At 70.2% G+C, this 54285-nt stretch carries 55 protein-coding genes and 3 tRNA genes (1 of these 58 only partly in view); 31 read left to right on the forward strand and 27 right to left on the reverse strand.

The window, feature by feature from the left end; translation table 11 throughout:
* Positions 1-525: 525 nt before the first annotated feature.
* The 4 genes from ACIPYT_RS00005 to galU all read right to left on the reverse strand — a co-directional run bounded on the left by ACIPYT_RS00005 (position 526) and on the right by galU (position 3125).
* Positions 526-598 (reverse strand) — tRNA-Ala (locus tag ACIPYT_RS00005).
* Between the two features lie 49 nt (positions 599-647).
* Positions 648-1511: a hypothetical protein gene (locus ACIPYT_RS00010; protein WP_401069088.1), complete on the reverse strand. Its 864-nt coding sequence runs from the start codon at positions 1509-1511 to the stop codon at positions 648-650.
* A 69-nt stretch (positions 1512-1580) separates the two neighbouring features.
* Positions 1581-2192 carry a GNAT family N-acetyltransferase gene (locus tag ACIPYT_RS00015; protein WP_401074697.1) on the reverse strand — a complete coding sequence of 204 codons (612 nt, stop codon included), beginning with the start codon at positions 2190-2192 and terminating at the stop codon, positions 1581-1583.
* 45 nt (positions 2193-2237) lie between these two features.
* Positions 2238-3125 (reverse strand): UTP--glucose-1-phosphate uridylyltransferase GalU, encoded by an 888-nt coding sequence (gene galU, locus ACIPYT_RS00020; RefSeq protein ID WP_401069091.1) that lies wholly within the window; start codon positions 3123-3125, stop codon positions 2238-2240.
* Positions 3126-3165: 40 nt separating this feature from the next.
* Between galU and ACIPYT_RS00025 the strand changes: the two genes are divergently transcribed.
* Genes ACIPYT_RS00025 through mscL form a run of 3 tightly spaced genes read left to right on the forward strand, consistent with a single transcriptional unit; the run spans position 3166 to position 4534 of the window.
* Positions 3166-3762 (forward strand): 5-formyltetrahydrofolate cyclo-ligase, encoded by a 597-nt coding sequence (locus tag ACIPYT_RS00025; RefSeq protein ID WP_401069093.1) that lies wholly within the window; start codon positions 3166-3168, stop codon positions 3760-3762.
* Between the two features lie 18 nt (positions 3763-3780).
* A complete protein-coding gene (locus ACIPYT_RS00030; RefSeq protein WP_401069096.1) occupies positions 3781-4065 on the forward strand; it encodes an FmdB family zinc ribbon protein in 285 nt (94 codons plus the stop codon).
* 43 nt (positions 4066-4108) lie between these two features.
* The gene (gene mscL / locus ACIPYT_RS00035) at positions 4109-4534 is read left to right on the forward strand and encodes a large conductance mechanosensitive channel protein MscL (protein ID WP_401069098.1); all 426 of its coding nucleotides are present in this window, start codon (positions 4109-4111) and stop codon (positions 4532-4534) included.
* Between the two features lie 235 nt (positions 4535-4769).
* On the opposite strand, the gene ACIPYT_RS00040 is transcribed toward mscL, so the two are convergent.
* Positions 4770-8438 (reverse strand): AAA family ATPase, encoded by a 3669-nt coding sequence (locus tag ACIPYT_RS00040; protein ID WP_401069101.1) that lies wholly within the window; start codon positions 8436-8438, stop codon positions 4770-4772.
* A 250-nt stretch (positions 8439-8688) separates the two neighbouring features.
* Between ACIPYT_RS00040 and ACIPYT_RS00045 the strand changes: the two genes are divergently transcribed.
* Complete coding sequence (locus tag ACIPYT_RS00045; RefSeq protein WP_401069104.1) at positions 8689-9204, forward strand: methylated-DNA--[protein]-cysteine S-methyltransferase; 516 nt, start codon at positions 8689-8691, stop codon at positions 9202-9204.
* 135 nt (positions 9205-9339) lie between these two features.
* Here ACIPYT_RS00045 and ACIPYT_RS00050 read toward each other — a convergent pair whose 3' ends face one another.
* Both ACIPYT_RS00050 and ACIPYT_RS00055 read right to left on the reverse strand, forming a co-directional pair.
* The gene (locus tag ACIPYT_RS00050; RefSeq protein ID WP_401069107.1) at positions 9340-10947 is read right to left on the reverse strand and encodes a cation acetate symporter; all 1608 of its coding nucleotides are present in this window, start codon (positions 10945-10947) and stop codon (positions 9340-9342) included.
* Positions 10944-11291, reverse strand: coding sequence for a DUF485 domain-containing protein (locus ACIPYT_RS00055; RefSeq protein ID WP_401069110.1), 348 nt, complete (start codon positions 11289-11291; stop codon positions 10944-10946). Before ACIPYT_RS00055 ends, ACIPYT_RS00050 begins: the two co-directional genes overlap by 4 nt.
* A 108-nt stretch (positions 11292-11399) precedes the next feature.
* Here ACIPYT_RS00055 and ACIPYT_RS00060 point away from each other — a divergent pair, with 108 nt between their 5' ends.
* Both ACIPYT_RS00060 and ACIPYT_RS00065 read left to right on the forward strand, forming a co-directional pair.
* Complete coding sequence (locus tag ACIPYT_RS00060; protein WP_401069112.1) at positions 11400-12254, forward strand: LuxR C-terminal-related transcriptional regulator; 855 nt, start codon at positions 11400-11402, stop codon at positions 12252-12254.
* Positions 12255-12360: 106 nt separating this feature from the next.
* The gene (locus ACIPYT_RS00065) at positions 12361-12714 is read left to right on the forward strand and encodes an Lsr2 family protein (RefSeq protein WP_401069115.1); all 354 of its coding nucleotides are present in this window, start codon (positions 12361-12363) and stop codon (positions 12712-12714) included.
* Between the two features lie 16 nt (positions 12715-12730).
* Here the strand turns inward: ACIPYT_RS00065 and ACIPYT_RS00070 are convergent, their stop codons facing one another.
* Positions 12731-13375: a MarR family winged helix-turn-helix transcriptional regulator gene (locus ACIPYT_RS00070; RefSeq protein WP_401069118.1), complete on the reverse strand. Its 645-nt coding sequence runs from the start codon at positions 13373-13375 to the stop codon at positions 12731-12733.
* 97 nt (positions 13376-13472) lie between these two features.
* On the opposite strand from ACIPYT_RS00070, the gene idi reads away from it, so the two are divergent.
* Genes idi through ACIPYT_RS00110 form a run of 8 tightly spaced genes read left to right on the forward strand, consistent with a single transcriptional unit; the run spans position 13473 to position 21351 of the window.
* Positions 13473-13994: an isopentenyl-diphosphate Delta-isomerase gene (gene idi, locus ACIPYT_RS00075; RefSeq protein WP_401069121.1), complete on the forward strand. Its 522-nt coding sequence runs from the start codon at positions 13473-13475 to the stop codon at positions 13992-13994.
* A gap of 29 nt (positions 13995-14023) precedes the next feature.
* Positions 14024-15076 carry a polyprenyl synthetase family protein gene (locus ACIPYT_RS00080; protein WP_401069124.1) on the forward strand — a complete coding sequence of 351 codons (1053 nt, stop codon included), beginning with the start codon at positions 14024-14026 and terminating at the stop codon, positions 15074-15076.
* Positions 15073-15978, forward strand: a complete 906-nt coding sequence (locus ACIPYT_RS00085) for a phytoene/squalene synthase family protein (protein WP_401069127.1) — start codon at positions 15073-15075, stop codon at positions 15976-15978. The genes ACIPYT_RS00080 and ACIPYT_RS00085 overlap by 4 nt, the downstream gene beginning before the upstream one ends.
* Entirely contained in the window at positions 15975-17570 is a 1596-nt protein-coding gene (gene crtI, locus ACIPYT_RS00090; RefSeq protein WP_401069130.1) for a phytoene desaturase family protein, read from the forward strand. The genes ACIPYT_RS00085 and crtI overlap by 4 nt, the downstream gene beginning before the upstream one ends.
* A complete protein-coding gene (locus ACIPYT_RS00095) occupies positions 17567-17914 on the forward strand; it encodes a lycopene cyclase domain-containing protein (RefSeq protein WP_401069133.1) in 348 nt (115 codons plus the stop codon). The genes crtI and ACIPYT_RS00095 overlap by 4 nt, the downstream gene beginning before the upstream one ends.
* The gene (locus tag ACIPYT_RS00100) at positions 17911-18252 is read left to right on the forward strand and encodes a lycopene cyclase domain-containing protein (RefSeq protein ID WP_401069135.1); all 342 of its coding nucleotides are present in this window, start codon (positions 17911-17913) and stop codon (positions 18250-18252) included. Before ACIPYT_RS00095 ends, ACIPYT_RS00100 begins: the two co-directional genes overlap by 4 nt.
* Entirely contained in the window at positions 18249-19124 is an 876-nt protein-coding gene (locus ACIPYT_RS00105; RefSeq protein WP_401069138.1) for a prenyltransferase, read from the forward strand. Before ACIPYT_RS00100 ends, ACIPYT_RS00105 begins: the two co-directional genes overlap by 4 nt.
* A 40-nt stretch (positions 19125-19164) precedes the next feature.
* The gene (locus ACIPYT_RS00110; protein ID WP_401069140.1) at positions 19165-21351 is read left to right on the forward strand and encodes an MMPL family transporter; all 2187 of its coding nucleotides are present in this window, start codon (positions 19165-19167) and stop codon (positions 21349-21351) included.
* Positions 21352-21371: 20 nt separating this feature from the next.
* On the opposite strand, the gene ACIPYT_RS00115 is transcribed toward ACIPYT_RS00110, so the two are convergent.
* From ACIPYT_RS00115 to ACIPYT_RS00130, 4 genes are all read right to left on the reverse strand, one after another.
* Positions 21372-21445, reverse strand: a tRNA-Arg gene (locus ACIPYT_RS00115).
* Positions 21446-21481: 36 nt separating this feature from the next.
* Positions 21482-21979, reverse strand: coding sequence for an HNH endonuclease (locus tag ACIPYT_RS00120; RefSeq protein WP_401069142.1), 498 nt, complete (start codon positions 21977-21979; stop codon positions 21482-21484).
* Between the two features lie 321 nt (positions 21980-22300).
* Positions 22301-23020: a M23 family metallopeptidase gene (locus tag ACIPYT_RS00125; RefSeq protein WP_401069145.1), complete on the reverse strand. Its 720-nt coding sequence runs from the start codon at positions 23018-23020 to the stop codon at positions 22301-22303.
* Between the two features lie 336 nt (positions 23021-23356).
* Positions 23357-24058 (reverse strand): metal-dependent transcriptional regulator, encoded by a 702-nt coding sequence (locus ACIPYT_RS00130; protein ID WP_401069148.1) that lies wholly within the window; start codon positions 24056-24058, stop codon positions 23357-23359.
* Between the two features lie 98 nt (positions 24059-24156).
* Here ACIPYT_RS00130 and serC point away from each other — a divergent pair, with 98 nt between their 5' ends.
* On the forward strand, positions 24157-25269 hold the full coding sequence (serC, locus tag ACIPYT_RS00135) for a phosphoserine transaminase (protein WP_401069150.1): 1113 nt from the start codon (positions 24157-24159) through the stop codon (positions 25267-25269).
* Between the two features lie 64 nt (positions 25270-25333).
* On the opposite strand, the gene ACIPYT_RS00140 is transcribed toward serC, so the two are convergent.
* Together ACIPYT_RS00140 and ACIPYT_RS00145 are read right to left on the reverse strand one after the other, a co-directional pair.
* Positions 25334-25978, reverse strand: a complete 645-nt coding sequence (locus ACIPYT_RS00140; RefSeq protein ID WP_401069153.1) for a DUF3027 domain-containing protein — start codon at positions 25976-25978, stop codon at positions 25334-25336.
* A complete protein-coding gene (locus ACIPYT_RS00145; protein ID WP_050722660.1) occupies positions 25962-26342 on the reverse strand; it encodes a cold-shock protein in 381 nt (126 codons plus the stop codon). The genes ACIPYT_RS00140 and ACIPYT_RS00145 overlap by 17 nt, the downstream gene beginning before the upstream one ends.
* A gap of 109 nt (positions 26343-26451) precedes the next feature.
* On the opposite strand from ACIPYT_RS00145, the gene ACIPYT_RS00150 reads away from it, so the two are divergent.
* The 6 genes from ACIPYT_RS00150 to ACIPYT_RS00175 all read left to right on the forward strand — a co-directional run bounded on the left by ACIPYT_RS00150 (position 26452) and on the right by ACIPYT_RS00175 (position 33041).
* On the forward strand, positions 26452-26724 hold the full coding sequence (locus ACIPYT_RS00150) for a multidrug ABC transporter ATPase (RefSeq protein ID WP_401069156.1): 273 nt from the start codon (positions 26452-26454) through the stop codon (positions 26722-26724).
* 11 nt (positions 26725-26735) lie between these two features.
* The gene (locus tag ACIPYT_RS00155; RefSeq protein WP_401069158.1) at positions 26736-28442 is read left to right on the forward strand and encodes a helicase-associated domain-containing protein; all 1707 of its coding nucleotides are present in this window, start codon (positions 26736-26738) and stop codon (positions 28440-28442) included.
* 50 nt (positions 28443-28492) lie between these two features.
* Positions 28493-30133, forward strand: coding sequence for a DNA repair helicase XPB (locus tag ACIPYT_RS00160; protein ID WP_401069160.1), 1641 nt, complete (start codon positions 28493-28495; stop codon positions 30131-30133).
* A gap of 56 nt (positions 30134-30189) precedes the next feature.
* Entirely contained in the window at positions 30190-30876 is a 687-nt protein-coding gene (locus ACIPYT_RS00165; protein ID WP_096714949.1) for a response regulator transcription factor, read from the forward strand.
* 63 nt (positions 30877-30939) lie between these two features.
* Positions 30940-32631: a sensor histidine kinase gene (locus tag ACIPYT_RS00170; RefSeq protein WP_401069165.1), complete on the forward strand. Its 1692-nt coding sequence runs from the start codon at positions 30940-30942 to the stop codon at positions 32629-32631.
* Positions 32632-32753: 122 nt separating this feature from the next.
* Positions 32754-33041 carry a WXG100 family type VII secretion target gene (locus ACIPYT_RS00175; protein WP_401069168.1) on the forward strand — a complete coding sequence of 96 codons (288 nt, stop codon included), beginning with the start codon at positions 32754-32756 and terminating at the stop codon, positions 33039-33041.
* Between the two features lie 109 nt (positions 33042-33150).
* On the opposite strand, the gene groL is transcribed toward ACIPYT_RS00175, so the two are convergent.
* The 4 genes from groL to ACIPYT_RS00195 form a co-directional block, all read right to left on the reverse strand.
* Positions 33151-34770: a chaperonin GroEL gene (gene groL / locus ACIPYT_RS00180; RefSeq protein WP_401069171.1), complete on the reverse strand. Its 1620-nt coding sequence runs from the start codon at positions 34768-34770 to the stop codon at positions 33151-33153.
* A gap of 120 nt (positions 34771-34890) precedes the next feature.
* On the reverse strand, positions 34891-35469 hold the full coding sequence (locus ACIPYT_RS00185) for a LytR C-terminal domain-containing protein (protein WP_401069173.1): 579 nt from the start codon (positions 35467-35469) through the stop codon (positions 34891-34893).
* 69 nt (positions 35470-35538) lie between these two features.
* Complete coding sequence (locus tag ACIPYT_RS00190; protein WP_401069175.1) at positions 35539-35796, reverse strand: DUF3263 domain-containing protein; 258 nt, start codon at positions 35794-35796, stop codon at positions 35539-35541.
* 9 nt (positions 35797-35805) lie between these two features.
* Positions 35806-36798: a DUF2332 family protein gene (locus ACIPYT_RS00195; protein ID WP_401069178.1), complete on the reverse strand. Its 993-nt coding sequence runs from the start codon at positions 36796-36798 to the stop codon at positions 35806-35808.
* Between the two features lie 68 nt (positions 36799-36866).
* Here ACIPYT_RS00195 and msrB point away from each other — a divergent pair, with 68 nt between their 5' ends.
* Both msrB and ACIPYT_RS00205 read left to right on the forward strand, forming a co-directional pair.
* Positions 36867-37271, forward strand: coding sequence for a peptide-methionine (R)-S-oxide reductase MsrB (gene msrB, locus ACIPYT_RS00200; protein ID WP_401069181.1), 405 nt, complete (start codon positions 36867-36869; stop codon positions 37269-37271).
* Positions 37268-37891, forward strand: coding sequence for a nitroreductase family protein (locus ACIPYT_RS00205; protein WP_401069184.1), 624 nt, complete (start codon positions 37268-37270; stop codon positions 37889-37891). The genes msrB and ACIPYT_RS00205 overlap by 4 nt, the downstream gene beginning before the upstream one ends.
* Here ACIPYT_RS00205 and ACIPYT_RS00210 read toward each other — a convergent pair whose 3' ends face one another.
* Positions 37892-38800 (reverse strand): DMT family transporter, encoded by a 909-nt coding sequence (locus tag ACIPYT_RS00210; protein ID WP_401074700.1) that lies wholly within the window; start codon positions 38798-38800, stop codon positions 37892-37894.
* A gap of 112 nt (positions 38801-38912) precedes the next feature.
* Between ACIPYT_RS00210 and ACIPYT_RS00215 the strand changes: the two genes are divergently transcribed.
* From ACIPYT_RS00215 to ACIPYT_RS00235, 5 genes are all read left to right on the forward strand, one after another.
* Positions 38913-39539: an SOS response-associated peptidase family protein gene (locus ACIPYT_RS00215; RefSeq protein ID WP_401069187.1), complete on the forward strand. Its 627-nt coding sequence runs from the start codon at positions 38913-38915 to the stop codon at positions 39537-39539.
* Between the two features lie 103 nt (positions 39540-39642).
* Positions 39643-40554, forward strand: a complete 912-nt coding sequence (locus ACIPYT_RS00220) for an ABC transporter ATP-binding protein (protein WP_401069190.1) — start codon at positions 39643-39645, stop codon at positions 40552-40554.
* Positions 40551-41363 (forward strand): ABC transporter permease, encoded by an 813-nt coding sequence (locus tag ACIPYT_RS00225; RefSeq protein WP_401069193.1) that lies wholly within the window; start codon positions 40551-40553, stop codon positions 41361-41363. Before ACIPYT_RS00220 ends, ACIPYT_RS00225 begins: the two co-directional genes overlap by 4 nt.
* Positions 41364-41401: 38 nt before the next feature.
* Positions 41402-42679, forward strand: a complete 1278-nt coding sequence (locus ACIPYT_RS00230; RefSeq protein WP_401069196.1) for a sensor histidine kinase — start codon at positions 41402-41404, stop codon at positions 42677-42679.
* Complete coding sequence (locus ACIPYT_RS00235; RefSeq protein ID WP_401069199.1) at positions 42676-43374, forward strand: response regulator; 699 nt, start codon at positions 42676-42678, stop codon at positions 43372-43374. The genes ACIPYT_RS00230 and ACIPYT_RS00235 overlap by 4 nt, the downstream gene beginning before the upstream one ends.
* A 15-nt stretch (positions 43375-43389) precedes the next feature.
* Here the strand turns inward: ACIPYT_RS00235 and ACIPYT_RS00240 are convergent, their stop codons facing one another.
* From ACIPYT_RS00240 to ACIPYT_RS00250, 3 genes are all read right to left on the reverse strand, one after another.
* Complete coding sequence (locus ACIPYT_RS00240) at positions 43390-44343, reverse strand: aldo/keto reductase (protein WP_401069202.1); 954 nt, start codon at positions 44341-44343, stop codon at positions 43390-43392.
* A gap of 70 nt (positions 44344-44413) precedes the next feature.
* Positions 44414-45991 (reverse strand): alpha/beta hydrolase, encoded by a 1578-nt coding sequence (locus ACIPYT_RS00245; protein ID WP_401069205.1) that lies wholly within the window; start codon positions 45989-45991, stop codon positions 44414-44416.
* Between the two features lie 30 nt (positions 45992-46021).
* Positions 46022-46720, reverse strand: a complete 699-nt coding sequence (locus tag ACIPYT_RS00250) for a MerR family transcriptional regulator (protein ID WP_401069208.1) — start codon at positions 46718-46720, stop codon at positions 46022-46024.
* Positions 46721-46778: 58 nt separating this feature from the next.
* Here ACIPYT_RS00250 and ACIPYT_RS00255 point away from each other — a divergent pair, with 58 nt between their 5' ends.
* A complete protein-coding gene (locus tag ACIPYT_RS00255) occupies positions 46779-47762 on the forward strand; it encodes a zinc-binding dehydrogenase (protein WP_401069211.1) in 984 nt (327 codons plus the stop codon).
* Positions 47763-47792: 30 nt separating this feature from the next.
* Here the strand turns inward: ACIPYT_RS00255 and ACIPYT_RS00260 are convergent.
* Positions 47793-47865 (reverse strand) — tRNA-Thr (locus tag ACIPYT_RS00260).
* Positions 47866-47907: 42 nt separating this feature from the next.
* Complete coding sequence (locus tag ACIPYT_RS00265) at positions 47908-48861, reverse strand: DsbA family protein (RefSeq protein WP_401069214.1); 954 nt, start codon at positions 48859-48861, stop codon at positions 47908-47910.
* Positions 48862-49091: 230 nt separating this feature from the next.
* Between ACIPYT_RS00265 and ACIPYT_RS00270 the strand changes: the two genes are divergently transcribed.
* Positions 49092-50195: an ABC transporter ATP-binding protein gene (locus ACIPYT_RS00270; RefSeq protein WP_401069218.1), complete on the forward strand. Its 1104-nt coding sequence runs from the start codon at positions 49092-49094 to the stop codon at positions 50193-50195.
* A gap of 79 nt (positions 50196-50274) precedes the next feature.
* Positions 50275-51582, forward strand: a complete 1308-nt coding sequence (locus ACIPYT_RS00275) for a DUF4032 domain-containing protein (RefSeq protein WP_401069221.1) — start codon at positions 50275-50277, stop codon at positions 51580-51582.
* A gap of 22 nt (positions 51583-51604) precedes the next feature.
* On the opposite strand, the gene ACIPYT_RS00280 is transcribed toward ACIPYT_RS00275, so the two are convergent.
* The 3 genes in view from ACIPYT_RS00280 to cysS are tightly spaced (at most 13 nt apart) and all read right to left on the reverse strand, a layout consistent with a single transcriptional unit that may run on beyond the window.
* The gene (locus ACIPYT_RS00280; RefSeq protein WP_401069224.1) at positions 51605-52246 is read right to left on the reverse strand and encodes an NAD(P)-dependent oxidoreductase; all 642 of its coding nucleotides are present in this window, start codon (positions 52244-52246) and stop codon (positions 51605-51607) included.
* A 13-nt stretch (positions 52247-52259) separates the two neighbouring features.
* On the reverse strand, positions 52260-53261 hold the full coding sequence (rlmB, locus tag ACIPYT_RS00285) for a 23S rRNA (guanosine(2251)-2'-O)-methyltransferase RlmB (RefSeq protein WP_401069227.1): 1002 nt from the start codon (positions 53259-53261) through the stop codon (positions 52260-52262).
* Positions 53254-54285, reverse strand: the 3' portion of a protein-coding gene (gene cysS, locus ACIPYT_RS00290) for a cysteine--tRNA ligase (protein WP_401069230.1). It continues 447 nt past the right edge of the window; only the last 1032 of its 1479 coding nucleotides appear in the window; the start codon falls outside the window, past its right edge — the gene reads right to left on this strand; the stop codon is at positions 53254-53256. The genes rlmB and cysS overlap by 8 nt, the downstream gene beginning before the upstream one ends.

Here is a 54285-nt window from a genome sequence, read left to right on the forward strand (position 1 = left end):
TCCAAAGGAATCTCACCCTGCCGAAGCAGAGACGAGGTTATTTGGCATTTGACAAGTGCACGCTGTTGAGTTCTCAAGGATCGGACGCTCCCCCGGCCCAACCATCACAGTCAGGCCCGAAGGGCAACTTCTCAATCTTATCCGCGCCGTTCCGGCTGTCAAATCGACACGCCGTGAGGCTCAGACCCAGATCCGCCACCCGGCGCTGATCGCGCCGAGGCAACTTCACTAGCTTATCCGTTCCGTTCCGGCTGTCAAATCGACCGCCATCCCGTTCGGGAAGCTCCCATGTCGGACAGAAGTATGTCCGCGATCGACTCCGAGGAGCTGATCTTCAAGGGGTGGTTCTCCGCTTGAGGGGGGTAAGGCTCTCGGCCTCTCCGCTTCCCTGTGGGGCGAACAGGTAATAACTTACGTGGATCCCGGGGCCGCGGCAAATCGCGGGCGTCCGCCGGGCGTGTCGCCCGACATCGCCCCGGATACGACGAAACCCCCGGGGCTGACCCCGGGGGTTCTCTTCGTCTGTGGACCTAAGGGGATTCGAACCCCTGACCTCCTCGATGCGAACGAGGCGCGCTACCAACTGCGCCATAGGCCCTGACGTCATCCACGCTATCACGTCGAGAGAGCTGCCCGTGCCGCCCGTCTCAGCCGGCGGCGCGTCGTGCGAGGAGATCGCGCACGTGGGCCTCGATCTCGGCGTCATCCACGAAGCCCATCCGTGCATAGGGCGACGGCGCCGTCTCCGCGGCGACCGGCGCCGGGATGCGCGCCGGCGCAGCAGGAGCCATCCGCTCCGCCCGCTCCCTGAGCTCCGCAAGGCGCGCGGCCTTGCGGACCGCTTCCTGCGCATCGATCTCGGCACGCGCCACCTGCGCGCGAGAGCCGGCGACCGACACGAGGGGTTCGGGCAGCGCGCGCGGAGTCCACGTGGCCGGGCCCTGATCGTGCAGCGGGGGCGACACGCGCTCGCGTGCGGGCTGCGCGCTCTCGACCGTGCGCCGCACGGAACGACCGGCGACCGATGCCATGCGCTGCAGCAGTAGAGCAGCCGTGACGACGACCGCCCCACCGACCCAGAGGAGGATCTGCGCCTGGGATGCGACGAGTTGCCACACCCCGACGCCAGTCACGGCAAGACCGGACACGAGCAGCGACGTCGCGAACACCCGCACACGACGGCGCGCACGCGCCTGCCGCAGCACCGGGTCGGCCTTCGCGGCGGCGAGCTGCTCCCGGAGGGCGACGAGTTCGGCCGCCTCCTTCTCGGACTGCAGGCGCTTCGCCAGCTTCTGCTGCGCCAGCGCCGTCCGCGCGTTGAGCTCGAGCCGCACCTCGTCGGGAGTCTCACTCGTCTCGGCGAGGACGCGCAGCGCCTGGTTCAGACGCACGGCGTTGCGTTCGGCCGCGTCGTACTGGAAGCGTCCGCGCCAGGAGGGCAGCAGGTAGAGCAGCCACAGGAGCACGGCGACGAGGACGATCACTCCCCCGCTCAATACCGGCCCGCCCATGTCGACAACGGTACGGGAACAGCGTTCGTCAGACCGTGCAGTCGGGGCGCGTGTCGCGGCCGACCGGGATCAGATCGTCAGTCGATCCGCGGGCGGCACATCCGCGGCGTGCACCGGGACCTGCCCGTTCAGCCACCGGGCGAGGACGCCCTGCGGAACGTCCTCCCGCGTCAGGGCGAACGCGTAGTGGTCGCGCCAGTCGCCGTCGATGTGGATGTACCGCCGGCGCAGCCCCTCGTACCGGAAGCCGAGCTTCTGCACCACGCGCAGGCTCGCGGCGTTCTCCGGACGGATGCAGATCTCCATGCGGTGCAGCCCGTACTCGGTGAAGCAGGCGTCGGTCGCGAGCGCCACCGCGGTCGGCGTGATGCCGCGCCCCGCGAACCGTTCGCTCACCCAGTAGCCGATCGTCGCGGAGCACAGCGATCCGCGAGCGACGCCCCAGACGTTCAACTGCCCGGCGATCTCGCCGTCGTGCTCCATGACGAAGGGGTACCCCGCGCCGTCGCGGTACTGCTGGAGCAGACGACGGATGCTGAGACGCATGTCGAACGACACGGAGCCGTAGGGCACCGTCGCCTCCCACGGCTGCAGCCATGCCCGGTTGGACAGCAGCTCGTTCTGCAGCGGACGCGCATCGCGCGACCGCACCATACGCAGCTCGACCGCGCCGTGCCGCATCCCCGTGGCCTGTTCCATTCCCGCGCCCCCGACGCCGCGTACCGCCTACAGGCGTTCCGCGAACTCCTTGAGCCACGGACGCAGCTCGGGGCCGAGGTCTTCGCGGTCGGACGCGAGCTGCACGATCGCCTTGATGTAGTCGACGCGGTCGCCGGTGTCGTAACGACGCCCGCGGAAGATCACGCCGACCACGCCGGGACCCTCGGGATCGGTCGCGAGCACCTGCAGCGCGTCGGTGAGCTGGATCTCCCCGCCCTTTCCGGGTTCCGTCCGCTCGAGCACGTCGAACACGGATGCCGGCAGCACGTACCGTCCGATGATCGCGAGGTTCGACGGAGCGTCCTCCTGCGCCGGCTTCTCGACCAGACCGGTGACGCGCACGGCATCCGACCCATCGATCTGCTCGACCGCGGCCGCGCCGTACATGTGGATGCTCGCGGGGTCGACCTCCATGAGCGCGATGACGGCGGCGCCGGTGCGCTCGTGCTCGGCGATCATCTCGGTGAGCAGCGGGTCGCGCTCGTCCATGAGGTCGTCGCCCAGGAGCACCGCGAACGAGCTGTCGCCGACGTGCGTGCGCGCCCGCAGCACGGCGTGACCGAGCCCCTTCGGCTCACCCTGCCTGACGAAGTGGATGTCGGCGAGGTCGCTCGACTTCACGACGCGCTCGAGGCGACCGGTGTCGCCCTTCTCCATGAGCTTGACCTCGAGCTCGGGCACCGAGTCGAAGTGGTTCGAGATCGCGTTCTTGTTGCGGCCGATGATCACGAGGATGTCCTCGATGCCGGCGCTCGCGGCCTCCTCGACGACGTACTGGATCGCCGGCTTGTCGACGACGGGCAGCATCTCCTTCGGCATCGCCTTCGTCGCAGGCAGGAATCGCGTGCCCAGTCCAGCGGCGGGGATGACGGCTTTGATCTTCTGATGGCCCATCCTCACAGCCTAGCGGGGGCGCCGCCGTAGACTCTCAGGCATGTCGAACGACGTCGAGCACGAGAAGCGCGCATTGCGCGCGGAGCTCCGAGAGCGGCGTCAGCTGCTGAGCGATGCCCAGCGGGAGAACGCCGCGGCCGCGATCACCGAGCGCCTGGACGCGTTGGTCGCCGACCTCGGCGCGGAGTCGGTCTCGTGCTTCCTGTCGACGACGACCGAACCGGGCACCCGCGAGTTCGTCCGTGCGGCGGTGCGCCGCGGCATCCGCGTGCTGCTGCCCGTCACGCGGGCCGACGGCCTGCTCGACTGGGCCGTCGCGAGCGAGGACGACGAGATCGCCGAGGGACTGTACGGCCTGCCGGAGCCGACCGGTGAGGTGCTCGGACCGATCGCGGTCAACGACGTCGACCTCATGATCATCCCCGCCGCCGCGGTGGACCGCACCGGGATGCGCATGGGCTGGGGCCGCGGCTACTTCGACAAGACCATCGGATCCATGGAGAAGTGCCCGCCCGTCTACGCGGTCATCTATGATTCCGAGGTGCTCGACTCCCTGCCGAGAGAGGTGCACGACCAGCCCGTCACGGGCGTCGTGACCCCCACCCGCACGCTTCTCCTGTCGCCCGAGCGGCGCTGACCCCCGAACGAGGACCCGATGCCCACCTACGCCTACGCCTGCCGCTCCTGCGGCCACGCCTTCGACGCCGTGCAGAGCTTCTCCGACGACGCCCTCACCGTGTGCCCCGAATGCGGCGGCGAACTTCGCAAGCAGTACGGGTCGATCGGCGTCACCTTCAACGGATCCGGTTTCTACCGCACCGACTCGCGCAGTGGCACGGGTGCGAAGAAGGAGTCGACGGGCACGTCCTCGTCGTCGGGCAGCTCGTCGAGCACGACCCCGGCTCCCGCTCCCGCCTCGTCGTCGTCCGCATCGTCCTGACCACCCCGATCACATCGATCACACCGACCGAACGGAGAATCACATGCTCAAGGGCTTCAAGGACTTCCTGCTCCGCGGGAACGTCATCGACCTGGCCGTCGCCGTCGTCATCGGCTCAGCGTTCACGGCCATCGTCACTGCCGTGGTCAACAGCATCATCAACCCGCTGGTCGCGTTGTTCTTCCAGGCGGATGCCGCCGGAGGATTCGGCCCGCAGGTGACCAACATCTACGGCGACAAGGTCACCTTCCCGCTCGGCGACCTGATCTCGGCGATCATCAGCTTCCTCGCCGTCGCCGCTGTCGTGTACTTCGTGTTCGTCCTGCCGATGAACACGTTCAAGAAGCACGTCGAGGCGCGCAAGGGCACCCCGGCCGAGGAGCCGCAGGAGGAGCCGGCCGCCGCGACCGAGGCCGAGCTGCTCATCGAGATCCGCGACCTGCTCGCGCGGAACGCGGCGCGCGACTGAGGCGACGACGGAGCATCCGCTCCGTCAATAGTGCGGCGGGACGTCTCCGAGCATCCGATCGTCGTTGGGCCCCTTCGGGCCCTTCGGACCGGATGCCGGGGAGTCCCGCCGTTCTGCTGTCTCGGGGGTGGCGTCCGTCCCCTCCACGGGGGTGAGTCGCGCCCGCCGTGAGCCGCGCACGCGCTCGACGCGCTGACGAGGCGCAGGCGTCCGCGGCACAGGAGTCTGCGAGTCGTCAGTCATGACGGGGATCGACGATGTCGATCGGCTGCGTGTCGTCCTCCGCGCGGGCAGCCGACGGCGAGATGCCCAGCACGCCCGCGATGCGGGTCGCGGCGGTCGCCGGGTCGCTGTACAGGTCGAAGGCGTGCACACGCACGTAATGCCAGCCGAGCCGGCGCAGCACGTGCGGACGCAGACGCAGGGTCTCGCGCAGCGACTCGCCACGCGTCTCGGGATCGGACTCGATCACGACCGCCTTGCCGTCATGCTGGGCGACGAGCGGGAGCAGCCCGCGGTAGTCGACGTCGACCGCGGCGCCCAGTCGACGCAGTTCGCGGGCGAGCGCGAGCGTGAGCGGGTCGGCGAGGTCCTCGAGTCGGGCATCCCGCGCGCGAGCCGCGAGACCGCCGAGGATCGACATGAGCGTGGCCGCGCCGAACTCGAGGCGGCCGTCGTCGAACGCCGAAGGACGGATGGACGACACGATCACCATCGAGCGACGCGCACGGGTCATGCCGACCGTGAGCAGCCGCTCGCCGTCGGGTGTCGACAGGTCGCCGAAGTCGCTGAGCACGCGACCGTGCTTCGTGAGGCCGAATCCGAGCGACAGGATGACACGGTCGCGGCTCTCGGCGACGGACTCCTCGAGCGTCAGCACCGCGAAGGGCTCGGCCGTGTCGCGGCCCACGAAGTCGGCGACGTCGGAACGCCCCGCGAACGCGGTGGTGACGGCGGCGCGCACGCGCTCGGCATGCCGGCGGCTCGCGGTCACGACCATGAGCGACTCGTCGGGGCGGTGCACGGCATGCTCGACGACCAGGGTCACCACGCGGGCGACCTCCGCGTCAGGACTCTCGACCGCGCCGGAGATCGGATCGGGCGCACCCGTACCGCCCTCGACGTAGTCGACCGTGAGGCTGCCACGACCGAGGTACGACCCGGCCCACGGGAGCGACACGATCTCGCCGCCGTAGAACGCGTCGTTGATGAGCTCGGCGAGGTCCTCCCCGCCGGCGCGGTAGCTGCGCGTGAGCGTCATGACGGGCAGCAGCTCGGAGAGCCGCTCGAACACCGAGGCGTCATCGAACGCGACCTCGGGCTCCCAGTCAGCACCGGGGTCGACCGCGACGTGGAAGGGCGTCGGCCGCTGCGTGACGGGATCGCCGAACGCGACGATCTGACGCGCACGGCGGATCGCGGGCGCAGCCTCGGCGAGGTTGATCGCGGCGGCGTCGACGAGGAGCACGGCGTCGAACTCGACGGAGTCGGGGATCTCGGGCACGAGGTAGGGCGAGGAGATCCACACGGGGGCGAGCACGTCGACCAGCGTCGGCGCGGCGCTCACGATCTCGGCCGTGGTCGTCGTCTGCTGCTTCAGCGCGCGGCGCAGATGCTGCGACTCCTGCGGTTCGTCGACGATCGCGATCTTCCACTGGTTCGCCAGCTGCCATGCGAGCAGCGGACCGGCCATCGCCGCGTGTGCCTCGTCCACGAGGCGGAAGTCGCGCTCGAGCCGATCGACCACGGCGGTGTTGGCCCCCAGCAGCGCGCGGTCGTCCTGCAGCGCGCGCTCGAGCAGCGACTGCCACCACGCGAACTCCAGCTCATCGCCCACGCGCTCCTCCGAGACGTGCCGCACCGAGAGCTCGGTCAGCAGCGGCTCGAGGCCGAGGTCGGCGAGACGGTCGCGCAGCTGCGCACGCTCGACGAGGTTGTCGAAGACGTCGGACTTCGCGGCGAGGCCAGCGAGGGTGCGCACGAGGCGCGCGACCGGGAGGGTCGAGAGCGGCTCCCGTCGGCCGAGCGCGACATCGAGCTCGGCGAGCTCGGCCGCGACCCGCTGCCAGGCGACGTACACGTCGGCGAGTCCGAGCGGGATCTCGGGAGCGACCCCCGCCTCGACGCAGCGCTGCCAGTGGGTGCGCTGGGTCTGGATGCGCAGGAGCGCCTCGTGCATCTCGGTCACATGGACGCCGGGGCGCACGTACTCCTTCGCGAGACGCTTGAGGCGTCGACGCGTGGCGCTCGACATCCCCGGAGCATCGCGCCGCGATCCGTGCGCCTGGATCAGTTCGCCGAGCGGCCGCTCGAACACGGTCGGGCTGAAGCGGTCGAGCGAGTCCCGGATGCCCTGCAGCAGGCGGAGGTACTCCCCCAGCTCGTCGATCGTCGCGAACGGACGCATGTGGGTCTGCGCGATCAGTGCGTAACCCCGCTCGAGCAGGGCGGGCACGCTGTCGGCGTGCAGGCGTCCGGCCAGCTGGTGCGCCGCGCGCGCGGCCTCGGTGCTCGTGAACGTGACGCCGTACCAGGGCGAGTCGTCGGGTCCGAAGCGGAACTCCCCGAGACGCGCGGCCTGCGCGAGAGCCGCGGCGGCCGAGGCCCGATCGTCGGCGAGCCGGCGCAGCGTCTCGGCGCTGAGACGCGCGGTCGTGGACGGCGGGTGCGGCAACGAGGCCAATCCGGTCAGGTGACGGGTCGCGTCGAGAACGGTCGCCTGGGTCCCCGCCACCGGGGTCGTCAGCGAGCGTCGGTAGTCGCGCAGGACTGTGCGCAGTCGAACGAGCGCGTCGTCGACGTCGGAGACCTTGGGCGCCGCGGCCTTCTCGTTGCGGCCGATCGCCCGCACCAGGTCGCGTCGCACGCTCGCCGGGGAGATCGCGAGGCTGTCGAGCCCGATGCCGGCCAGCCGATGACGCACGCCGTCGAGCGTCGAGCGTCGAGCCGACACGACGAGCACGCGCTTGCCGCCGCGCACCAGCTCGCCCAGCGCGTTGATCACGGTCTGCGTGCCGCCGGTACCCGGCAGAGTCGCGACGGTCAGCGAGTGACCGGCGGCGATCCGCGCCAGCACGGCCTCCTGCTCGGCATCCGCGTCCAGAAGGAGGTTGTCGGATGCCGGAGCACGGTCATCCGGCCCGGTGTGATGCGGCGCCGGTCGCCGCGTCGCCACCTGTTCGCGGTCGCCGACGTGGCCGGCGAGGGCGTTGAGCACGAGGTGGTCGAGGTTCGACCCGTCACGCGCCATCGCCCCGCCGACGTCGGCGAACGTCGAGACGACGAGTCTCGGGAGCACGGTGAAGGTGTCGATCGACCGGGTCGTGACGCGCAGGCTGTCGATCACCGGCTGCGGCTTGAAGATCCCGCCGTCGTAGGCGAGCGCGGCGAGCGCCGCCGCGTCGATCGTGATGCCGAAATGCTCGCGCGCGATGCGCACGAGCTCGGGATTGACCTCGAACGATCCGTGCAGCTTGAGCTCGAAGTCCGAGTGGTGGCGGCGGATCGCGAGCGGTCGCAGGAGCACGGGCGCCGCGAAGTCCGACCCTCCGATGCGCCACCCCGCGACGCCCACCGCGAGATGCACGGCCTCGATGCCTCGGACGGTGCGGAGTTCGGTGTTCTTGGCGGTGATGCGCTCGGCCGCGAGACGCGCGGTGCGCAGCCCCACCTCGTCGCGGAAGAGATTCGAGAGCAGGGTCGACTTGCCGGTGATGAACTGCGGCAGGCTGCCGGGGTGCGCCTTGGAGATGTCGATGCCGGATTCGACCGTGTCGCGGAAGGTCACGAGCGGCGAGGCGCCGCCGAGGTCGGCTGCCTCCGCACGCAGGCGGGTGCGTTCGGCCTCCGCCGCGTGAGCGACCTCGACACCGGAAGCCGAGTCCTGCAGGGCACCCAGGGTCACCGAGGCGTCGGTCGCTGCGTCATCCGCAGATCTGCCTTCACGTCGCCACACAACTCACACACTAGGCGCGACCCGCCGCGACGGCGGTATCCCGGGCGGGTTTCACCGTAATCCCGCCGATGTCGGCGCTCGGACGGCAGCCGCGGACTCCTCCTCCACGGGTCCGGTCGCCCCGCACGTTCTCCCCCGCATCCGGACGCGATCGGCTCCTGCGCTCTCCACCGTCGGCGCCGAGCGCCAGGATGGACCCATGACCTTCCGCTACGACTTCGCCCCGACGCCCTTCGGCGACGCTCTCGCGGTGTTCTCCGACCAGGGCATCGTGCGCTTCGACCTCTCCGAGGCCGACGACCCGTCCGTGCCCTGGCTGCTCGAGGGCATCACGCAGCGGCTGCGGTCGGTGCCCGAACCCGACCCCGGCGCCGCCGACGAGCTGACCGCGCTGCTCGACGACTACTTCGACGGCTCCGACGTGCCGTTCGCCGAGCGCCTCGAGTTCGACTGGCGTCTGACCGACGGGTTCACGAAGCGCGCGCTCGAGGTGATCACCACGATCCCGTGGGGTCAGACCATGAGCTACGGGGAGGTCGCCGCGCAGGCGGGGCACCCCGGCGCAGCACGTGCGGTGGGGACCGCGTGCCGCAACACGCCCTTCTCGATCATCGTCCCGGTGCACCGCGTCGTGCGCTCCGACGGGTCGCCGGGTCAGTACGGCGCACACCCCGATCGCAAGCGCTACCTTCTCGACCTGGAGTCACGCGGCTGACCTCGGGTCGCGACGCCGACCTCGGATCGCGACGCCGACCTCGGATCGCGACGCCGACCTCGAAGACGACGAGGACCCCGACGTGTAGGCCGTCGGGGTCCTCGTGCTGTGCCACTCGCGGTCGACGCGTCGACGTCAGTGGTCGACGGCCTTCTCCGCGCCGAAGCCGGTCAGCGACCGCACCTCCATCTCCGCTGCGAGAGTGGGCGACTCCTTCGTGCGGCTCGTGACGGTACCGAGCCATCCGAGGAAGAACCCGAGCGGGATCGAGACGATGCCCGGGTTGTTCATCGGCCACAGCACGATGTCGATTCCCGGGATCATCGAGGTCGGCGACCCGGAGAACACCGGCGACAGCACGATGAGGATGATCGCGGCACCGAGGCCGCCGTACATGCTCCACACCGCCCCGCGCGTGGTGAACTTCCGCCAGAAGAGCGAGTACAGGATCGTGGGCAGGTTGGCCGAGGCGGCGACCGCGAAGGCCAGAGCCACGAGGAACGCGATGTTCTGCCCCTGTGCGCCGATCCCGCCGACGATCGCGAGGATGCCGATCACGATCACGGTGCGACGCGCGACGCGCACCTCGGCATTCGGGTCGGCCTGCACGGGCTCGCCCGCGGCATCCTTCTTGCCCTTCTGGATGACGTTCGCGTAGATGTCGTGCGCGAACGACGCCGCGGCCGTGATGGTGAGCCCGGCCACGACCGCGAGGATCGTCGCGAAGGCCACCGCGGAGATGAAGCCGAGGAGGAGCGGTCCCCCGAGATACAGCGCCAGCAACGGCGCGGCCGAGTTCGGGCCACCGGGGGCAGCCGCGATCACATCCGCCCCGACCAGCGCACCGGCGCCGTAGCCGAGCACGAGCGTGAGCAGGTAGAAGCCGCCGATCAGCCAGATCGCCCAGACGACCGAGCGACGCGCCTCCTTCGCGGTCGGCACCGTGTAGAAGCGCATCAGCACGTGCGGGAGGCCCGCGGTGCCGAGCACGAGAGCCATGCCCAGCGACAGGAAGTCCCAGGGGTTCGCGCCGTACTGCAGGCCCGGCCCGAGGATGGCCTCGCCCTTGTCGGAGTTCGCGACAGCGGCCTCGAGCAGGGTGTTGAGGTTGAAGCCGTTGATCGCGAGGACCCAGATCGTCATCGCCAGAGCGCCGCCGATCAGCAGGAACGCCTTGACGATCTGCACCCAGGTCGTGCCCTTCATTCCGCCGATCAGCACATACAGGATCATCAGCAGACCCACGACGGCGATCACGATCGACTGGCCGACCCGACCGTCGATGCCGAGCAGCAGGGACACCAGACCACCGGCGCCGGCCATCTGCGCGAGCAGGTAGAAGAAGCACACCGCGAGTGTGGTGATCGCGGCCGCCATGCGCACGGGGCGCTGCTTGAGGCGGAAGGACAGCACATCGGCCATCGTGAACTTGCCGGTGTTGCGCATGAGCTCGGCGACGAGGAGCAGAGCGACGAGCCACGCCACGAGGAACCCGATCGAGTACAGGAATCCGTCGTACCCGTTGATCGCAATCGCGCCGCAGATGCCGAGGAAAGACGCCGCCGACAGGTAGTCGCCGGCGATCGCGAATCCGTTCTGCGGACCCGTGAACGAACGTCCCGCCGCGTAATAGTCGGCGGCCGTCTTGTTGTTCCGGCTGGCCCGGATCACGATGAACAGCGTCACCGCCACGAACGCCAGGAAGATCGAGATGTTGAGAATGGGATTGCTCTCGGCGTTCATGCGTCCCCCTGCGCCTTCTCGAGGTCTTCACGGATCTCGCTGGCGATCGGATCGAGCTTGCGGTTCGCGAATGCCACGTACCCCATCGTGATGGCGAATGTCGTGACGAATTGTCCGAGACCGAAGAGCAGTCCCACTGTGATGTCGCCCCATACCCGTTGCGACATGAACTCGGTCGCGAAAGCCGCGAGCAGCACATACACGAAATACCAGACGAGGAAGAACGCGGCGAGAGGGAAGATGAACGATCTCTGCGTTCGCTTGAGAGTGCGGAATCGTGGTGACTCCTCGACGGCGATGTAGTCGATCGCACCTGTCGAATCGCCCGTTGTGTGGTCGGTCATGGGGCCTCCTTGCCTCATGGTCGTCGGGCCCGCCGGTCGTGCCGGCGGGTGATAGGGTCGACGCTACGAAACGGGGAACGACGTCGTCACCCCCGAAAGTAGGTACTCGTGAGCACTGTGGCCGGGATCGAATCCGAGACGGAGCTCGTCGCCAGAGCGGTGCGCGAGCTGGCTCAGCGCACCCGGTTCCCCGTCGCTTTCGGGGGCCTGATCGATGAGGGCGTCGTGAGCGTCACGAGCATCGTCGGCAATCGCACCCACAGTCTCGACGGCCTGCGAGTGCGGCCCGAACGGGGGCTGGGCGGTCGAGCGATGATCGAGCTGCGACCGCGGATGACGAACGACTACGGCTCGTCGCAGCAGATCACCCACGACTACGACGTGTTCGTGCTCGGCGAAGGTCTGCGCACCCTGCTCGCTCTGCCGATCGTCGTCGCCGGACGCCCGCGAGGCGTGCTGTACGCCGGCGCGTGGGATCGCACACCCGAGGGCGGCGTGACCACCGCGCCCGCCATGAGCGTGGCGCAGTCGGTGGCGGAGGAGCTCCGCATCCGAGACGAGGTCGCCCGGCGCCTGCGCGAGGTCGCACCCGCGGACGGGGTGCCCGCTCGGCAGCGGGAGGAGTTGCGCGAGAGCTTCGCCGAGCTGCGGAGCATCGCCGCCGCGGTCGACGATCACGCGCTGCGCGCCCGGATCGCCCAGGTCGAGAGCCGGCTCGTGACGATGGCCGGCGACACCGCCGCCGTGGCGACCGGCCCGGTGCCGACCGTTCACCTGTCGCGACGCGAGACCGACGTGCTCGCGTGTGCGGCGCTCGGAGCCACGAACGCCGAGATCGCCGTGCAATTGGGCCTTCGTGAGGGCACCGTCAAGGCGTACCTGGGAACCGCGATGTCGAAACTCGACGCGTCGACCAGGCATGCGGCCGTCGCCAGGGCGCGTCGCGCCGGACTCCTGCCCTGAATATCCCGACGAATTCATTCATCTCTTGATTCGCACCGGCAGAGATCTGCCGTGAATATGCGTGTGAGGTTGGTCACCATTCGATGCCACCGCTATGGTCGTGCGTATGGCGAAGAGAATTGTGCACCAGCTGGTCGATGACATCGACGGCACCGTCCTGGAAGTCGGCGAAGGCGAGACCGTGCATTTCTCGCTCAACGGCACCTCCTACGAGATCGACCTGAACGCAGCGCACGTGGAGGAATTGCGTGCCGCATTCGCACCGTACATCTCCGCCGGTCGTCGCGCCGGCTCTGCCGCGGCACCGCGGTCGTCCTCGCGATCGTCGTCGCGCAAGCGCCCCGCGCGCAATCCCGAGGTCGCGGCCATCCGCGCCTGGGCGAACGACAACGGGTACGCGCTGTCCGAGCGCGGGCGCATCCCCGCCCCGGTCGTCGAGGCCTACAACGCCGCGCACTGAGCGTCGGCACTGAGATTCACTCGGAGGTCGCGCCTCCGGCTTGGGCCCACGGCTCATCCCGGAGCGCGATCTCCTGTGCCATGTCGGTCAGGAACCGGATGACGACATCGCGCTCCTCGGTCGTGAGGCGAGCCGCCGAGTAGAACCTCTTCGCCTGCTGCGCCCCGACCGTCTCCATCGCGGCGCGGCGGGTCTCCGGCGTGATCGTGATCGCGAGTGCCCGCCGGTCCGTCGGATGCGGCGACCGCTGGATGTGGCCGCCCTTCTCGAGCCGGTCGAGCAGCTTCGTCGTCGAGGCCGTGGAGATCGCCAGATGCGTCGCGATACCTCCGGGAGTGGCCACGGCTCCGCGATTCGCGCACACGATCAGATAGTGCAGCGCTCGCATGTCGGTGTCGTTGAGGCGCATGTAGCGCCGCGACGCGAGGGACAGCTTCTGCTCCGCATCGCGGAGCTCGCCGAGCGCGCCCATGAGCGCGGCGATCTGACGGAGGTCCTCCGGGGAGACCCCGGCGCGATCGATCAACGTGCTGCGCGGATCGCTCGCCTCCACGTCGTAGATCGCCGCGTGCGCCAGGCCGTCCGGCGACACGACGCCGCGCGCCGCGGGCGCGCGCGTGCCCACCCCGGGCAGGGGGCTGGCGCCGACTCCGTCGTTCATGCCATCATGCTACACACCATTGGTTTCATGTTATGTTGATAATTAGCCAAGCTAGCGAAATCAACGCGACGCCGGATCGACCGAGGAGAATCACCGCATGGACGAGGTCACCCTCCTCTCCCCGGAGGGAATCGCGGTCGGCACGATGTCGAAGGACGACGTGCACACGACCGACACACCCCTGCATCTCGCCTTCTCGTGCTACGTCCTCGACGACGACGGCCGGCTGCTCCTGACACGTCGAGCGCTCGGGAAGCGCACGTGGCCCGGCGTCTGGACCAACAGCTTCTGCGGCCACCCGCGTCCGACCGAGGACATGTCGGATGCCGTCGCCCGCCGTGCCGGAGAAGAACTCGGCCTCGAGCTCGTCGACCTCGTGATGGTGCTTCCCGACTATCGCTACCGCGCGGTGGACGCGAGCGGCATCGTCGAGAACGAGATCTGTCCCGTGCACATCGCGCACGCCGGCGGTCCGCTGGATCCGGATCCGTCGGAGGTCGCCGAGTGGACCTGGGCCGACCCCGCCGATGTCGCCGCCGCCGCGACCTCCGCTCCGTTCGCGTTCAGCCCCTGGCTCGTCGAACAGCTGCCGTTGCTGCGCTCCCGCGGGGCGGTCTGACGATGGCGCCCACGGCGATCCACGAAGACATGGGCACGCGGATCGAGGAGGCGCTGCGTCTGCGGTTCACCCATCACGGCGACACCGCCGAACGGTACGGCTCCGAGTTCGCGGCACTGTGGCGCGCCGCCGCCGACCACTCGCTCGGCGGCAAGCTGGTGCGTCCTCGTCTGCTCCTCGACATCCATCGCGCGCTGTCGGACCACGACGTGAGCGAACCGCCGCTCACCGCGATCGACGTCGCCGCGCACATCGAACTGCTGCACTACGCCTTCCTGCTGCACGACGATGTGATCGACGGCGACCTCACCCGTCGCCGTCGCCCGAATCTGATCGGCTCGCTCGCGGCGAGCGCGCCCGGATCGACCGAGGAGGGCGCCCTGCACTGGGCGCGTTCGAGCGCGATCCTCATGGGCGACCTGCTGCTCACCGCGGCCGTGATGGGCTTCGCTCGCGCGGACGTCCCCGACGCGACGCGCCTCGGCCTCCTCGATCTCATGGAGCAGACCATCCTCGAGACGGTCGCCGGTGAGCACACCGACGTCGCGCTGAGCCATGGCATCGTCGCCCCCGACCTCGACACCGTGCTGAACATGAGCGTCTACAAGACGGCGACGTACTCCTTCTCCCTGCCGCTGCGCGCGGCGGCGCTTCTCGCGGGCGCCTCCGCGAACGCCGAGCGCACCCTCACCACCGTGGGGCGCCGCATCGGACTCGCCTACCAGCTGCAGGACGATCTGCTCAGCGTGTTCGGCGATCACCGCTCCCACGGCAAGGACCCGTTCTCGGACCTCCGCGAGGGCAAGGAGACGGCCATGATCGCCTACGCACGCTCGACGCCCGCGTGGCCGCGGATCGAGAGGCGGTTCGGGGCGCCCGATCTCACGGTGCCGGACGCCGTCGAGATCCGCGACCTGCTGCGCGACTGCGGCGCCGAGGCCTTCGCGACCGACCTGATCGGCGACCAGCTCGACGAGGTGCACACGCTGCTCGCCGATGCCGAGCTCGCCGGCGACATCGGCCCCGACGCCGCCGGCACGATCCTTCGCACCGTGACCCGGCTGGAAGGCCGTCAGGCATGAGCGGCGCGACGACGGGACCGTCGGATGAGAGCCTCGGCCGGTTCAGCCGCGCCGCCGACACGGCGTCCACCGACGTCATCCGGACGTACTCGACCTCGTTCGGACTCGCGACCCGCCTCCTCGGCGAACGTCACCGACAGCATGTCCGCAACATCTACGCGATGGTGCGGATCGCCGATGAGATCGTCGACGGGGTCGCGGCGCAGGCCGGGCTGGATGCCTCGGCGCAGAGCGAGGCCCTCGCGTCGTACGTCGCGGCGACGCATCGATCCATGCGCGACGGCTACAGCACCGACCTCGTGCTGCACGCGTTCGCCCGGACGGCGCGCGAGTGCGGCATCGGCGAGGATCTGACGCAGCCGTTCTTCGACTCCATGGCGTCCGACATCGCGACCCCCTCGGACTTCACGTCGTTCGACGCGGCGGCGCACGAGCGCTACGTCTACGGATCCGCTGAGGTCGTGGGGCTCATGTGCCTGCGCGTCTTCGTGCACCGCGAGAACCGCACCGCCCAGGAGATCGAGGCTCTCGAGCACGGCGCGCGGCAGTTGGGCGCGGCCTTCCAGAACGTGAACTTCCTGCGCGACCTCGCCGACGACACCGACCGCCTCCAGCGCGGATACCTCGGCGACTCCGGACGGCTGACCGATGCGGATCGTGACGAATGGGTGCGGACGATCCGCGCCCAGCTCGCCGACGCCCGCCGCTCGATCCCCCTCCTGCCGAAGGACGCCAGAGCCGCGGTGCGCAGCGCGCATGCGCTCTTCGAGGTGCTCATGCGGCGGGTGGCGAAGACGCCGGCGACGGAGCTCTATCAGCGGAGGGTCCGCGTGCCCGATCCCGTCAAGGCTCTGCTCGCCGCGCGCGCGGTGCTCGTGACGGCCGTGGAGCGCGGACGATGAGCCGCGTCGTGGTGATCGGCGCCGGTGTCGCCGGTCTCGCCGCGGCCGGCCTGCTCGCGCGAGACGGTCACGACGTCACCGTCCTCGAGAAGAACGACCGGGTCGGCGGGCGCGCGGGCACGGTCGAGCGCGACGGGTTCCGTTTCGATTCCGGCCCCTCGTGGTACCTGATGCCCGAGGTCTTCGACCACTACTTCGAGATGATGGGCACGTCGACGGCGGAGCAGCTCGACCTGACCCTGCTCGATCCCGGGTATCGCGTGTTTCGCGCGCCCCGACCCGACGGCGTGACAGCGGATGCGATCACCGTGCCCGCCGGCCGCGACGAGGTCGCCGCCCTGTTCGAGTCGCGGGAGCCGGGGGCGGCCGTGCAGCTCGCGGAGTACCTCGACTCGGCGCACCATGCGCGCACGATGGCGGAGCGCTATTTCCTCTACAACCCCTTCACGCGACTGCGCACGCTCGCATCGCGCGAGGTGCTCGGCGCGCTGCCCCGTCTCGCGACGCTGCTGGGCACGCGCCTGCAGTCGTTCGCCGCCCGGCGCTTCAGCGATCCGGTGCTGCGTCAGCTCCTCGGGTACCCGGCGGTGTTCCTGGGCACGGATCCCCGCACCGCCCCCGCGATGTACCACCTGATGAGCGCACTCGATCTCGACGAAGGCGTGAGCTATCCGCAGGGCGGGTTCTGGCACGTCGTCGAGCGCATCGCGCAGACCGCGAGGGATGCCGGGGCGACGATCGTGACGGATGCCGCGGTCACGGCGATCCGCACCACGACGCGCGATCGCGGCGCCGCCGTCTCGGGCGTCGAGTGGCGCGACGCCGCGGGCACGGCCCAGTCGACGGCTGCCGACATCGTCGTGTCGGCGGCCGACCTCCATCACACCGAGACGGCCCTCCTCCCCGCCCACCTGCGCACCTACCCCGGCTCCTGGTGGCAGCGCCGGACGAGCGGACCGGGTGCGGTCCTGGTGATGCTCGGAGTGCGCGGAGCCCTGCCCCAGCTCCCCCACCACTCGCTGTTCTTCACGGACGACTGGGACGCGAACTTCGACGCGATCTTCGGCGACCGCCCGCACATCCCCTCCCCCGCCTCCACGTACGTGTGCCGGCCGAGTGCGACCGACGGCACCGTGGCGCCCGACGGACACGAGAACCTGTTCATCCTGGTGCCGGTCCCGGCCGACGTCGAGATCGGTTCCGGCGGCTCCGAGGGCGGAGGCTCACCCGCCGTGGAGAGCGCCGCGGACACCGCGATCGACCTCGTCGCCTCGTGGGCGGGCATCGACGACCTCCGCGAACGGATCGTGGTGCGGGAGACCCGCGGACCCGCCGACTTCCGCGACGACTACAACTCCTGGCACGGCGGGATGCTGGGCCCCGCGCACATCCTCTCGCAGAGCGCGATGTTCCGCGCGCAGAACGCGTCCAGACGAGTCGCGGGCCTCTACTACGCCGGAGGGACGACCGCGCCGGGCGTGGGGGTGCCGATGTGCCTGATCAGCGCGGAGATCGTGCTCAAGCGCATCCGCGGCGACCACTCGGCCGGGCCTCTGCCCGTGCCGGTCTCCGTGCGAGACGGTGCCTCATGACGGGCATCGTCTATCTCGCCGCGCTCCTCGTCTCCCTCGGCTGCATGCTCCTGATCGATCGTCGCTTCCGGCTGTTCTTCTGGAGGGATGCGACCGCGGCGGCCGTCGTCACGGCGGCAGGCGTCGCGTTCTTCCTGCTGTGGGATCTCGCCGGGATCGCCGGCGGGATCTTCTTCCGCGGCGAGGGCGTGATCGCCACCGGCATCCTCCTCGCGCCCGAACTGCCGCTCGAGGAGCCCGTGTTCCTGCTGTTCCTCGTCGTGTGCACGATGGTGGTCTACACCGGCGCTGTGCGCGTGCTCGCCGCCGTCCGACGTCGAAAGCGGACGGAGCGCCGACCGTGACGTACCTGCAGCTGTCGCTCCTGTTCACGGCCGCCGCGGTCGTCGCAGCCGTCGCCGTGTCCGTCGCCACGCCCCGCGGTCGCCGCGCACGACCCGCCGCGATCGCGATCACGATCGCGACGCTGTTCACCCTCACGGCGGTCTTCGACACGGTGATGATCGCGAGCGGGCTCTTCCACTACTCCCCCGCGCACCTGTTGGGCCTGCACATCGGCCTCGCGCCGATCGAGGACTTCGCCTATCCGCTCGCGGGGGCGGTCGTGCTCCCCGCGCTGTGGATGCTGCTCCGCGCGCGCCGCGCGGCCGCATCCGATCCCGTCGAGGAGCACGACGCATGAGCGCCTCGCTGACGAGGGATGCCGCCCAGATCGTGCTGTCGTCGCGGCCGATCAGCTGGATCAACACCGCCTTCCCGTTCGCGGCCGCGTACCTCCTGACGACGCGCGAGGTCGATCTCACCCTCGTGCTCGGCACCCTGTACTTCCTCATCCCCTACAACCTCGCGATGTACGGCATCAACGACGTGTTCGACTACGCCTCCGATCTCGCGAATCCGCGCAAGGGCGGCATCGAGGGCGCGCTGCTCGCACCCCGCATCCACCGCGCGACGCTGTGGGCGGCCGCGCTGTCGAACCTGCCGTTCCTCGTCTACCTCGTGCTCGTGGGCGACGCGACATCGTGGATCTGGCTCGCGGTCAGCGTGTTCGCCGTCATCGCGTACTCGGCGCCCGGCCTGCGGTTCAAGGAGCGCCCGTTCCTCGACTCCACGACGTCGAGCACCCATTTCGTCTCACCGGCGATCGTGGGTCTCGCGCTCGCGGGGGCCGCCGTCACGCCGACCGTCGTCATCGTCCTGATCGCGTTCTTCCTGTGGGGCATGGCCGCGCACGCCTTCGGCGCCGTGCAGGACATCGCCCCCGACCGCGAGGCCGGCATCGGATCCGTCGCGACCGTGATCGGCGCCCGGGCGACCGTGCGACTCGCGATCGGGCTGTGGGTGCTCGCCGGGGTCGCGATGCTGTTCACCGCCTGGCCGGGTCCCCTCGCGGCCGTGCTGGTCGTCCCGTACATCGTCAACGCCGCGCCGTGGTGGCGCGTGACCGACGACACCTCGGCCGCGACGAACCGCGCCTGGCGCCGCTTCATCGCGCTCAACTACATCGCGGGCTTCCTCGCCACGATGATCCTCATCCTCGCCTGGGTCTCCTGACCCCGCAGTCCCGCAGTCCCGCAGTCACGAGAGGCATCAGATGTCCCGCCCCGCCCCCGAACCGGCCCCGCAGACCCGGCAGCGCACGCGCCGCCACTCCTGGGTGCGGGTCCTGCTGCCGGTCGCGCTGATCCTCGTCTGGCTCGTCGGCGCCGGCCTCGGCGGCCCACTGTTCGGCAAGGTCGACGAGGTGTCGTCGAACGATCAGACGAGCTACCTGCCGAGCTCCTCCGACGCCACCCGGGTGCAGGAGCTGCTGGGTGAGTTCCGCGACAGCGACACGATCCCCGCCATCGCGGTGTTCGTGTCGGATTCCGCACTCACGGATGCCGACATCGACGCCATCTCGGATGCCGTGGCCGACGCGCCGTCGGTGGACGGCGTGAGCGACGACGTGTCGCCCGCACTCGCCTCCGACGACGGCGAAGCCGTGCAGGCGTTCATCCCGATCTCCGGCGACGCCGAGCTCGCCGACACCGTCACCGCCCTCGGCGAGCAGCTGCGCTCAGCGGCGCCCGATGGCGTCGCGGTGTACATCACCGGCCCCGCGGGATTCAGCGCCGACCTCGTCGCCGGTTTCGCCGGCATCGACGGCCTGCTGCTCGGCGTCGCCCTGCTCGCGGTCCTCGTGATCCTCGTGCTCGTGTACCGATCGCTCCTGCTGCCCCTCGTGGTGCTGTCGACGAGCCTGTTCGCTCTGTGCGTCGCGCTGCTCGTGGTGTGGTGGCTGGCGAAGTTCGAGGTGCTGCTGCTCAGCGGGCAGACCCAGGGCATCCTGTTCATCCTCGTGATCGGCGCGGCGACCGACTACGCCCTGCTCTTCGTCGCACGCTTCCGCGAGGAGCTGCGCGTGGCGCAGGACAAGGGCACGGCGATCCTGGCGGCGTGGAAGGGCTCGGTCGAGCCGATCGTCGCCTCGGGCGGCACCGTGATCGCCGGTCTGCTGTGCCTGCTGTTGAGCGACCTGAAGTCGAACAGCACGCTCGGCCCTGTCGCGGCGATCGGGATCGTCTTCGCGATGCTGTCGGCGCTCACGCTCCTTCCCGCGCTCCTGCTGCTCTTCGGGCGCGCCGTCTTCTGGCCGCGACGCCCCCGCTTCGAGCCCGAGGTCGTCGCCGAGGAGCACGGCATGCGCACGACGGGTCTGTGGGCCCGGCTCGCCGGCCTCATCACGAAGCGCCCACGCGTGATCTGGATCGTGACGACCCTGGTCCTCCTCGCCGGCGCATCCGGTGTTCTGCAGCTGAACGCGAGCGGCGTGCCGCAGTCCGACCTCGTGCTGGGATCGTCGGAGGCGCGCGACGGCCAGGTGGCGCTCGGCGAGCACTTCCCCGGCGGTTCGGGGAGTCCGGTCTACGTCGTGGTCGCCGAAGCCCGCCTGCAGGAGGCCGCAGACGTGCTCCTCAGCGACGACGGCATCGACGGCGTCACGGTCACCGCTTCGGACTCGCCGAGCGGATCCGCTCCTGTGACGGCCGAGGGCATCACGGCGGTCGGGCCCCCGGGAACCCCCGCTCCCGAGCCCACCGTCGTCGACGGCGACGTGCTGCTGCAGGGCACGCTCACGAGCGCGGCCGACTCGGATGCCGCGGCGGAGACGCTCCGGGCGCTGCGCGACGAACTGCACCAGCACGATGCGCTGGTGGGCGGTGTCACCGCGACGGCGGTCGACACGAACGACGCGTCGATCCACGACCGCACGCTGATCATCCCCGTCATCCTCGTCGTGATCATGCTGATCCTCATGCTGCTGTTGCGCTCGATCCTGGCGCCTGTGCTGCTCATCCTCACGACGGTGCTGTCGTTCGGCACGGCGATGGGCGTCTCCGCGCTCGTGTTCAACGGGGTGTTCGACTTCCCCGGCGCCGACCCCGCCGTGCCGTTGTACGGATTCGTGTTCCTCGTGGCCCTGGGCATCGACTACAACATCTTCCTCATGACGCGCGTGCGCGAGGAGTCGCTGGCGCACGGCACCCGTGAAGGCGTGCTCCGCGGCCTGTCGATCACGGGCGGCGTGATCACCTCGGCGGGGCTCGTGCTGGCGGCGACCTTCGCCGCACTGTCGGTGATCCCGATCCTGTTCCTCGTGCAGCTCGCGTTCATCGTCGCGTTCGGCGTGCTGCTCGACACGTTCGTCGTGCGCTCCCTGCTCGTGCCCGCACTCGCCTACGACCTCGGCAAGGTGATCTGGTGGCCGTCGAAGCTGTGGCGGCGCGGACAGGACTGACCGCCGCTCCGCTCATTCGGTGCCCTCGACTGGATTCGAACCAGCGACCTGCCCTTTAGGAGAGGGCTGCTCTATCCTGCTGAGCTACGAAGGCGCAGCGCCCAGTCTACGCGGAAGAGGGCGTCGGGCCTCACGCTGCGAGCGCCAGGTAGGGCTCCCAGCGCGGGTCGCCCCGCTCGCTGCCGCGCACCGTCCACGCCGTGCCGTGCGGCGGTCGCGGAGTGAACCGCAGCTGCCAGCGCATCTCCTGCGGCGTGCGGTCGCTCTTGACGTTGTTGCAGCGCAGGCAGCACGCGACGAGGTTCTCCCACGAGTCGGCGCCGCCGCGCGATCGCGGCAGCACGTGGTCGATCGTCGACGCCGCCTTGCCGCAGTATCCGCAGCGGTGGTCGTCGCGGCGCAGCACGCCACGACGGGTCACCGGTACGCGCCGACTGACCGGGATGCGCACGTATCTCGACAGGATGATGACGGCCGGGCGGTCATAGACGCCGTGGCTCCCCCACACGGGATCGTCCTCGATGTGTTCGATCACGGTCGCCTTGTCGTTCATGACCAGGACCAGGGCTCTCTTGAACGACACGATAGCCAGGGGCTCGTATCCCGCGTTCAGTACCAGTGTGCGCATCGTCATCCTCTCGATCCGCCGGGACGGCTTCCCGGCACTCTCGACTCACACGAAGCCACCGAAGGGAAGCGTTCGCAGGGACGAAAAAAGGCGCCGTCTAGTGACGGCGCCTTCTGCGCGCGGATGCACCGCGGCGCCCCTGCGGACGATGCTGAAGGACGTGACGACCGAGGGCATCCATGGTGCGGATGCTCGGTATTCGATCCATCGGCTTCTCCCGCCTCTGCGACAACGGGTTCAGGCTAACCCATCACAGAGGGGCAGGGGCCGAACTCCCGGTGAACAGTCGGGGCGTGTCCCGGGATGCCGGGAGGATGCGGCTCAGCCGGCGTTGGCGGCGAGCCAGGCGATCGGCTCGACCAGGCCGCCGTTGACCCACACCTCGAAGTGGAGGTGGTTGGCGGTCGACCGTCCGGTGCTGCCGACGAACCCGATCAACTGGCCGGCGGCGACGGTCTCGCCGGCCTGCACCTGGCGCGACCCGTACGTCATGTGACCGTAGGTCGTCTGCACGCGCTGACCGCCCACGACGCTGTCGAGCATGACGGCGACGCCGTAGCCGCCGATGCTCTCGGCCGACTGGCGCACGACGCCCGCGGCGGCCGCGTAGATCGGCGTGCCCTGCGGAGCGAGCATGTCGGCGCCGTTGTGCGCGCCGCCGACCGTGCGGCTGACGTTGTAGGAGCCCTGCGGGAGCGGATAGCGGACCTCGCCCGAACCGGGAGAGACGAGCGCGTAGTTGCCGATGTCGAAGCTTCCGGCCGACGCGGTGGACGCTGCGGCCGCGGCACGGGCGGCAGCTGCTTCTTCTGCCTTCTTCTTCTCGATCTCGTCGGGCGTCGTCGCGGTGAACGTGCCCCGGGCGAGCGGTGCGGCCGTGGCCTCGGAGGCGACGACGAGGGACTGCGCGTCGACGGCGGCGAGCTGCTGCACGGTGGCTGCGGACTCGGCGGGCTTGGAGTTGGCGTACGCGGGGAGCGCGACGGCGGCGACCAGAGCACCGACCGCACCGAAGATCGCGACGGAGCGCAGAGGCTTCACGACGGTTCGCGCGCTGACCCGTGCGCGGGTGCGACGGGAGACTGCTCGATCTTCAGGTGTGTTCGCGGACTCGATGTCTGTGACCAAAACGTGATCCTCCTGCGCCTGCACGCCGGATGGCGGTGGCTCGTCGGCACTCTGCTCTCGTGGCACGTGTATAGCTCGGGTACTTTGTGCGTTCTGCCCGGGAGGACGACGAGCCTGAAAGGCGAATCCTCACGGGAATCGTCAGCGGGCTTCTCGCCGACGACCCGTCCGAGGTTACCGGAAGATAACGGTCCTGTCACCCTGCGAACCTGGCAATCGACGGAAAGCTCCGCGAGCCGCCCGCAGACGTCAGGCGGGCTCGCCGACCAGGAAGATGTGCGATGCGAGTTCGACGGGGAGCTCGAGACCGTCATCCTTGCCCTCCATCTGGATGAGCACGTACCCCTCGTTGAAGCGGTAGTCGCCCTTCGCGCCGGGGACGACACCGGCGTCGCGCAGCTGCTCGAGCAGCTCGGGGTCGACCTGAGCGGGCTCGGCGAGACGCCGCACCGTGCCCTCGACCGGAGCACCGGCGGCGTTGAGCTTCTGCACGAGGCCGATCACGCCCTCGTCGAAGGTGCGGGCCGGGGCATCGCCCAGCTGGTCGAGGCCGGGGATCGGGTTGCCGTACGGAGACTCGGTCGGGTGCCCGAGCAGCTCGACGAGACGACGCTCGACCTGTTCGCTCATGACGTGCTCCCAGCGGCAGGCCTCGTCGTGCACGAACGCCCAGTCGAGGCCGATCACGTCGGACAGCAGGCGCTCGGCGAGGCGGTGCTTGCGCATCACGTCGACCGCCTTGCGGCGACCCGCGTCGGTGAGCTCGAGCGTGCGGTCTTCCGAGACGACGACGAGACCGTCGCGCTCCATGCGTCCGACCGTCTGCGAGACCGTCGGGCCGGAGTGGCCGAGACGCTCGGAGATGCGGGCGCGCAGCGGCACGATGTTCTCCTCCTCGAGCTCGAGGATGGTGCGGAGATACATCTCCGTGGTGTCGATCAAGTCCGTCATGTGGCCCTCCGGGTCTTCTTAGGCAAGCCTACATTCCCGCACGGACATCGGGGCGTCACGCGGCGGATCGCGCGTCGGTCACGGCCTAGAATCGACGCATGCCGATCGAGATTCCCCGTGACCTCCTGCCCGTCGACGGCCGCTTCGGATGCGGCCCCTCGAAGGTGCGCTCCGAGCAGCTCGACGCTCTGCTCGCCGCGGGCCCCACGCTGCTGGGCACATCGCACCGCCAGGCCCCGGTGAAGAACCTCGTCGGCAGCGTGCGCGAGCAGCTCGCCGCCCTGTTCCGTCTTCCCGAGGGCTACGAGATCGTCGTCGGCAACGGCGGCTCGACCGCGTTCTGGGATGCCGCGGCCTTCGGCCTCATCCAGGCACGCAGCCAGAACCTCGTGTTCGGCGAGTTCGGCGGCAAGTTCGCCGCCGCGGCCGCCGCCCCCTGGCTCACCGCCCCCGACGTGCGCAAGGCCGAGCCCGGCTCGCGCACGGTCGCCGAGGTCGTCGAGGGCGTCGACGTGTATGCCTGGCCCCACAACGAGACCTCGACGGGCGTCAGCGCACCGATCGTCCGGGTGGTGGCCGAGGGCGCCCTCACCGTGATCGACGCGACGAGCGCCGCCGGAGGCATCGACTTCGACGCGACGCAGGCGGACGTCTACTACTTCGCTCCGCAGAAGAACCTCGGCTCCGACGGCGGCCTGTGGTTCGCCGCGGTGTCGCCCGCAGCGATCGAGCGGATCGAACGGATCGCCGCCTCCGATCGCTACATCCCCGAGTTCCTGAGCCTCAAGAACGCGCTCGACAACTCCCGCCTGAACCAGACCCTGAACACGCCCGCTCTCACCACGCTGCACCTGCTCGACAGCCAGCTGCGCTGGATCCTCGGCAACGGCGGGCTGGCCTGGGCCGGTGCGCGCACCGCCGAGTCGTCCGGCATCCTCTACGACTGGGCGACCGCATCCTCCGTCGCCACCCCGTTCGTGGCCGACGCCGCCGACCGCTCCCCCGTGGTCGTGACGATGGACTTCGACGAGTCGATCGACGCGGCGGCGATCGCGAAGACGCTGCGCGCCAACGGCATCGTCGACACCGAGCCGTACCGCAAGCTCGGCCGCAACCAGCTGCGCGTCGCGACCTTCGTGTCGATCGAGCCCGACGACGTCCGCCAGCTCACCCGCGCGCTCGACTACGTGCTGGAGCACGAGCGCGCCTGACGTTCCCCCGACACGATGAAGGGGCCGCGCGATCAGCGCGGCCCCTTCATCGTTCACGCCGAGGTCACTCCTCGCAGTCGGACGCGTCCTCGTCGTCGGAGTCGTCGGAGTCGTCATCGTCATCGGACTCGTCGAGCTCGTCGATGTCGACGCCGTCGAGGTCGCCTCCGTGGACGGGGCGCGGCTCGCTCGTCAGTTCGTCGTCGTCGAGATCATCGTCGTCGTCGTCGTCGAGATCATCGTCGTCGTCGTCCTCGGAGTCGTCCTCGAGATCCGCGTCCTCGTCCTCGTCGACGTCGTCGAGATCGTCGTCCTCGGCATCGTCCTCGGCGTTCTCGTCGTCAGCGCTCTTCGCGGCGGCCTCAGCCGCGGCCTGCTCCGCGAGCTCCGCCTGATGCGCACGGTACTCCGCGAGCCGCTCCGCCCAGGGCACCCACTCCGGTGCGAGGAGCGCGCCCTCGCCGGGCAGCAGCTCGGCCTCGAGCACGGTCGGCTCCGCATCCTCGACGCGCGCCACGGTCACCGTCCAGTACCAGCCGGGGTATCCGGCCAGACGGTTCTCGAACCGCAGCGACACCGAGCCGTCGTCCTCCGGGAGGTAGCCGGCGGCGGGACCGATGGTCGACGCGGGAGTGATCTCGCGCAGCGCCGCGAGCGCGAGATCGTGGGCGTCGATCAGGCGCTGGTCGATGTCAGGCTTCGAGGTCATCGGCGACCTTGCGCAGAACCGCGGCGATCTTGCGTCCGTGACCGGACGACGGGTAGCGGCCGCGACGCAGGTCGCCGCCGATGCCGTCGAGGAGCTTCACGAGGTCCTCGACGATGATCGCCATGTCGTCGGCCGGCTTGCGCTTCGCCTTCGACAGGCTCGGCGGCGCCTCGAGCACGCGCACCGACAGCGCCTGGAGTCCGCGCTTGCCGTCGGCGACGCCGAACTCGACGCGGGCTCCCGCCTTGACGGCGGTGCCGGCGGGCATCGCCGAGGCGTGCAGGAAGACGTCCTGGCCGTCATCGGAGGCGATGAAGCCGAAACCCTTGTCTTCGTCGTAGAACCTGACCTTGCCGGTGGGCATGGGAGAACCTCGCTGAGTCGGTGTGGAGCTGGATCACCGCACAGGATGCGGTCTCACTAGCCTACCGGTCGCGCACCCTCCCCCGCGGGCTCCGACTAGGCTGAGACGGATGAGCACTCAGAGCCCGGAACCCGAGGTTCCCGTCCGCCGGATCGACACCGTCCTGGCGTTCACGGCGCTCGGAATCGGCGCGGCATCCATCATCTGCTTCTTCGCCATCATCATCGGGACCGCAGTGGGCATGCAGCAGGAGGACTTCGGCGTCGGGGTCTGGCCGATCGTCGCGGCGATCCCCTACTGGGGCCTTCCCGTGGCGTTCATCATGATCATCGTGCTGCTCATCATGAGCTTCATCCGCAAGGGCCGCGCCTCGCGGTCCTGAGGACAACCGGCATGAGCACGCACGCCCGCCCGCTGGCCGAGTGGTTGGCCGAGGCGAGCGATGCCGATCTGGCGACTTTGTTCGCCGCGCGCGGAGTGCGACCGGATGCCGGATGGCAGGACTTCTTCGATGCTGCCGAGGCGCTGCTCGACCCGGTGTCGATCGCCCGCGCGCTGCCGCGCCTCACACGCGCGGAGGCGTCGGCTCTGCGGACCGTCGCCGACGGTGAGGCATCCGCCGACACCGATTCCGTCACGGCTCTCGTGCGGCTGGCGCTGCTGCGTCCCGACGGCGCGATACCGGCGCCCGTCACCGCCGCGCTCGGCGATCGCGAGGTCCCCGACGTCGACACCGCGGCGGACTCGACCCCCTCGTCGGAGTCGGCGGAGGCGCACGCCGCGGAGCGCGCGTTCACGACCGTGGCGACGCTCGCAGATCTCCTGATGCTCGCCCGCGACCGCCCCTTCTCGCTGCTCAGCGGCGGAACTCTCAGCGCGGGCGAGAAGCGTCAGCTCGCGGAGCAGGGGCTGCCGGCCGATCAGCTCGACGCCCTGCTCGCGATCGTGGCCTCATCCGGACTCGTGGTCGCTGACGATCGCCGCCTGTACACGACATCCGATGCGGAGGAGTGGCTCAGAGCGTCCGCCGCGGAACGATGGTCGCAGCTCGCCCTCGGCGTCCGCGACACCCTGCCGCGCGGCATCCGCTCCGCCGATCACGGATGGATCGCGACGGCGGAGTGGCCGACCGCGCACCCGTGGGACCCCGCCTGGCCCGAGCGCGCCGCAGCGCTGCGCGAGCGGGCGAGGCTCCTCGGACTCGTGGCGGACGACGGGACCGAGCCCGCCTGGGCCCGACCTCTCCGCCTCGGTGGGAGCCCGGACGCGACCGCGCTCGCGCGACATCTGCCCGCAGAGGTCGACCGCATCTTCCTGCAGAACGACCTGAGCGCGATCGCACCGGGCCCGCTCGCGCCCGCTCTCGACGTGCGGCTGCGCACGATCGCGGCGCGCGAATCGGCGGCCCAGGCGTCGTCGTATCGATTCACGCCCGAGTCGGTCGCGCACGCCCTGGTCGCGGGCGAGACCGAGGATTCCATCGTCGCGTTCCTCGACGAGATCTCGCTCACCGGCATCCCGCAGCCGCTGCGCTACCTCGTCGCGCAGACCGCACAGCGTCACGGCCTGGTGCGCGTGTCGGTCGACGACGAGACCGGACGCACCCGCATCGAGAGCGCAGACCAGAACCTCATCAAGGCCATGTCGGTCGACCAGACGCTCCGTCCGCTCGCGCTCACCGCCCACGTCGAGTCCCTGACCACCAGGGTCGGGCGCGACACGGTGTACTGGGCGCTGACCGACGCCCGGTACCCGGCGACGCTGGTCGACGAGCACGGCCGGGCGATCACGGGGGAACGGCATGCCCCCGCGACGCCGCGCGATGACGCCCCGGACCACGGCCGCCTGATCGCGGCGCTGCGGTCGCACCAGGGGCCGGACGCCGACGCGGCCTGGCTCGATCGCGAGCTCGAGGCGGCCGTCCGGGCCAAGGCGGTGCTGCGCGTGACCGTCGGGATGCCTGACGGCACCACGCGCGACCTCGTGCTCGAGGCCACCGGTCTGGGCGGAGGACGTCTGCGCGGTCGCGACCGGGCCGCCGACGTGGAGCGGACCCTGCCGGTGTCGAGCATCCGCTCCGCATCCGTGATCGCGCAATGAGCGCGACCGGTCGACCCTCCTCACGCCGGCGCCCGGTAAACTGATCTGCTATGTCTGATGGCCCCCTGATCGTCCAGAGCGATCGCACCGTGCTGCTCGAGGTCGCCCACGCGGATGCGGAGAGCGCCCGCCACGAGCTCGCGATCTTCGCCGAGCTCGAACGCGCGCCGGAGCACATCCACACGTACCGGATCACGCGCCTCGGCCTGTGGAACGCCCGCGCCGCCGGGCACACCGCCGAGGACATGCTCGAGACGCTCGACCGCTGGTCGCGCTTCCCCGTGCCGCCCTCGGTCGCGGTCGACCTGCGCGAGACCGTGAACCGCTACGGGCGCCTCCTGATCGAACGCGACGACGAGGGCGTCCTGATCCTCCGCTCGACCGACCCGGCCGTGCTCACCCAGGTCGCGAACAACAAGCGCATCCAGCCGCTGCTGATCGGCCACCCGAGCCCCGAGACCTACGTCGTCGACGCGTGGGCCCGCGGTCAGATCAAGCAGGAGCTGCTCAAGATCGGCTGGCCCGCCGAGGACCTCGCCGGCTACACGCCGGGGACGCCGCACGAGATCGAGCTCGACGAGGGCGGGTGGCAGATCCGTCCGTACCAGCAGGATGCCGTCGACGCGTTCGCGAAGGACGGCTCAGGCGTCGTCGTGCTGCCGTGCGGCGCGGGCAAGACGATCGTCGGCGCCGGCGCCATGGCCGCGACGAAGACCACCACGCTGATCCTCGTGACGAACACCGTGTCGGCTCGGCAGTGGCGCGACGAGCTGTTGAAGCGCACGACCCTGACGCCCGAGGAGATCGGCGAGTACTCCGGGCAGTCGAAGGAGATCAAGCCGGTCACGATCGCGACCTATCAGATCCTCACCGCCAAGCGGAAGGGCGAGTACGCGCACCTCGCGCTGCTCGACGCCCTCGACTGGGGTCTCATCGTGTACGACGAGGTGCACCTGCTGCCCGCGCCGGTGTTCAAGCTCACCGCCGACCTGCAGGCCCGCCGCCGCATCGGGCTCACCGCGACGCTCGTACGCGAAGACGGCCGCGAGGGCGACGTGTTCAGCCTGATCGGCCCCAAGCGCTTCGACGCCCCGTGGAAGCAGATCGAGGCGCAGGGGTTCATCTCCCCCGCCGTCTGCTACGAGGTGCGCGTCGACCTGCCGCCGGACGACCGGCTGGAGTACGCGGCGGCGACCGACGACGAGCGCTACCGGCTCGCCGCCTCCGCCCCGGCGAAGATCGACGCGGTGCGTGAGCTCATCGCGAAGCACCCCGACGAGCAGATCCTCGTGATCGGGCAGTACCTCGACCAGCTCGACACGCTGTCGGAGGCGCTGAACGCGCCGCAGATCACCGGCTCCACCCCGGTCGACGAGCGCGAGGAGCTGTACCGCCAGTTCCGCGTCGGCGAGATCCCGCTGCTGGTCGTGTCGAAGGTCGCGAACTTCTCGATCGACCTCCCCGAGGCCTCGGTCGCCATCCAGGTGTCCGGATCCTTCGGCTCCCGACAGGAGGAGGCGCAGCGGCTCGGGCGCCTCCTGCGCCCCAAGCAGTCGGGTCACACGGCGAGCTTCTACACGCTCGTCGCGCGTGACACGATCGACCAGGACTACGCGCAGAACCGTCAGCGGTTCCTCGCGGAGCAGGGCTACAGCTACACGATCGTCGATGCGGATGCGGTCGCGGCCTGACCGCCGCTCCGACGAATAGTCAGCATCCCCATGGTCGAAGTCACCATAATGGGGTCATGACTGATGCGCGCATCCTGGTCGTCGACGACGAGCCCAACATCCGCGACCTCCTCTCGACGGGTCTCAGCTTCGCCGGGTTCCAGGTGAAGACGGTCGCCAACGGCGCCGCGACGATCTCGGCGGTGCTGGAGGAAGAACCCGACCTCATCATCCTCGACGTGATGCTGCCCGACATGAACGGCTTCAGCGTGACCAAGCGCCTGCGCGGCGCGGGGTTCACGGCACCGATCCTCTTCCTCACGGCCAAAGACGGCACCGACGACAAGATCGAGGGCCTGAACGCCGGCGGCGACGACTACGTCACGAAGCCGTTCAGCCTCGACGAGATCGTCGCGCGCGCACAGGCGATCCTCCGCCGCACCATGCAGGCCGACGAGGAGTCGATCATCCGCGCCGGCGAGCTGTCGATGGATCAGGACACGCACGACGTGCACGTCGGCAAGGAGCCGATCGAGCTGAGCCCGACGGAGTTCAAGCTCCTGCGCTATCTGATGCTCAACCCGAACCGCGTGCTGTCGAAGGCGCAGATCCTCGACCACGTCTGGGAGTACGACTTCAACGGCGACGCCGGCATCGTGGAGAGCTACATCTCGTACCTGCGCCGCAAGATCGACCCGCACACCGAGGAGTCGGTCATCCAGACCAAGCGCGGCTTCGGCTACATGCTCAAGGTCGGCAAGTAGCCGACACGTCGTCGACGACGGGGATGCCGTCGTCGCACCGCGCGTGACCGGAGGGAGGCCCGCATGGCGCACAAGCCCGACGCGGTCACCCGCTGGTGGCGCGCGATCAGTCTGCGCGCCAAGGTCACCGGCGTCACGGTCGCGGTGCTCGCCCTCGGCCTCCTGGTTGCCGGCCTGGGCACGGTGCCGATCCTGCGCACCTCGCTCGTCAGCAACATCGACGCACAGCTGCCCGCGCTCGTGTCGGCCGATCTGGCCCAGCGCTACTTCGACGTCACGACGCAAGACGGTGAGACCGTCTACACCCCCAGGGAGTCGCCGCGGGACTTCTTCGTCGCGATCTACGACGGCGAGGGCGTGCTGCAGACGACCACCGGGAGCTCCGCGAACGGATCGCCGCTGTTCCCCTCGACGTACAAGCTGCTGGACGCGCAGAACAACAGCGACACCGTCTTCCCCCTCGAAGGCACCGAGGGCACGGGCTTCCGAGCGGCGGTCGCGCTGCTCCCCGGCGAGGGCGGCGGAGCACTCCGCATCCAGATGGTGGCCATGCCGCTCGACTACGCCGACCGCATCATCAGTCAGTTCTTCGGCATCTACGTCACGGTCGCTCTCGTCACCATCCTGATCGCCGCTCTACTGACGCGCGGGCTCGTGACCCTGACGTTCCGACGGCTCGGTCAGGTCGAGTCGACCGCCATGTCGATCGCGGCCGGCAACTTCAGCCAACGGCTCACGGATCTCGAGCCGACGACCGAGGTCGGGCGGCTCAACTACGCCATCAACACCATGCTCGACAGGGTCGACGGCTCACTCGCACAGCGAGACCGCACGGTGCAGCACATGCGCCGCTTCATCGGAGACGCCAGTCACGAGCTGCGCACGCCCCTCGTGAGCGTGCGCGGATACGCGGAGCTGTACCGCATGGGCGCGATCAAGGGCGAGGAGGACACCGCTCGCGCGATGGAGCGCATCGAGAAGGAGGCGATCCGCATGGGCGTGCTGGTCGAGGACCTCCTCGCTCTCGCCCGCCTGGACGAGGAGCGCGAACCCGAGATCGAGGCGCTCGACCTGCGCCCCATCGCACGCGACGCCGCCCTCGATCTGCGCGCCGCGGCTCCCGCCCGCACCGTGACCGTGATCGATCGCACGGTCGACGCCCCGCTGATCGACGTGACGACGCGCTCGAATCCGATCGTCGCCGAGCCCCCGGCCCCGGCTCCCCGCGGGCTGTCGCGCGCGGCTCTCAGCCGTCTGCGTCGTCGTCCGCGCTCCGCGGCCAAGGTACCCGCCATCGACTTCACCGAGGCGACCGACATCCCGGTGCGCACGCCCCCGATCGTTCTCGGCGAGGAGAACAAGGTGCGTCAGGTCGTGACGAACCTCCTCGGCAACGCGCGCCGGTTCTCTCCCGCGGAGAGCCCGCTGGAGATCGTCGTCGACGCCGACCGCGTGCGCGGCACCGGCAGCATCGCGATCGTCGATCACGGCGAAGGCATCCCGCCGCAGATCCGCGAGCAGATCTTCGAGCGTTTCTGGCGCGCCGACACGTCCCGGGCCCGCGAGACGGGCGGCTCGGGGCTGGGCCTCGCGATCGTCGCCTCGATCGTGAAGGCGCTCCATGGCGCGGTCGCGGTGTCGGAGACACCGGGAGGCGGCGCGACGTTCACCGTCACCTTCCCCCTCGCGCCGTCGCGCGCCACCCCCGCGCACCTCCTCGAAGACACCCAGCCGCTCGACCCGCTGGACCTCTGAGCTCCCCTCCACCGACTCCCCTCGGGCGCTGTTGTGCACAGCGCCCGGGTGGAAGGCGCGGAGAGCGGATGCCGTGGCGCGGCGCTCTCGTAACGTCGGAGCCTCCGCCGAGAGGAGATCCCATGTCCGTCTTCACCGTCGACACCGATGCGGTCGCATCCGGGCAGTCCGCCGCCCTGGCCACCATGGAGCGTCTGCGCGCGGATGCCGCGACCCTGACGAGCCAGCTCACGCAGCTGCAGTCCACCTGGGTCGGCTCCGCGTCGAACGCGTTCCAGAGCAGTCTCGATCAGTGGCGTGGCGCGCAGACACACGTCGAGCTGTCGCTCGAGTCGCTCGGGCATTCGCTCGGCGCCGCCGCGACGCAGTACGCGGATGCCGACCGCTACTCGGCGTCGCTGTTCCACTGAGCGCGCCACGCGGGGTGCCCCGCACACGCAGAGACGCCCCGGCCGAAGCCGGGGCGTCTCTGTGTCAGGTGGTGTTCTGACCGCTGTCGGACCGGGGTCCGTCAGAGGATCAGAAGTCCATGCCGCCCGTCGGGTCGCCGGCCGGAGCCGCGACCTTCTCGGGCTTGTCGGCGACGACGGCCTCCGTGGTGAGGAAGAGACCGGCGATCGACGCGGCGTTCTGCAGTGCCGAACGGGTGACCTTCGCCGGGTCGATGATGCCCTGTGCGAACATGTCGCCGTACTCACCGGTCGCGGCGTTGAGGCCCTGGCCCGCGGGGAGCTCGGACACCTTGTTCGCGACGACGCCCGGCTCGAGACCGGCGTTGAGGGCGATCTGCTTGAGCGGCGCCTCGATCGCGACGCGCACGATGTTCGCACCGGTCGCCTCGTCGCCCGAGAGCTCGAGAGCGTCGAGCGCCTTCGTGCCCGACTGGATCAGCGCGACGCCACCACCGGGGACGATGCCCTCCTCGACGGCCGCCTTCGCGTTGCGCACGGCGTCCTCGATGCGGTGCTTGCGCTCCTTGAGCTCGACCTCGGTCGCGGCACCCGCCTTGATGACGGCCACGCCGCCGGCGAGCTTCGCGAGGCGCTCCTGCAGCTTCTCGCGGTCGTAGTCGCTGTCGGTGTTCTCGATCTCACGACGGATCTGCGTGACGCGACCCTCGATCTGGTCGGCCTCGCCGGCGCCCTCGACGATCGTGGTCTCGTCCTTGGTGACGATGACCTTGCGCGCACGGCCGAGGAGGTCGAGCGTCGCGTTCTCGAGCTTGAGGCCCACCTCTTCGGTGATGACCTGTCCGCCCGTGAGGATCGCGATGTCCTGCAGCTGCGCCTTGCGGCGGTCGCCGAAGCCCGGAGCCTTGACGGCGACGGACTTGAAGATGCCCTTGAGCTTGTTCAGCACGAGCGTCGCGAGAGCCTCGCCCTCGACGTCCTCGGCGATGATGACGAGCTCCTTGCCGTCCTGGATCACCTTGTCGACGATGGGCAGAAGGTCCTTGATGTTCGAGATCTTCTGGTTCGCGATGAGGATGTACGGGTCCTCGAAGACCGCCTCCTGGCGCTCCGGGTCCGTGACGAAGTAGGGGTTCAGGTAGCCCTTGTCGAAGCGCATGCCCTCGGTGAGCTCGAGCTCGGTGCCGAAGGTCTGCGATTCCTCGACGGTGACGACGCCCTCCTTGCCGACCTTGTCGATCGCCTCGGCGATGAGCTCGCCGATGGCGGGGTCAGCGGCCGAGATGGACGCGGTCGCGGCGATCTGCTCCTTCGAGTCGATCTCCTTGGCCGAGGCGAGCAGCTCGTCGGTGATGGTCGTGACGGCCTTCTCGATGCCGCGCTTGAGGGAGATGGGGTCCGAACCGGCCGCGACGTTGCGCAGGCCCTCACGGACGAGCGCCTGAGCGAGGACGGTGGCGGTGGTGGTTCCGTCGCCGGCGACGTCGTCGGTCTTCTTGGCGACCTCCTTGACGAGCTCCGCGCCGATCTTCTCGTACGGGTCGTCCAGCTCGATCTCCTTGGCGATGGACACACCGTCGTTCGTGATCGTGGGGGCGCCCCACTTCTTCTCGAGCACGACGTTGCGACCGCGCGGGCCGAGGGTCACCTTGACGGCGTCGGCGAGGATGTTGAGGCCGCGCTCGAGACCGCGACGGGCCTCCTCATCGAAAGCGATGATCTTTGCCATGAGTTTTGTCGTCCCTCCTGGACGTAGACGTGGGTTTAGCACTCAGAGTGAGAGAGTGCTAACGCCATTCTGGCACTCGACCCCATCGAGTGCAAGCCGCCGGGAGGGTCCGGCGGGCGCTCACGGCGCGGGCGTCTCCTCCGGGCTCGCCGGCGGGTTCGCCGACCGGTCCAGCCCGATCACGACGGTGAGCTGCTTCTGATCGGTGTCGTTCATCGCGGCGTAGAAGTCGCTCTGTTGCACGTCGGCTCCGCCGATCAGGCCGGCGAGGCCGATCGCCGCGAGCTCGTCCTCGTCGGCGACGTAGTACACCGTGGTGGTGCTGAAGTCCTGGCTCGTGCTGTCGCTCGCGAACACGATGTCGGCCGCCCAGCCGCTGTTGATGAGCGTGTCGCGCATCTGCTCGTCGAGCCCCTCGTCGGCCGTGGCGTTGAGGATCAGTACGGAGTAGGTCGTGTCGATGACCCCGGTCTCCTCGGGCGTGGGGGTCGCCGTGGGGACCGCCTCGGGGAAGAGGGAGATGCGCCCCATCACCACGAGCGAGCCGAAGATGCCGCCGATGATGAGCACGAGGGCGGCCACGAAGGACCACAGGAGCACGATCCAGCCGTTCATCCCCGGTGCTTCGGCGCGGTGCGCACCCACGCGTCCGGAGGAGCGGGGGACGTCGTCGAATCGATCGCGGTTCGGCTTAGACACCCCTCGATGCTAACGGCACGCGGCTGTGCAACCGTGTCGGCGCCCCACGAGCGCGCGGCGCGGCGCGGTTCAGCCGACGAATCCGGGCGTCCTGGTCGACCGTTGCAGCGCCCGGGCGTCGCGGATCCGTCGCAGTCGTCCGATCAGGAGCGGATCGTACCGAAGGGCGTCCTCCGACTCGATCAGTCGCCCGAGGAGCTGGTAGTACCGCGCCGCGCTCATGCCGAGCTGCGCGCGGATCACCTCTTCCTTGGCGCCGCCGTGGCGGGGCCACGCGGTCTCGAGCGCGAGGATCAGTCGATCCCGTTCGCTCAGCTCTCCGCGCATGCGATCAGACTACGACGCACCCGGCCCCGCGCCCGGACGCCACTCCCACCATCGGCCGAGCGGATCGGCCGCGGCGCGCACGCGGCCGTCGAGCGCGACCACGAACCCCGGCCAGTGGTCCGCGTCGACCGGCGGGCTCCAGACGTGGAGGAGCGCAGGAGGATCGATCGTGATCCACCGCGCCGGCAGCGAGCGGATGCGGTCGACGAGCGCCGTGCGCGGCTCCCGCGGGATGTGCACGAGCACACCGGGGGTGGTGATCACGAGGGTCGCGTCCGGCGGCGCCTGGGATGCGAGGTCGTCGAGCCGCTCGGCCGCGTCGCCCGCCACGAGCAGGGGCGGGTCGGCCGCCGCGATGTCGAGCGCTGCGGCGACCCGCTGCTCGCGCCCGCGCTCCCCCGGCCAGACGAGACCCTGGAGCCACGCCCTGTCGCGCGCATCCCGGGCATCGAGGGGGGCGAGGTCGATGCCCGCCCGCCAGACGACCTCCGGCATCCGCAGGGGAGGCAGCTCGCCGTCCACCGTGCTCTCCAGCACGACGGCCGAGGGCCCGTCGTCGGGGTCGAGTGCCGCGCGCACGCGGCCGTCGCCTCCCGCGAACCGGTACGAGTAGCGGTCTGGGAACAGGCACAGGCCCGCCGACGCGCCGATCTCGAGCAGCGCGACGGGCCCGTCGATCTCCGACAGCGCCGGCAGCATGGCGGCGAGGCGCAGAGGCTCGTTGGTCTGCAGGCGGCGCGCGGTGCACTCGGCCACGACCTCGTCGGCGTGAGCCAGCACGAAGGCGCGCCACTCGGCGTAGTCGCCGAGGCCGACGCCCAGCATCCGCGTCACCGCGAACACGAGCGGCGGCTGCCTGCGGGTCTCCGGGATGCGGGAAAGGATGTCGCGCACGGCGGCGTCGGCGGCGACGCCGGTCGCCCATTCGGCGTACAGGACGCTGCGGCCCGGAGCCTCCTCGACGGCGAAGCGCGTGTAGCGCTGCTGCACGGCATCCGTCATATGACCATTCTGCCGCGCCGACACCCGTCCGGACGCGAGAGAATGGACGCAGACCCCCAGGAGGACCGATGTCGTACAGCGTGAACAAGACCGAAGACGAGTGGCGCGAAGAGCTCGGCGCAGACCAGTACGCCGTGCTGCGCGAGGCCGCGACCGAGCGCGCGTGGACGGGCGAGCTGCTCGACGAGGGCCGCGCCGGCCTCTACACGTGCGGCGCGTGCGGAGCGGAGCTGTTCAAGAGCGGCACGAAGTTCGACTCCGGATGCGGGTGGCCGAGCTTCTACGAGTCGATCCGCCCTGACGCGGTCGAGCTCATCGAGGACACGAGCCTCGGGATGGTGCGCACCGAGGTGCGCTGCGCCAACTGCGGCTCGCACCTCGGACACGTGTTCCCCGACGGCTTCGGCACGCCGACCGGCGACCGCTACTGCATGAACTCGATCGCGCTGAACTTCACACCCGACGAGGCATGAGCGCACTCGAGGCCGTCCGCTCGCGGCAGTCCTGGTCGAAGGTGACCGACGAGGCGCCGACCCGTGAAGAGCTGCTCACGCTCGTGACGGCCGCCGGCCGCGTGGCCGACCATTCGTCGCTGCGGCCCTGGCGCCTGATCGAGATGCGCGGCGCCGATCGCGAGGTGCTCGGCGCGGCGATCGCGAAGGCACAGGGCGACTCCTCCCCCTCGACCAAACCGCTGCGCGCCCCGCTGCTGATCGCGGTCGTCGCGAGCTACCGCAAGAGCGACAAGGTGCCGCGATGGGAGCAGGAGGCCGTCGCGTCCGGCGTGGCCCACACCCTGAGCCTGCTGCTCGACGACGGCGGCTGGGGCGTCATCTGGCGCACGGGGCATTACACGCGGGCGAAGGCGGTCGCGGCCGCCCACGGCCTCGCGAAGAACGAAGAGCTGCTCGGCTGGCTCTATGTCGGCGGCAAGCCCGTCGGCAAGAAGCCGGGCCGGCGCAAGGTCGTCGAGGCGCGGAAGCTCCTCACGCGGATGCCGGTCGCCGACGCGTCCGCCGCCTCCGACGCCCCGGTGACGGCGGAGAAGTCGAAGAAGAAGGCGAAGAAGGCGAAGAAGGCCGCGAAGAAGTAGTCAGGCCCGTCGCCTCGGCAGCGCCACCACGACGGAGGCGACCGCGACGACGACCATGCCGACGATCTGCCACAGGGCGGGTCCGGCGTCGGCGGGCCAGATCAGGTCGATCACGACAGCCGTCGCGAGCTGCCCGAGCACCGATCCCAGCCCCATCAGCAGCACGCCCGTGTGCGCGACGATGAACGCGCCCAGCAGGATGTACGCGAACCCCAGGAACCCGCCGAGGTACAGCCACGGCTCAAGGGGCGGCGGCTGCGGGAGCCCGCGCACCGCGATGCTCACGCCGGCCGCGAGCAGCAGCGCGATCGTGCCGGCGACGAAGCTCGTGAACGTCGCGACGAGCGGCGACGCCACGCGCTGAGCGAGGCGGCCGTTCGTCGCGGCCTGCCACGCGATGCCGACTCCGGCCGCGAAGGGGAGCAGCAGCATCCACAGCGGCGCAGCGGCGAGCACGTCGCCGCTCAGCGAGATCCCCACGGCGGCGAGCGCGAGCGCGCCGCCCGCCACGCGTCCGGGCGTGACCGCTACGACACCGGCAGGGCCGAAGCCGATCCGATCGAGCACGAGGCCGTGCAGGGTCTGCCCGGCGACCACGCCGACCGTGAAGAGCGAGACGCCGAGCACCCCGGCCGTCACCCCCTGTGTCGAGACGGTGAGGGCCCCGCAGGCGCCGCCCAGCAGCATCCAGAACGGGATCGAGCGGTCGCGGACGCCGGAGACCAGGCGCCGTACGCCACGACGGGCGGCGGGGATGCTCACGATCACGGCGATCAGGGCGGCGAGACCGACCGCGAACGACAGCAGCCCCGCGACGATGCCGTTCTCGACCCGCACGCCGAGGACGCCGTTCACCCGTGCCTGCACCGCCGTGAGCACACCGATGGTCACTGCTCCGCCGATCGCCACGGGGGCGGGCAGTCGGCGGGTCGCGGTCACCCGTCGACACTACTCCCGGGCGCGGGCGTCCCCGCACGCGGGCGGGCAGGCGGATGTCGGATGCCCGGCGTACGCTGGCGGCATGTGCGCGAGCTATGGCCTCGATCCCCGGTTCACCGACGCGGAGCTCCTCGCCGCCGCCGACGAGGAGGTGCTCGAGGGGCTGCGCGACTGGGCGAAGGAGAACGCGGGTGAGACCGTGCGCCCCACGGGCAAGAACCTGCGCAACCTCAACCCGATCGTCGCGCAGCCCGACGTGGCCCCGACGCTCGAACCCGGCTGGTGGGGATTCCTCGTCGGCGGCGAACCCTCGAAGTTCCCGTCCATCAACACGCGGTCCGAACGCCTGCAGGAGCGCCCTGGTGGTCTGAAGACGCGTGCGCTCGTCCCGGCGACGAGCTGGTACGAGATGAAGAAGCCCGAACGCGTGTGGCACGAGTTCCTGGTCGACGACGGAGCGCTGTTCGGCATGGCCGCCGTCACTCAGCGAGGACGGACGAGCGATGGCTCCTGGTTCACCTGCTACTCGATCGTGATGCGCCCGGCGCCCGAGCATCTCGCCGGGATCCACGACCGCATGCCCCTTCTCATCCCCGCATCCCTGAGTCACGACTGGCTGACGGCCGACCCGACGCGCGCGATCATCGACGAGGCGATCGCGGCGTCCGACGACGTCGCCGCGCGTGTGAGCACCCGCGCTCGCCCCTGAGCACCGCGTCGTCCTCCGGTGCCACGGAACGGATGCCGGTATGCCGCCGTTCCGGTACCGCAGGAGGATGCCGGGAGGCCCCTTGCCCCGTAGCGTCGAAGACATGATCACAGCAGAGGGCCTCACGAAGAGGTTCGGAGACAAGACAGCCGTCCAGGACGTGTCGTTCACGGTGCGGCCCGGTTCGGTGACGGGATTCCTCGGCCCGAACGGCGCCGGCAAGTCGACCACGATGCGGATGCTCGTCGGACTCGACCGCCCGACCGCGGGCGTCGCGACGATCGGGGGACGCGAGTACCGCGGACTCCGCGCACCGCTCACGGAGGTCGGCGTCCTTCTCGACGCCAAGGCCGTGCACACCGGCCGCACCGCCCGCAACCATCTGCGCGCGATGGCGGCGACCCACGGCATCCCCGCCTCCCGCGTCGACGAGGTCATCGACCTCGCAGGCATCGGATCCGTCGCCCGCAAACGCGCCGGCAAGTTCTCGCTCGGGATGGGGCAGCGCCTCGGCATCGCTTCGGCCCTGCTCGGCGATCCGCACACACTGATCCTCGACGAGCCCGTGAACGGCCTCGACCCCGAGGGCGTGCGCTGGGTGCGCCAGTTCGTGCGGCACGCCGCGTCCGAGGGCCGCACGGTGCTGCTGTCGAGCCACCTCATGAGCGAGATGGCGCAGACCGCCGACCATGTGATCGTGATGGGGCGGGGACAGGTCCTCGCGGACGCACCGCTCGACGAGCTCGTGCGGGAATGGACGCGCAACACGGTGCGCGTGCGCACGCCGCGGGCCGCCGACCTCGCCGCAGCCGTGGGCGGTCCCGACATCGAGATCGTGAGCACGGCACCCGATCTGCTCGACGTCGTCGGCCTCCCGGCCTCGCGCATCGGCGACCTCGCCGCAGAGCGCGGCATCCCGCTGCACGAACTCACGCCGACCACCGGCTCGCTCGAAGACGCCTACCTCGCCCTCACCGGCGAGGCGGTCGAGTACCGCACCAAGGAGATCTCATGACCGCCACGCAGACTGCGCCCCGCACTCGCGCGCAGGTCGACACGGGTCGACGACTCACCTTCGTCCGCGCCGTGCGCGGCGAGTGGATCAAGCTCGCGACGCTGCGCTCGACCTGGTGGTCGATCGGCCTCGCCGCGGTGCTGACGATCGGCATCGCCGTCCTCATCGCCCAGGCCATCGACATGCCGGGCTTCGAGCCTATCCAGGCCGTCGTGATGCCGATCCAGTTCACGATGCTGCTCGCCGGCATCCTCGGCGCGATCGCGGTGACCGGCGAGTACTCGACCGGGATGATCCGCTCGACGCTCACGGCCAATCCGCGCCGCGGGTCCGCGCTGCTCGCGAAGGCTCTCGTCGTCGCGGTGTTCCTGTTCGTGTCCTCGCTCGTGATCTTCTCGGCCGCCGCGGGCGCTGTGTCCGCGATCGTCGCACCGCGTGAGCAGAGCATCGACTGGGGTGACCCGGCGGCCTCCCTGCTGCCGATCGTCGTGTCGTCGCTCTCGATGGCGGTGTTCGCGTTGATCGGCGTGGCCTTCGGGTTCATCCTCCGCTCCGGCGCCGGAGCGATCGCCGCGACCGTCGGCCTGCTGTTCGTGCTGCCGATCGTGGCGAACTTCTTCGCCCTCGCCGGCGAGGCGTGGGCGTGGGTCATCGACGCCGCCGCCTACCTCCCCGTGGCCGCGGCCCAGAGCGCGATCCTCCCGGAGGGCGCGACGCTCGACGAGCCGGTCGCCTTCCTCACTCTGGGCATCTGGGCGATCGGCGGACTGATCATCGCGTGGATCGTCGTGCGGACCCGCGATGCGTGAGCACGCGTCCGTCCTCGCGCACGCGTAGAGTCGCCCGCGTGACCCGTATCCGCAGCCGCAGCGCCTCCCTCCGCGAGCAGGAGGAGGAGCTGCGGCTGCCGCGTCCTCCCGGCGTCCTCCGGCGCTTCTGGGTGCGGCATCCCGTCGTCGCCGACGTGCTCATCACGCTCGTGTGCCTGGCGCTGTCGCTGCTGCCCGCCGCGCCGTTCACGGAGACGGGCGATGCGACGCCTCTGCGGATCGGGTTCGCCGCGATCGCTCCGATCGCGATCATCGCTGCGTGCGTGACCCTGATGTGGCGTCGTCACGCGCCGCTCGTCCCGTTCGTGGCATCGTTCACGGTCGAGGCGCTCCTGCTGTTCGCTCCTCAGCCCTCCGGCACGCCCCTGATGTTCGTGACCTGCTACTCGCTGGCCGTGTACCGGTCGACGCGAGCGGCCTGGACCGGCTTCGGCATCGCTGTCGCGTCTCTCACCGGCCTCGCGGGGCTGATGCTGCTGACGGGCGCCGTGACGTTCCAGATCGCGATCAACACGGTCGCGACCTCGCTCGTCCTGGGGCTCATCGGCACGCTCATCGGGGTGAACGTCGGTGGCCGCAAGCGCTACATCGCGGCCGTTATCGACCGTTCGCGTCAGCTGCTCGTCGAGCGCGATCAGCAGGCGCAACTCGCGGCCGCCGCCGAGCGAGCCCGGATCGCGCGCGAGATGCACGACATCGTCTCGCACTCCCTGACCGTGATCGTCGCCCTGTCCGAAGGCGCGGCGGCCACGAACGACCGCGCCCAGGCCGCCGCCGCGTCGACCGCCTCCGCCGAGACGGCGCGCAGTGCGCTCACCGAGATGCGCGCCATGCTCGGTGTGCTCCGCGACGCCGAGTCGCCTCTGCCGCTCGCCCCGATGACCCCCGCAGAGCCGCACGAAACGGTCGCGACGGCGCAGCGGGCGGGCTTCCCGGTGACGCTCTCGGTGAGTGGCGACGCCGCCCTGCCGCCGGCCGTGTCGCACGCGGTCGGTCGCATCGTGCAGGAGGGCGTGACCAATGCGATGCGCCATGCACCCGCGGCCACCGCGATCGCCGTGCGCGTCGCCCACGGACCCGACGACGTGACCGTCGAGATCGCCAATGACGGGGCCACGGGCCCCAAGGGCACCACGGGCTACGGCCTCCGCGGACTCGCGGAGCGCGCCGGCCACGTCGGCGGCCGCATCGTCTCGGCACCCGTACCCGGTGGGCGCTGGATGCTGCACGCCGTCCTCCCCCGCACGGGCGCCGACACCGCGTCCCCCGACATTCGCACCGAGGAGCGCTCATGAGCACACCGATCTCGATCCTGCTGGTGGACGACCAGGAGCTCATCCGTCTCGGCTTCCGGATGGTCCTGGAGGCCGAGGAGGACATGGTCGTGGTGGGTGAGGCGGCCGACGGCCACGCTGCGATCGCCCAGACCGCGGCGCTCGCACCCGACCTCGTGCTCATGGACATCCGGATGCCGGGTCTCGACGGCATCGCCGCGACCGAGGCGATCGTGCGCGAGCATCCGCAGACGCGCGTGCTGGTGCTTACGACGTTCGATCTCGACGAGTACGCGTTCGGGGCGATCCGCGCCGGGGCGAGCGGCTTCCTCCTCAAGGACGCGCACCGCCAGGAGATGCTCTCCGCCGTCCGTGCGGTGCACCGCGGCGATGCGGCCCTCGCCCCTCGGGTGACCCGGATGCTGCTCGAACACGTCACCCCGCAACTCGGTGTCGAACAACCGGGCGCCGGGGTCGTGGCCGACGACCCGTCGACGGTGCTCACGGACCGCGAACGCGACGTGTTCCTGGAGATCGGCCGCGGGCTGACGAATGCCGAGATCGCCCGGGCGCTCTACGTGAGCGAGTCGACGGTCAAGACGCACGTCGGGCGGGTGCTGTCGAAGCTCGGCGCTCGCGACCGCATCCACGCCGTGATCCTCGCGCACCGTCTCGGGCTGGTCGGCGGCGATGACCTGCCGCCGACCGAACCCTGAGCCTGGATCTGCGCCTCAGCGCGCGGAGGGCGTCCACTCCGAGACGCTGTTCAGCGTCGCGACCTCCTCGGACGAGAGGTCGAGCCGGCCGCCGGCCAGCAGATCAGGCACCTGCTCGACGGTGCTGGCGCTGGCGATGGGCGCGACGACCGTGGGCTGCGCCCGGAGCCAGGCGAGGGCTGTCGCCGCGATCGATGAACCGTGGGCGGAGCCGATCTCCTCGAGCGCGTCGATGATCCGCAGACCCGCCTCCGTCGCGTACTTCGCGGCGCCGCCCGCACGCGGGGACGACTGGCCCGCGACATCCGTCGACCGGTACTTGCCGGTCAGGAAGCCGCTCGCGAGCGAGTAGTACGGCACGAGACCGAGACCGAACTCCTCCGCCACCGGGATGATCGTCTCCTCGACCGTGTTGCGGTGCACGAGGTTGTAGTGCGGCTGGATCGCGACGGGGCGGGCGACGCCGAGCCGGTCGGCGATCTCGATCCACTCCCGGATGCGCTCCGCGGTGTAGTTCGACACCGCGATGTTGCGCACGAGGCCGTCCTGCACGAGCCGGCCGAAGGCGCCGACCGTCTCCTCGAGCGGGGTGGTCTCGTCGTCGAAGTGCGCGTAATAGAGGTCGATCGCCTCGACGCCGAGACGAGCGAGCGAGGCCTCGGCCGCGCGTCGGACGTTCGGAGCCGAGAGACCGCGGAAGTCGGGATGCTGGCTCACCTTGGTGGCGACGACGACGTCGGCGGGCTTCCGCGACGCGAGCCAGGCGCCGATGATCGTCTCGCTCTCCCCGCCCGAGTTCCCCTCGATCCAGGCGCTGTACGAGTCGGCCGTGTCGATGAAGTCGCCGCCTCCGTCGACGAAGGCGTCGAGCACCGCGAACGACGCGTCGCGGTCGGCCGTCCAGCCGAACACGTTGCCCCCGAGCGAGAGCGGAAAGACGGACAGGTCACTGGTTCCGATACGAGTCATGTCGGGGACAACCGGGTCGCCGCGGCGAGTATTTCTCCCGTGACGCGAAATGTCGGACGCGACCGGACGATCAGACGACGCAGCGCGCATCGTCGTCCGGCACGGTCAGATCGATCAGGTACGCCGCGGTCACCGTCATGACGCACTCGTTCGTGCCGGCCTGGAACACGGTGTGCTGCTCGGCCTCGACCGTGAACAGGGCGCCCCCGAGGTCCTCGGCCATCGCGACGCCGGACTCGTACGGGGTCGCGGGGTCACCGGTGATCGACAGCACCAGCGGCGGAGTGTCGAGCCCCTCGACGTCCTGCGCGTACGGGATCGTCAGCGACGGCCCAGCGGGCCAGTGCTCGCATCCGTCCCTCGTGCGGTCGCGGATGTCCTGCCCGGAGTCGAGGAACGGCGCGACCTCGGCGACCTGCGCCCGCAGGTCGGCCTCCTCGCTCGGGCTGCGACGCTCCTCGTCGTTGCAGTTGACGACGAAGTTCGCGTCCCACTGGTTGCTCCAGGAGCCGTCCGACAGCGAGCGCCCGTTGAGGTAGTCGTAGACGGTGCGCAGCAGTACGCCGTCTCCGGCCTCCAGCGCCGTCAGTCCGTCGACCAGGATCGGCCAGTTGAGCTCGTCGTAGAGCGCGCCCGTGACCGCGCCCACGGCGTGGTCGTAGGTGAGCACCGTCGCACCCGCCGCCGCGGGCTCGTCGATCAGCGGGCGGACGATGTCCTGGAATCGGGTGGTCGCCGCTGCGGGGTCGTCGCCGAGGGGGCAGCCGGTCTGCTCCGCGCAGTAGGCGGCGAAGAGGTCGAAGGAGCGCTGGAATCCCGTGAACTGCAGGATGCGCCTGTCGACCGTGCCCAGACGCGAGTCCAGCGCACCGTCGAGGATCATGGCGCGCACGTTCTCGGGGAACGTCTCGGCGTACAGGGCGCCGATGCGCGTGCCGTAGCTCTGCCCCGCGAAGGTCAGCTGCTCGTCGCCGAGAGCCGCGCGAAGGATGTCGAGGTCGCGCACGACGTCGCGCGTCCCCATGTGGGCGAGGGCCTCGTCGCCGCCGGAGCCGTCTGCGCACTGCGCGTGCAGATCCTCGGTGTCGTCCTCGCCCCAGAGCCCTGCCGTGCCTGCCAGCACCGTGCGGTCGTCGCCTGCGTCCCGCTGCTCCGGGGTGAAGCATCCGATCGTCGGCGTCGAGGCGCCGACCCCGCGCGGATCGAACCCGACGAGATCGAAGCGTTCGGCGATGTCGCCGCCCACGAACGCCGGAGCCACGGTCTGCGCGAGCTGCGTGATCCCGGAGCCTCCGGGCCCGCCCGGATTGATCACCATCGACCCGATGCGATTCTCGCCCGCGGTCACGAGCCGCATCACGGCGATCTCCGCCGTCGCGCCCTCGGGGTCGTCGTAGTCCAGGGGAACGGTCAGCCGCGCGCACTCGAGCGGCTCGACGAACAGCGCCTCCTGGTCTCCGGTCGTGGCGTACTCCGCGCACTCGCCGAAGGCGAGGTCCTGGGCGTAGAACGACGCCAGGGGGTCGTCGGCAGGCTCGGCCTCCGCCGCCGCGCATCCGGCGGCGAGCAGCGACGCGACGACGCCGATCGCCGCGAGGGCGACGCGCGACACCGGTCGACTCGAGGGGTTCTTCCGGCCACTGGGCATGGTTCTCCTTCTGCGGTGGGGTCTTCGAGTTCAGGCGCCGACGCGCGCGAGCACGTCGAGCTGAGCGGGGTTGTAGAGCTCCGCGAGCGCCAGGGCGAGCAGGCGTCGGGGCGAGTCGATGTGCGGGAGGGCATGCCGCGAGGAGTCACCGAGCGCAGGGAACTCGGCACGGAGGCCCTCGACGTGACGGCCGTAACGCTGCGCGACATCCGCGCGGCGGTCCTGGTCGGCATCAGCCGGGAGCTCGTCGAAATCGCGCTCGGCATCCGTGCGCTCCCGATCGAGCGCGGCGCGCAGCTGCATCATCAGCTCGGCGTCGAAGACGCGCGAGTAGAGGAGGATGAGCGACCGGTCGCCGTCTGTGAGCGTGCGCCGCACGGTGGTGAACCCCGGAGGCAGATCGACCGCGGCGCCGCCGTGCACGACGAGGGCGAGCTCGGCGCGCACCGCCTGCAGACGCTCGATGGTCTCGGCGAGCTCGCGGTCGAGCACCTCCAGCGTGTCGGCGGGCGATGCCGGCGAACCGCCGAGCTCCCGGATGCGCGCGGGAGAGAGGCCGAGGTCCGCGAGCCGTCGCACCCGCAGCAGGCGCACCAGATGCGCGATCCGGTACTGCTTGTACCCGTTCGCCGCGCGTTCGGGCTCGTCGAGCAGGCCGACCTCGTGGTACCAGCGGACGGTCCTGAGCGTCACACCGGCCAGGTCGGCCAGCTGCCTCGTGCTCCACATGCGCTCTGCTCCGTTCCGTTCTCGGCCGTGCTTCCATGCAAGACCATGCCGTGACGGCATGGTCAAGCCGCCCTCCCGGCATCCGTTCTCCGTCGGAATACCGCTGTCGTCGACACGGTTCACCCCGACCATGCACGCCATCGTGATCGATCATTCCGAACCCTCCCACCTGCGCCTCGCCGACACACCCGAGCCTGTGCCCGCGGCTCACGACGCCCTCATCGCGGTGACGGCCGTGTCGGTGAACCCCGGAGACGTCGCGGCACTCGCATCCGCCGAGGAGGGATCCGTGCCCGGCTGGGAGAGTGCGGGCGTCGTCGTGCAGGCGGCCTCCGACGGCAGCGGCCCGGCGGTCGGCGCGCACGTCACCGGGTTCGACGGTCGAGGAGGATGGGCGCCGTTGCGCGCCATCCCGACGTCGCAGCTCGGCACCGTTCCCTCTGCTCTGGATGCCGCGGAGGCGAGCACGCTCCCGATCGCGGCGTCTTCGGCGCTGCGCGCCATCCGCACGCTCGGGGGTGTGGTCGGACGTCGACTGCTCGTCGTCGGTGCGACAGGAGCGGTCGGCCGTTTCGCCGTGCAGATCGGTGCGTCCGCCGGCGCCGAGATCATCGCCGTCGCCCGTGACGAGAGCCGCCACCCCGAGCTGCGTTCGCTCGGCGCGGCCGACACCTGGTCGACGATCGGATCCGACCGTCCCTCCGTGCACCATGCGCTCGACACCGTCGGCGGGGCGCAGCTCGCAGAGGCGTTCCGGCTGCTGCGCGCCCACGGCACCCTGGTGTCGGTGGGTCGCGCATCCGGCGAGCCCACGATGCTGTCGGCCGACGACCTCATCGCGGATCAGGGACGCTCCGGCATCCGTCTGCGCACGTTCTTCCTCGCCGAGGACCTCGACGGGTACAGCGACGACATCGCATGGCTGGGCGTCCTCGCCGCGGACGGGCGGCTCTCGACCGACATCCGCGAGCGCGTGCCCTTCGACGCGCTTCCGACGCGCCTGGAACGTCCGCTGAACGGCAAGCTCGTCGCGGTGCTCTGAGGAGGCACGTGCGTCCGCGAGAGATCTGAGAGCCGACTACGGGACTCGAACCCGTAACCCCCGTATTACAAGTACGGTGCGCTACCAATTGCGCCAAGTCGGCGGACGCCACCCAGCTTAGCGAGGGGCGGCGTGGAGCGACGACCTACGACGCGGGCGTCGTGGCGGTCGGAGTGGGTGTGGGCGACGGAGTCGAGGCGTCCTGTGAGGCGTCGTTCGAGACGGTCAGCACGAACTGCGAGAACTCGACCGGGTCGTCGAGAGCGCCGACGTAGGCCTCGCCGTTCACGACGATCATGGGCGCCGAGGTCAGCACGAGGTCGTCAGACCCGACCAGCGGCCCCTCGAGCGCACGGGAGGTGGCCTCCTTCGCCCAGGCGACGTAATCCTGATCCTGGATGCAGGAGCGCACGCTCTTCACGTTGTCGGCCCCGACCGCACCGGCGATGTCGGCGAGGTCGGCGTCGGAGTATCCGTCGCTGTTGACCTCCGGCTGGTCGTCGAGCAGGTCGTGGTTGAACGCGTAGAACTGCGCCGGCGAGTGCGTCGCGACGCAGGCGGCGGCTCCGGCGGCGCGCAGCGAGTACTTGGTGCCGTTCGAGCTCGCGGTGAGCAGAGCCACCGGGTGGTAGGTCACGGTTGCCGCGCCCTCGTTGATCCAGTTGACGAGCTGACGGGCGTTCGCGCGCTCGAACTGGCCCGCGTCCGGCGACAGGTAGTCGACGTACACGTGGATGTCGACCGCGCTGGTCGTGGTCGGCGCCGGCGTCGGAGTGGCCTCGGTGCCCGCATCGGTGGCGTCGGGGCTCGGGGTCGCCGGCATCTCGTCTGCGGCCGCCGACGTCGTGACGTCGGAGATCAGGATGCCGTCGTCGTCCATGCCGCCGGGCGTGAGCTGCGGCTTGGAGACCTGCGCGGACACCGCGAGGGTCACCGCGGTGCCGATCGCACCGACGGCGACGACCGCGATCGCACCGACGATGATTCGTCGCATGATGCGCGCCCTCGACTGCTGGGCGTGCACCTTCTGTGCCTTCTCCCGCACGGCCTCACGAGAATTGCGAGGGGTGGGGACGTTCGGCGTCTCGTCGCTCGACATCGTTCCTCTTGACGGTCTCAGGGGGGCAGGGTGGCCCCGAACGCCGATCGGGCGGCGAACGCCGCGGATTCACGGCCGACAACGATGCTAGCCAGCCTGGCTGAGAAATACCCAGACGCGCACGGTTCTGTCATACTGAATCCGACCCAAAGACGGGTCACGGCGGGTCGAACCGCCGCTCTATCACTACGGATCGTCCGGCACGTACCTGCCGGTGAAGGAGAAACACAATGGCATCTGTGACTTTCGACGAGGCCACCCGCCTCTACCCGGGCGGCACCCGCCCGGCCGTCGACAAGCTCAACCTCGAGGTCGGAGACGGCGAGTTCCTCGTCCTCGTCGGTCCCTCCGGTTGCGGTAAGTCCACCTCGCTGCGCATGCTCGCCGGCCTCGAAGAGGTCAACGCCGGCCGCATCCTCATCGGCGACCGCGACGTCACCGACGTCCCGCCGAAGGACCGCGACATCGCGATGGTCTTCCAGAACTACGCGCTGTACCCGCACATGACCGTCGCCGAGAACATGGGCTTCGCGCTCAAGATCGCCGGCGTCGGCAAGGAGGAGCGCGCGTCCCGCGTCCTCGAGGCGGCCAAGCTGCTCGACCTCGAGCAGTACCTGACCCGCAAGCCGAAGGCCCTCTCGGGTGGTCAGCGTCAGCGTGTCGCGATGGGTCGCGCGATCGTGCGCCAGCCGCAGGTGTTCCTCATGGACGAGCCGCTGTCGAACCTCGACGCCAAGCTGCGCGTGCAGACGCGTACGCAGATCGCCTCGCTGCAGCGCCGCCTCGGCGTCACCACGGTCTACGTCACGCACGACCAGACCGAGGCCCTCACGATGGGCGACCGCATCGCGGTCCTCAAGGACGGACTCCTGCAGCAGGTGGGCACCCCGCGCGACCTGTACGAGAAGCCGAACAACGTGTTCGTCGCCGGCTTCATCGGCTCCCCGGCCATGAACCTGTTCACGGCAGACCTGGTCGAGGGCGGCGTGCAGTTCGGCTCCGAGGTCGTCCCGCTCGACCGCGACACCCTGGGCGCAGCCTCGGGCACGCAGGTCACGATCGGCGTGCGCCCGGAGGACATCACGGTCGGTCCGGCCGACGGCAAGGGCCTCTCGGTCGTCGTCGACCTCGTCGAGGAGCTCGGCGCCGACGGCTACCTCTACGGCCACACCGACATCGCCGGCAAGCGCACCGACCTCGTCGCGCGCGTCGACGGCCGCAACCACCCCAACGCGGGCGAGACCGTCACGCTGGCCGCCAACCCCGGCCACGTGCACGCGTTCGACATCGAGTCGGGCGAGCGCCTGAACAAGGCGCCGGTCATCTCCGCCTGATCGGAACCGCTGACGCGGCGCGGGCAGACTTCGGTCGCCCGCGCCGCTTCTGCTTCTCCCCCACACACCCTGGAGACTCATGCAGGACGCGCTGCGCATCACCGCGAGCACGGTCGACCCCGGCCTGCTCGCCCTGCCGTGGTCGACGCCGCTGGCGACCTGGCCGTCCGAGAGCATCGTGTCGCTTCCGAAGGGCCTGTCGCGTCACCTCGTGCGCTTCGCGGACCTCTCGGGTCGCGTGGTCGCCGTCAAGGAGACCACCGACGAGATGGCCCGTCGCGAATACGAGATGCTCGGCAACCTCGCCCGCCTCGACGTGCCGTGCGTCGATCGCGTCGCGGTCATCGCCGGACGTTCGGATGCCGAGGGCACGCCCCTGCCCGCGGCCCTCGTGACCTCGCACCTGCGCTTCTCCATGCCCTACCGCGCGCTCTTCACGCGCGTGCTGCGCCCCGACACCGCGAATCGCCTCGTCGATGCGCTCGCGGTGCTGCTGGTGCGTCTGCACAACGTCGGGTTCTACTGGGGCGACGTGTCGCTGTCGAACACGCTGTTCCGCCGGGATGCCGGAGCGTTCGCCGCGTACCTCGTCGACGCCGAGACCGGCGAGCTGCACGAGGAGGGTCTCACCGACGGTCAGCGCGCCTACGACCTCGACCTCGCCCGCACGAACATCGCCGGCGAGGTCATGGACCTCGCCGCGGGCGGGCGCCTGGAGCACGGGGTCGACGCGATCGCGATCGCCGACGGCATCGTGTCGTCGTACCGGTCGCTGTGGGCCGAGCTCACGGCGCAGGAGTCGTTCGCGGCCGCCGAGACGTGGCGCATCACGGAGCGCGTCGAGCGGCTCAACGCCCTCGGTTTCGACATCGACGAGATGTCCATGTCGACGACATCCGACGGCACGGTCGTCGAGATCCAGCCGAAGGTCGTCGATGCCGGTCATCACCAGCGCCGGCTCATCCGCCTCACCGGACTCGACGTCGAGGAGAACCAGGCCCGCCGTCTGCTCAACGATCTCGACGAGTTCCGCGCCCGGTCGACCAAGCAGTGGGCCGACGAGGAGATGTACGCGCACGAGTGGCTCACCCGCGTGTTCGAGCCCGTGGTCCGCGCGATCCCCTACGAACTGCGGGCCAAGCTCGAGCCGGCCGAGGTCTTCCACCAGGTGCTCGAGCACCGCTGGTACCTGTCGCAGGCGCAGGGGCGCTCGGTTCCCCTCGCCGAGGTGCTCACGAGCTACATCAACGAGGTGCTGCGCCACCGGCGCGACGAGGCGACCATCATGGGGCCGCCGACCGAGACCATGAGCCTGCCCGTGATCACGGGGGCGACGTCGGTGAGCGACGAGGGCGACGACGAGATCGACTGGCGCGATCTCGTCTGAGCGCGTGTCGTCTCGCGCGGCGTCAGTAGCCGACCGTGAACCGTTCGCGGCGGTGGTTGCCCTGCTCGATCTCGTCGACCACGGCGACAGCGAGGTCCGCGCCCGAGATGAACGACTTCCCGTCGGCGTCACGCACGATCACGTCGCCGCCGTCGCGGTAGTGCCCGGTGCGCTCACCCTCCGCCCACGGACCGAACACCTCGGCCGGATGGATGAAGAACCAGTCGAGTCCGGCATCCGTCGATTCGAGCAGCGCGAGCGAGTCGATGCCTACCTGCGCCTCGGCCTTGTACTCCTCGGGGAAGTCGAGGTCGAACAGCCGCGGGCCGCCCGGGGCGACGAGACTGCCTCCGGCGCCGCCGATGACGCCGAGCCTGGTCGCGGTGCCGTCGAGCGCGGCGATCACGGTGCGCAGCGCCTCCAGCACGCGGTCGGTCATGTCGCCGCGCGGCGAGAGCGCCGAGACGACCGCATCCGCTCCATCGAACACCCCGTCGAGCGAGGCCGCGTCGAGAGCGGATCCCTGCACGTACGATGCCCCCTCGACCGCGTCCGACGGCGTCGAGCGGGACACCGCGACGACCTCGTGGCCGCGACTCACCGCCTCCGTGACGATGTGCCGGCCGGCGTAACCGGTGCCTCCGAGGACGACGATGCGGGCCATGGTGCTCTTCCTCCTACTTCGCGTTGCGGATCGTGGACACCTGGTAGAGCGCGACCGAGGTCGCGATGCCGGCGTTGAGCGACTCGGTGACGGCCGAGATCGGGATCGAGACGATCTGATCGCAGGTCTCGGCGACCAGGCGCGAGAGCCCCTTGCCCTCGGAACCGGTGACGATCACGACAGGCCGGTCGGCGAGCTGGAGGTCGGGCAGCAGCACATCGCCGTCGCCGTCGAGCCCGAGCACGAACACGCCCTGCTTCTTGAACTCCTTGAGCTGCGTCGTGAGGTTCGACGCGAGCGCCACGGGCACGCGCGCGGCGGCGCCGGCGCTCGTCTTCCACGCGGCCGAGTTCACACCGGCCGAGCGGCGCTGCGGCAGGATGATGCCGTGCCCGCCGAAGGCGCCGGTCGAGCGGATGATCGCGCCGAGGTTGCGCGGGTCGGTGATGCCGTCGAGGGCCACGAACAGCGGCACCTCGCCCTTGTCGATGACCTGCTCGAGGAGATCCTGCGGGTGCGCGTACTCGTACGGCGGCACCTTGATCGCGACGCCCTGGTGCACGCCGTCGAACCCGGCCATGCGGTCGAGCTCCTGACGCGTGACCTCGAGCACCGGGATGCCGCGGTTGGTCGCGATCGACAGCATCTCCTTGACGCGGTCGTCCATCTCGACCCGCTGCGCGATGTAGAACGCGGATGCCGGGATCTTCGCGCGCAGCGCCTCGAGCACCGAGTTGCGCCCGGTCACCGTTTCGGTGTCGGTCGTGTTGTCCTTCGCGCGGGCGCTGCGGTTCGGGTTGCCGCCGGACGTCTGACGCCCACCCGGCTTGCCGCGGCCGCCCGCGGCGGCGTAGCGCTCGGCAGCCGCCTTGCGCTTGCCGGCCGGGTGCCAGGCGCGGTCTTCCGCCTTCGGGGTCGGTCCGCGCCCTTCGAGCGAGCTGCGACCCTTGCCGCCGGAGCCCTTGGTGGGGCCCTTCTTGCCCTTGCCTGCTGAGGGGTTGCCTGGCTTAGCCATCGATACTCCAATGAGGTCCGGCCGGAGTGTCCTCCAGCGTGATTCCTGCGGCGGCGATCATGTCGCGGATGCGATCCGCCTCCGCGAAGTCCTTGTCGGCGCGCGCCTGTGCCCGCTGTGCGATCAGTTCGTCCATCAGCGAATCCAGAGCGACTGCCTGAGCGCTCGTCGTCGACGCCTCCGGCGCGCCGTCGAGCCCGAGCACGCGGACCATCGCCTGAACGGCGTGCAGCGCGCGCTCAGCGCTCGTGTCGTCGCCCTCGTCTAGCGCCTGGTTGCCCCGTCGCACGTGGTCATGCAGTACCGCCAGCGCCTGGGGTACGCCGAGGTCGTCGTCCATGGCCCTCTCGAACTCCACCGGGATCGCTCCGCGCTGACCGTCAGCGTCGTCGAGATCCTGCGCGCGAGCACCGGAGTAACCGCGGAGCTCGGCGCGTGCGTCCTGATCCCTGCGTTCGTCGTCGTTGGCGGACGAGATCCGGTCAGCCCGATCGATGAACGTACGGATGCGCCCGAGCGCGGCCCCCGCCTCCGCCCACGACGAGTCCGTGAGGTCGAGGCTCGACCGGTAGTGTGCGGCGGCGAGCGCGTAGCGCACCACGAGCGGGTCGTGGCTTCTTTCCACCTCCGACGCGAGGGTGAAGTTGCCCAGCGACTTCGACATCTTCTGCCCGCGGACGGTCACGAGGCCGTTGTGCACCCAGTACTTCGCGAAGTCGAGGCCCGCTGCGGTCGACTGGGCGAGCTCGTTCTCGTGGTGGGGGAAGCGCAGGTCGAGCCCGCCGCCGTGGATGTCGAACTCGTCGCCGAGATAGCGGCGCGACATGGCCGAGCACTCGATGTGCCACCCGGGGCGACCGGCGCCCCAGGGCGACTGCCACACGGCATCCGCGGGCTCGTCCTTCTTGGCACCCTTCCAGAGCGCGAAGTCCTGCGGGTTGCGCTTGCCGCGCGGGTCCGCGTCCTCCGCGGCCTCCATCGCGTCGACCGACTGGTTCGTGAGCGAGCCGTACGACTCCCACGA

Source organism: Microbacterium sp. NPDC089695 (genome assembly GCF_044749085.1).
In the GTDB taxonomy this organism is placed as follows: Bacteria; Actinomycetota; Actinomycetes; order Actinomycetales; family Microbacteriaceae; genus Microbacterium.

What these genes read in the sequence shown, in the direction of transcription:
- ACIPYT_RS00195 (WP_401069178.1), bottom strand. Translation starts at nt 36,798, where the DNA reads ATGACGGATGCCGTGCAGCAGCGCTACACGCGCTTCGCCGTCGAGGAG.
- ACIPYT_RS00050 (WP_401069107.1), bottom strand. Translation starts at nt 10,947, where the DNA reads ATGAACGCCGAGAGCAATCCCATTCTCAACATCTCGATCTTCCTGGCG.
- ACIPYT_RS00110 (WP_401069140.1), top strand. Translation starts at nt 19,165, where the DNA reads ATGTCCCGCCCCGCCCCCGAACCGGCCCCGCAGACCCGGCAGCGCACG.
- ACIPYT_RS00025 (WP_401069093.1), top strand. Translation starts at nt 3,166, where the DNA reads ATGTCGAACGACGTCGAGCACGAGAAGCGCGCATTGCGCGCGGAGCTC.
- ACIPYT_RS00030 (WP_401069096.1), top strand. Translation starts at nt 3,781, where the DNA reads ATGCCCACCTACGCCTACGCCTGCCGCTCCTGCGGCCACGCCTTCGAC.
- ACIPYT_RS00015 (WP_401074697.1), bottom strand. Translation starts at nt 2,192, where the DNA reads ATGCGGCACGGCGCGGTCGAGCTGCGTATGGTGCGGTCGCGCGATGCG.
- ACIPYT_RS00170 (WP_401069165.1), top strand. Translation starts at nt 30,940, where the DNA reads ATGGCGCACAAGCCCGACGCGGTCACCCGCTGGTGGCGCGCGATCAGT.
- ACIPYT_RS00245 (WP_401069205.1), bottom strand. Translation starts at nt 45,991, where the DNA reads ATGCCCAGTGGCCGGAAGAACCCCTCGAGTCGACCGGTGTCGCGCGTC.
- ACIPYT_RS00270 (WP_401069218.1), top strand. Translation starts at nt 49,092, where the DNA reads ATGGCATCTGTGACTTTCGACGAGGCCACCCGCCTCTACCCGGGCGGC.
- ACIPYT_RS00265 (WP_401069214.1), bottom strand. Translation starts at nt 48,861, where the DNA reads ATGTCGAGCGACGAGACGCCGAACGTCCCCACCCCTCGCAATTCTCGT.
- ACIPYT_RS00250 (WP_401069208.1), bottom strand. Translation starts at nt 46,720, where the DNA reads ATGTGGAGCACGAGGCAGCTGGCCGACCTGGCCGGTGTGACGCTCAGG.
- ACIPYT_RS00105 (WP_401069138.1), top strand. Translation starts at nt 18,249, where the DNA reads ATGAGCGCCTCGCTGACGAGGGATGCCGCCCAGATCGTGCTGTCGTCG.
- ACIPYT_RS00225 (WP_401069193.1), top strand. Translation starts at nt 40,551, where the DNA reads ATGACCGCCACGCAGACTGCGCCCCGCACTCGCGCGCAGGTCGACACG.
- ACIPYT_RS00255 (WP_401069211.1), top strand. Translation starts at nt 46,779, where the DNA reads ATGGTCAAGCCGCCCTCCCGGCATCCGTTCTCCGTCGGAATACCGCTG.
- ACIPYT_RS00165 (WP_096714949.1), top strand. Translation starts at nt 30,190, where the DNA reads ATGACTGATGCGCGCATCCTGGTCGTCGACGACGAGCCCAACATCCGC.
- ACIPYT_RS00080 (WP_401069124.1), top strand. Translation starts at nt 14,024, where the DNA reads ATGGGCACGCGGATCGAGGAGGCGCTGCGTCTGCGGTTCACCCATCAC.
- crtI (WP_401069130.1), top strand. Translation starts at nt 15,975, where the DNA reads ATGAGCCGCGTCGTGGTGATCGGCGCCGGTGTCGCCGGTCTCGCCGCG.
- galU (WP_401069091.1), bottom strand. Translation starts at nt 3,125, where the DNA reads ATGGGCCATCAGAAGATCAAAGCCGTCATCCCCGCCGCTGGACTGGGC.
- groL (WP_401069171.1), bottom strand. Translation starts at nt 34,770, where the DNA reads ATGGCAAAGATCATCGCTTTCGATGAGGAGGCCCGTCGCGGTCTCGAG.
- idi (WP_401069121.1), top strand. Translation starts at nt 13,473, where the DNA reads ATGGACGAGGTCACCCTCCTCTCCCCGGAGGGAATCGCGGTCGGCACG.
- ACIPYT_RS00120 (WP_401069142.1), bottom strand. Translation starts at nt 21,979, where the DNA reads ATGCGCACACTGGTACTGAACGCGGGATACGAGCCCCTGGCTATCGTG.
- ACIPYT_RS00275 (WP_401069221.1), top strand. Translation starts at nt 50,275, where the DNA reads ATGCAGGACGCGCTGCGCATCACCGCGAGCACGGTCGACCCCGGCCTG.
- ACIPYT_RS00045 (WP_401069104.1), top strand. Translation starts at nt 8,689, where the DNA reads ATGACCTTCCGCTACGACTTCGCCCCGACGCCCTTCGGCGACGCTCTC.
- ACIPYT_RS00070 (WP_401069118.1), bottom strand. Translation starts at nt 13,375, where the DNA reads ATGAACGACGGAGTCGGCGCCAGCCCCCTGCCCGGGGTGGGCACGCGC.
- ACIPYT_RS00205 (WP_401069184.1), top strand. Translation starts at nt 37,268, where the DNA reads ATGAGCGCACTCGAGGCCGTCCGCTCGCGGCAGTCCTGGTCGAAGGTG.
- ACIPYT_RS00220 (WP_401069190.1), top strand. Translation starts at nt 39,643, where the DNA reads ATGATCACAGCAGAGGGCCTCACGAAGAGGTTCGGAGACAAGACAGCC.
- ACIPYT_RS00155 (WP_401069158.1), top strand. Translation starts at nt 26,736, where the DNA reads ATGAGCACGCACGCCCGCCCGCTGGCCGAGTGGTTGGCCGAGGCGAGC.
- ACIPYT_RS00140 (WP_401069153.1), bottom strand. Translation starts at nt 25,978, where the DNA reads ATGACCTCGAAGCCTGACATCGACCAGCGCCTGATCGACGCCCACGAT.
- msrB (WP_401069181.1), top strand. Translation starts at nt 36,867, where the DNA reads ATGTCGTACAGCGTGAACAAGACCGAAGACGAGTGGCGCGAAGAGCTC.
- ACIPYT_RS00280 (WP_401069224.1), bottom strand. Translation starts at nt 52,246, where the DNA reads ATGGCCCGCATCGTCGTCCTCGGAGGCACCGGTTACGCCGGCCGGCAC.
- ACIPYT_RS00190 (WP_401069175.1), bottom strand. Translation starts at nt 35,796, where the DNA reads ATGCGCGGAGAGCTGAGCGAACGGGATCGACTGATCCTCGCGCTCGAG.
- ACIPYT_RS00175 (WP_401069168.1), top strand. Translation starts at nt 32,754, where the DNA reads ATGTCCGTCTTCACCGTCGACACCGATGCGGTCGCATCCGGGCAGTCC.
- ACIPYT_RS00240 (WP_401069202.1), bottom strand. Translation starts at nt 44,343, where the DNA reads ATGACTCGTATCGGAACCAGTGACCTGTCCGTCTTTCCGCTCTCGCTC.
- ACIPYT_RS00085 (WP_401069127.1), top strand. Translation starts at nt 15,073, where the DNA reads ATGAGCGGCGCGACGACGGGACCGTCGGATGAGAGCCTCGGCCGGTTC.
- serC (WP_401069150.1), top strand. Translation starts at nt 24,157, where the DNA reads ATGCCGATCGAGATTCCCCGTGACCTCCTGCCCGTCGACGGCCGCTTC.
- ACIPYT_RS00095 (WP_401069133.1), top strand. Translation starts at nt 17,567, where the DNA reads ATGACGGGCATCGTCTATCTCGCCGCGCTCCTCGTCTCCCTCGGCTGC.
- ACIPYT_RS00130 (WP_401069148.1), bottom strand. Translation starts at nt 24,058, where the DNA reads ATGACGGACTTGATCGACACCACGGAGATGTATCTCCGCACCATCCTC.
- ACIPYT_RS00150 (WP_401069156.1), top strand. Translation starts at nt 26,452, where the DNA reads ATGAGCACTCAGAGCCCGGAACCCGAGGTTCCCGTCCGCCGGATCGAC.
- ACIPYT_RS00055 (WP_401069110.1), bottom strand. Translation starts at nt 11,291, where the DNA reads ATGACCGACCACACAACGGGCGATTCGACAGGTGCGATCGACTACATC.
- rlmB (WP_401069227.1), bottom strand. Translation starts at nt 53,261, where the DNA reads ATGGCTAAGCCAGGCAACCCCTCAGCAGGCAAGGGCAAGAAGGGCCCC.
- ACIPYT_RS00215 (WP_401069187.1), top strand. Translation starts at nt 38,913, where the DNA reads ATGTGCGCGAGCTATGGCCTCGATCCCCGGTTCACCGACGCGGAGCTC.
- ACIPYT_RS00010 (WP_401069088.1), bottom strand. Translation starts at nt 1,511, where the DNA reads ATGGGCGGGCCGGTATTGAGCGGGGGAGTGATCGTCCTCGTCGCCGTG.
- ACIPYT_RS00235 (WP_401069199.1), top strand. Translation starts at nt 42,676, where the DNA reads ATGAGCACACCGATCTCGATCCTGCTGGTGGACGACCAGGAGCTCATC.
- mscL (WP_401069098.1), top strand. Translation starts at nt 4,109, where the DNA reads ATGCTCAAGGGCTTCAAGGACTTCCTGCTCCGCGGGAACGTCATCGAC.
- ACIPYT_RS00065 (WP_401069115.1), top strand. Translation starts at nt 12,361, where the DNA reads ATGGCGAAGAGAATTGTGCACCAGCTGGTCGATGACATCGACGGCACC.
- ACIPYT_RS00160 (WP_401069160.1), top strand. Translation starts at nt 28,493, where the DNA reads ATGTCTGATGGCCCCCTGATCGTCCAGAGCGATCGCACCGTGCTGCTC.
- ACIPYT_RS00145 (WP_050722660.1), bottom strand. Translation starts at nt 26,342, where the DNA reads ATGCCCACCGGCAAGGTCAGGTTCTACGACGAAGACAAGGGTTTCGGC.